Here is a 56,988-nt window from a genome sequence, read left to right as displayed (position 1 = left end):
CCGCCGGGGTAGCGGATGGCTGTCGCGCCGAGTTCGCGGACCAGGTCCAGGACGTCGGTTCGGATGCCGTCTTCGTCGGCGGTGGGGTGGCCCGGTTCGTAGATGCCGGTGTAGACGCAGCGGCCGAGGTGCTCGACGAAGGAGCCGAAGAGTCGAGGGTTGACCTCGCCGACCTTGAAAGCGGGGTCGAGGGTGAAGCGGGCGGTGTGCATGGTCGCCTTTCGGGGAGGGTGGTTCTTGTTCGTTGGCGGCTGCGGGTTGTCGGTGGCTGGTCGCGCAGTTCCCCGCGCCCCTAAGGGGCGCTCAACTGGGCGTCTGCTTATTAGAGTTACTGCCCTGCCAAGCCCGTGTGGGCCACCCCCGCCACTATCTGCCGCTGGAAGAAGACGAACACGATGATCAGCGGAAGTCCGGCCATCAACCCACCCGCCATCAGCTGAGCCCACTGAATGCCATAGGAGTTCATGACCGTCGCGATGCCGTTCGGCATCGTCATCAGGTCGGGGTTGTTGGTCACCATGTACGGCCAGAGGAAGTTGTTCCATGAGGCGATGAAGGTGAAGATCCCCACCGCCGCCAGGGACGGCCTCGCGAGCGGGACGACGATCGTGAAGAAGACCCGCCAGCGGCCGGCGCCGTCGATGAACGCGGCCTCCTCCAGTTCGCGTGGGATGCCCTGGAAGAACTTGTAGAGGATGTAGACCATGGCCGCGGGTGCGCACTGCGGCAGGATCATGCCCCAGTACGTGTCGACCATCCCCATCTGCTGGACCGTGGTGAACAGCGGGACGCCGAGGACAGCCGGGGAGATCATCAGGCCCGCCATGACCACGCCCAGCAGGACGTTCTTGCCGCGGAACTCGGTGCGGGCGAAGCCGTAGCCGGCGAGGGCGCTCACGGTCAGCACCACCGTCGTCACACACACCGAGACGACCAGGGAGTTGACGAACCAGTTGGTGATGTTGCCGGTCTCGAAGATCGCCGACCAGGCCTGGGCCGTCCACTCCTTCGGCAGCCAGTGCGGCGGCACCTCGACGGCTTCGGTCTCCGACTTGAGCGAGGTGAACAGCGCCCATACGAGGGGGGCGAGGAACACCACGGAGACGGCCACGCCGAGGAGGGTGAGCACGATCTGGCTGGGCGTCCAGGGCCTGCGGGGCTTGACGCGTATCTGTGCGGCGGTGCTCATCGGCCGCCCTCCTCACGGTTGCGCAGCAGCCACATCCGCGCGAGGGCGACGGACGCGATGATCACGAAGAAGATGATGGAGATCGCTGAGGCGTAGCCCACGCGGTAGCTGGTGAAGCCCTCTTCGAGGGTGAACTGGACGAAGGTGCGGGTCGATTCCTCCGGTCCTGGCGAGAAGTCCATCATCACGACCGCCTGGTCGAAGACCTGGAGCGAGGCGAGGATCTGCAGGGCGATCACGAGCCCGGTGATGTTGCGCAGCATCGGCATGGTGATGTGGATCATGCGGTGCCAGGCGTTCGCGCCGTCCAGCTTCGCGGCCTCGTAGAGGTGGGCGGGGATGCCCTGGAGCGCGGCGAGATAGAGCAGGAAGCTGAAGCCGACCGTCCACCACAGGGTCGTGATGACGATGGCGAACATGGCGTACGACTTGTCGGTCAGCCAGGGTGTCTCGAGGCCGAAGACGTGGTTGATCATGCCCGTGCCGGGGTTGAACAGCCACTGCCACAGGTTGCCCGCGACGGTGGAGGGCAGCAGGAACGGGGCGAAGAAGCACAGCCGCCACAGCCACTTGGCGTGCTCGATGTGGTGGGCGAGCATCGCGAGGAGAAAGGCGAGGACGGTGATGCAGGGCACGACCAGGAGCGTGAAGTAGGCGCTGTGGCCGAGCGCGTCCCACATCTGCGGGTCCTGGAGGGCCTCGCGGTAGTTGTCGAGGCCGACGAAGTTGGCGCTGTCGCCCGCGATGTTGGCGTCCGTGAAGCTGAGGTAGACGCCGCGCACCAGCGGCCAGACCACGAAGAGCACGAACAGGGCGAGGAACGGGGCGACGAACCAGCCGCCGTGCTGGAAGCCCTGCTTGCGGCGGACGGTGGCGCTCAGTGCGGCGGTCTTCGCGCGAGGTGGTGCGAGGACGGTCTCTGTGCCTGCGGTCGTCATGCGACGGCACCTCCCTGCGCGGCGGTCCGGCCGTCCATGGGGTTCTTCATGCCGAGCAACTGGGTGAGCGCGCCCTTCATCCGGCGGGCGACGGCCTCCGGCTTGGCGGAGCCCATCGTCGAGGAGACGACGATGGGGCCGATGCGCTGGGCGAGGATGCCGGTGGAGCCCGCGAACCACACCTTCGGCTCGGTGGCCTGGTGGTCCATGGCCGACACGTACTCGCTCTGCGGGTTCAGCTCCTTGTACGCGGCCGTGGACAGGGTGGGCGTGTACGCGGGGATGTGGCCGCCGGCCGCCCACTGCTGGGCGTGCTGGACGACGTAGGCGGCGAGCTGGTGGGCGGCCTCGTTCGTGGCGCCGCCGCGGTCGGACTGGTGCGGCAGGACGAAGGCGTGCGACTCGGCGTGGGTGGCCTGCTTGCCGAAGACGGGCGGCAGCGGGGTCGCGCCGTAATCGAGCTTCGCTCCGGAGAAGACCGGCACCGACCAGTTGCCCTCCCAGGCGAAGGGCGCGCCGTTCATGAACTGTTCGGCGCCGACCGAGCCCATGCCCGGGTTGGCGTACCCGTCGGTGACGTGCTGGCGCAGGAACTCCAGGACCTGGACGGCCTTGTCGGTGTCGAAGGTGACCTCGGAGTTGGCGGCGTTGAACCAGGTGCCGCCGAGCTGGGTGTAGAAGGCGACGAAGAACCACCACTGGAAGTTCTGGTCGTTGATCCAGAACCCGATGGTCTGCAGGCCCTTCTTGGTGGCCTTCTTGGCCTCCTTGAGCACGTCGAACCACTCGCCGGTCGACGTCACGGGCACGATCCGGCCGTCGTCGCCGAGCAGCCCCGCCTTCTTCAGCACGTCCTTGCGGTAGAAGCAGAGCTGTACGTGGATGTCGAGCGGGAGGGCGTAGAGCTTGCCGTCGATGACGGCGCGCTTCCACAGGTCGGGGTTGAAATCCGCCTCCCGTACGCCGTACTTGGCGAGCAGGTCGACGTCCCAGGGATCCAGGAGACGGCCGGGCGAGAAGCCGGTGATCCGGCCCAGGTGCATGACGCCGAGGTCGGGTGCGCGGTTGCCGGCGGCGGCCATGGCGAGCTTGCTGTAGAAGGGGTTGCCCCACTGGAAGGTGGAGTCCTTCACGTCGATGCCAGGGTTTTCCTTACGGAAGGCGTCCAACATCGCGATCATGTTGGCGCCGTCACCGCCACTGAACAGGTTCCAGTAGCGCACCCGGGCGTCCGCGCCGGAGGCCAACGCATCGGCGCCGGTGCCCAGCGCGGCGAAACCGAAGCTGCCCGCGACCGCCAATCCGCCGATTCCGCCCAGCAGTTGCCTGCGATTCAGGTCAGGTCGTCCCATGCCCCGCCTTATTGTCCGAGGTGTCTACCGGCCATTCGAAGTTCGAGATTTCGAATGACGCCCGCAGCTTCGAACGGGACCGTAGAATCGAAGCGCTTGCGCGTCAAGGGTTCACGCAGAAAGCGCTTTCCCAATCCAGTTGCTGGACAGGGAAAGCGCTTCGTGAAGTCTGCGGCTACCCGGCGAACGCCGGTTGCGCCAGCCCCTTCCCCGCACCCGGCACCACCAGCACCGAGCCGGACATCGGATGCGGCTCCTCCAGACCCGTACGGGCCGTGGTGATGTAAAGGTCCGTCAGGCCGGAGCCGCCGAAGGCGCAGGCCGTGGGGCGGCGGACGGGGAGCGGGAGTACGCGGTCCAGTTCGCCGGAGGGGGTGTAGCGGCGGACGGCGGCGCCGTCCCACAGGGCGACCCAGACGCAGCCGTCGGCGTCGACGGTGAGGCCGTCGGGGAAGCCGGCGCCGTCCTCGATGGCCGCCAACTGGCGCCGGTTGACCGGCCGTTGGTCGTCCCCGACATCGAAGACGTCGATACGGCGCGTAGGCGAGTCGATGTAGTACATGAGGCGCCCGTCGGGGCTCCAGCCCGTGCCGTTGCTGACGGCCACGTCGTCGAGGACGACCTCCACCGTGCCGTCGGCGGTGAAACGGGCGAGGTTGCCGCCGCCCGGCGCCTCGTCGTAGCGCATCGTGCCCGCCCACAGCGAACCGTCGGGTGCGACCGCCGCGTCGTTGGCGCGACGCCCGGGGACGACCTCCCGGTGCAGCCAGCGGAAGCTGTCGGGCTCCTCCGGGTCGTACAGCGCCACGCCGTCCCGGAGGTTGAGCACCAGACCGCCGCCCGTACGAGGCTTCGCGGCGCCCACGTGCTGCTCGGTCACGAGGACCGTACGGCGGCCGGAGCCGGGCTCGTACGTATGGACCCTGGAGCCGAGGATGTCGATCCAGATCAGCCGCTGGGCGTCGGCGTCCCAGGTCGGGCCCTCGCCCAGGGTGGCGTATTCGCGTACGGCCACTTCCACCGTCATGCCACGCTCCGGTGCCCGAGTCGCTCCGACAGTTCCGCGGCACCCTTGGCGGCGAGCTGCTCCAGCTCGCCGCGGCGGTCGTCGCTCCAGCGGATCATCGGTACGGAGATGGAGAGCGCGGCGACGACCTGGCCCGTGCGGTCGCGTACGGGGGCGGCTACGCAGCTGACGTCAGGGTTCGACTCGCGGCGCTCCACGGCGACGCCCCGGCGGCGGATCTCGGCGAGGGCCTCGCGCAGGGCGGCCGGGTCGGTGATGCTGTTCGGTGTCATCGCAGGGAGCTTGCCGTCCTCGGGGACCCGTGAGGCCAGCTCGGAGTCGGGGAGCGAGGCGAGCAGCATCTTGCCCACGGAGGTGCAGTGCGCGGGGAGCCGGCGGCCTGCGGCGGACACCATGCGCACGGCGTGCGTGGAGTCGACCTTGGCGATGTAGATGACGTTCGTGCCCTCCAGGATCGCGACGTGCACGGTCTCGTCGCAGGTCTCCGCGACGGACCGGGCGACCTGCTGGCCCTCGGCGGCGAGGTCCAGCTGCTCGGCGTACCGGCTGCCGAGCTGATACGGGCGCACGCCGAGGCGGTAGCGTCCGGGCTGGCCCGGCACCTGCACGATGTACGAGCGGGCGGCGAGCGTGGTCACCAGCTCGTGCACGGTGGTGCGGGGCAGCTGGAGCTTGCGCACGATGTCGGGGGCGGAGAGTGTTCCGTCCCCGTCGAGAAAGAGCTCGAGAATGTCGAGAGCCCGGGTCACTGCCGGCACGAGACGTCCCACGACCGGCCCCCTCCCTGATGTTCGATATTTCAACAGATGATCGGCATAACGAACACAGGCTACGCATAGTGGCTTTCGCCAGGCAACACGCAGGTAACCACGACGGCCTGAGCAGGGAAAACAGAGCCGGGGGGCGCCCCGTCAGGGGCGCGGGGAACTGCGCGACCAGCCACGACGGACCCGCGGCTCACAACCGGCCTGCATAAAACCGGCCCACCAGCGGAGCGTCAGCGCCGAGCCCGCGGATCCCCCAGCTCCCCCCGCAACCGCTGCGCACGCAACACAAGCTCCAGCTCGAAGCGCCGATCCGGATTGTCGACCTCGTCGCCCCAGAGTTCGCGGATCTGCCGAAGGCGATACCGCACGGTCTGCGGGTGCACCCCCAGCCGCGCGGCCACCTCAGGAGCCCCGCCCCGCGTCTCCAGCCACGCCAGCAGCGTCTCCGCGAGCCGCCGCCCATGGGTGGGCCCGCAATGGGTGAGCGGCGCCAGACACCGCCGCGCCAGGTCGTCGATCAGTTCCTCCGGCTGGAGGAGGACCAGTGCCTCCGTGTGCTCCGTGCAGTACAGGACGTCGCCCGACGGCAGCAGGCCCCGCTCCATCAGCCGCACCGCCGCCTCCGCCCAGCGCAGCGACTTCGCCGCGTCGGCCAGCGGTACGGGCGGGCCGATCGCGCCCGCCCAGCCGGTCATCGCGCGCCGCAGCAACTCGGGGCGCCCGGCGGCCACCGGGTCGGGCACGACCATCCGGGGCTGCTCGTACTCCATGTCCAGCAGTACGCCCTGCCCGACGGCGGGAGCCACGGCCTCCCGGGCGGGCCGCAGCAGTACGCCCACCGCGACCTTGGCGGGAATCGGCCAGCCGATGCGCGCGGCCCGTTCGGCGAACGCCTCGGTCGGGTCGCCCCGGTGGTGCTCGGTGAGCAGCAGCTCCATCAGCCCGCGCTGGAGGCGCAGCCGTTCGCCGGCCTGCCGGGCGGCGGCCTCGGCGTAGCCGCGTACGGACTGGTCGACGAGTCCGTCCAGGTACTCGTAACCGGCGTCGACCAGCTCGTACATCGCGGGCGGCGGGATGTCCACGCGCTGCCCGATCTCGGCGAAACGGCGCCAGGCCAGGCGTACTCCCATCCGGTAGATCGCCTGGAGCGAGTCGAGGCTGCGGCCGTTGAGGCCCTCACCGCGGCCGAACTCCTGGAAGACCTCGGGGTGGACGCGCGGACGGCCCTCGGAGCTCTCCAGATGCTGGATGAAGACCTCGATGGCCCGGCGGATGCCGATCAGCGCCATGGGCTCGCCGGAGTCGTCGAGCACGACGGGCAGATGGGGGTACTCGCGGCGGATCTCCCGCAGGATCTCCTCGGCGAGGTCCGGCGCCTCGGCCAAGGCGATGGCCGCGAACTCCCGGACCTGGAGGCGCGGTACGTCACGCCAGGCCGAGCGCGTGCTGATGGTTCCGGTGGTTACGGGGCGGAGCGCCATGGTCAGCGGTCCCGGCCGGCCGTCTCATACGTGATGAGGGGGGTGTTGGGCTGTTCCGGAGTCGCGTTCAGCAGCGCGACGATGCCGACGGCGGCACCAACGGCGAGTACAGCGGCGGCGGTTACCGTCAGCAGGGCGGCAAGCAGTCTGGGCATCGAAAGTTCAGCCCTCTCAGTCGAAAGGTGGTCCCACCGGGTTGAATGGTGGTCCCACCCCGGTCAACCGCATCAGAAATCCGTGCGGTTGCCTGCCCATTCGTACGCCCCAGCCGGTCCCTTCCGGCAGGGGACAGTCTCGACAATGCATTGACACTTAGTCAAGGGTGCGCCTACGGTTCCCGGCCCATACCGCTTGTGCACCCTCCCATCACTGTGCCCGCACATCCCTGTGCCGTGTCACCACAAGCCTCTGGAGTGCCCGGATGCGCCGCACCGCCTCACCATTTTCGCTGATCATCCTGGGTCTGGGCGTGTTTCTGCTCGTCCTGGCCCCCCTGCTCGCCTGGTACGTCGAACCGCGTGCTAAGCAGAACCCGATCGACATCGACTCCAAGACCGTACTCACCGGCACGGGAAGCTACTTCGACACGGACGAAGTCGAAACCGTTCACAACAAAAAGATCACGATCACCCGGCAGGTCCGCGGCGATGTCGCCGACAGCGAGAAGAGCGGCCGGGCGGTCTGGGATGTTTCGACCACCCTCGACACCGAGAAGTCGCTGCCGGCGGCCGACCCGCATGACGCGCTGCTCTGGACGGTGGAGCGCTGGGTGACCAACCGGAAGACGAACGCTCCGGTGCACTGCTGCAAGGAAGAGCCGTACATCGAGGGCGAGGCGTATCTGAAGTTCCCCTTCGGCGTGCAGGAGCGCGATTACCGCTGGTGGGACAGCACCCTGGGCTCGACGATCACCATGGAGTACCGGGGCAAGAAGAAGATCCAGGGGTACGAGGGCGTGCGGTTCACCGCGAAGGTGGCACCCACCAAGAACGGCACCCGGATGGTGCCGGGCACCATCGTGGACCAGCCCGAGCGCAGCCAGGTGCTCGCCGAGGAGTGGTACGCCAACCACGGTCTCGAGCTGGTCGTCGACCAGGCCACGGGCCGGATCATGTACGCGGCGACCGGGATCCGTCAGACGCTGCGGGCGCCCGGCTCCGACGAGGACGCCGCGGTGCTGCTGGACGTCAAGCGCATCGCCTTCACCACGGACACACAGAAGGAACAGGTGAAACTCGCCAAGGCCGACAGCCGTCGACTGAGCCTGGTGGGACAGACGTTGCCCATCGGGGCAGGTTTGGCGGGCGGACTGCTCGCCATCGTGGGGGTCATTTTGGTGGTGCGCGGGCGTCCAAATCCTGAAACGTCCGAGTCGTCCCAGCAGCCGCTCACAATGTGATGAGACGTCAGCTCGATAAAGGCCGGAATTTGTCACCTGGGTGAGTAGCAGCATCGAACCGGTGGGCGAAAACTATCCACCCCCACCCAAACACAGCCTGCCCACACCATCGCCACAGCCGGTCCCACAACCACCACACATCCGCACCGCGTGAGCTTGCCGAAAACGCCGCACCTGCCGTACCCCCCACGCTGGTTCCGCACCCCGAGACGAGTTGGAGCACCAATGCCCCAGCACGTGCCTTCGTCGTTGCGCGCTGCTTTCCCCCGCACCGCGCAACGACCCCCGGCGCATCCCCCGCAACCGCGCCGCATCGTCTTCCTCGCCCGCCGTGACTTCGGCAACGCGGCGGCGGGCGGCTCCGAACTCCTCGTCGACAAGCTCGCCGAGGGCCTGACCCAGCTCGGCCACCAGGTCACCCTGCTCTGCGGGGGGCCGGCCGCGCACCGCGACTACCGAGTCGTGTCGGCCGGGGGCGACCTCGGCCACTACCTGAAGGTCCGCTCGGCTTTCCAGCGCCAGGTCGGCGACTGCGATCTGCTGGTCGAGGTCTGCAACGGGATGCCGTACCTGGCGCCGTTGTGGCATCGCGGACCGACCCTGTGCCTGGTCAACCACGTACACACCGATCTGTGGAAGATGCGGTTCGGCGGTCCGCTTGCGCCCGCCGCCCGCCTCGGCCGAAGACTTGAGCACTGGGCGCTCGCGGGCGCCCAGCGCAAGAATCTGCTGGTCGCCGTCTCCCCGTCGACGGCACACGCGCTGCGCGACATCGGCGTCGAGCGTGAGCGCATACGGGTCGTCCACAACGGCGTCGAGGAGCCGGGCCCACGGTCCGAACGCTCCCCGGAGCCGCTGTTCCTGGCGATGGGTCGGCTCGTCGAGTACAAGCGCATCGATCTGCTGCTGCGGCTGTGGGAGCGGGTCCGCCCGATCACCGGCGGCCGTCTGGTGATCGTCGGCGACGGGCCCGAACGCCAACGCCTGGAGCAACTCGCGGGCCCCGGCGTGGAGTTCAAGGGCCATGTCTCCGAAGCCGAGAAGCACCGGCTGCTCTGCGCCTCCTGGCTGCTGCTGCACCCCTCGGCCGTCGAGGGCTGGGGTCTGGTGGTGACCGAGGCGGCCGCCCGTGAGACTCCGGCCATCTCCTTCGACGTACCAGGTCTGCGGGACTCCATCGTGGACGGCGAGACCGGGCTCCTCGCCCGCGGCGAGTCGTCGTTCGCGGCGGCCTGGTGCACCCTCGCCCTGTCCGCCGAACGCCGCACCCTGATGGGCAAGGCAGCCCGTGAACGTGCCGCCCAGTACCGCTGGCACCAGACCGTGCGGCAGTTCCGCGCGGTGGCGGCGGAGGCGGTGAGGAGCTACCAGCCATGAGCACTTCCACGGGTTCCGGCAGAGGCACGGGCAAGGGCAGACGTACGGGGACGGGTCTGAAGGACCCTTCGCTGCGCCGTTCCGTCGCCCTCTTCCGCGCCTTCCTCCACGAACAAGAAGACCCGGAGGCCTGCTACTCGCTGCTCGCCCGTGACGCCGTCGACCAGGTCGAGGCGTACGACGGTCCGGTCAATGGCCGGACCGTCGTGGACGTGGGCGGCGGGGGCGGCTATTTCACCGAGGAGTTCCAGCGGCGCGGTGCGCACGCCTACCTCTTCGAGCCGGACGTACAGGAACTCGGCGAGAAGCCGCCCCAGGGCGCGGTCGTCGCGGACGGCTATCTGCTGCCGCTGGCGGACGGTGTCGCCGACGTCTGCTTCTCCTCCAACGTCCTCGAGCATGTGGCCGACCCGCAGACCTTCATCAGTGAGATGGTCCGCGTCACCAAGCCCGGCGGACTCATCTACGTGTCGTTCACCAACTGGCTGTCCCCCTGGGGCGGCCACGAGTGGGCGCCCTGGCACTATTTCGGTGCCGAGCGGGCCCGCGCCCGTTACCAGCGGCGTACCGGCAAGGACGCCAAGCACACACTCGGCGAGAACCTCTTCGCCGTACATATCGGAACCACCCTCAGGCAGGTGCGCGAAAGAGACGACGTCACGGTCGTCTCCGCGCGCTCCCGCTACTGGCCGTTCCTCGCGGAAACCGTCGCGAAGGCGCCGGGGCTGCGCGAGTTCGCCACCTGGAATCTCCTCCTCATACTCCGGCGGTATCCATGACCAGCACGGTCCAGTCGGCTCCTCCCCCGGCGCCGACACGTCCCCTCCCTCCTGTGCCCGACCCCCCCGAGGGGCCGAGGTCACGACGGTGGCTTCTGGGGTTCTGGGCCGTGGTGTTCGTGCTGTTCCTGGCCGTGGACCCGGGCCGGCAGACCTTCGAGACCAAGCTCGGAGTGACAGTCGACCCCTGGCAGTTCATGGCCGATCTCGGTCAGCTCTGGCACGACCGCGGCGGCTTCGGCGGAATCGCCGACCAGTACATCGGTTACTCCTTCCCGATGCTGCCGTACTACGCGCTGACCGACCTGCTGGGCATACCGGTCTGGCTGGCCGAGCGCCTGTGGCTGTCGCTCATCGTGAGCGTCGCCTTCTGGGGTGCGCTGCGGCTGGCCGAACGGCTCGGCATCGGCAACCGCCCCTCCCGCCTCCTTGGCGCGGTGGTGTACGCGCTGTGGCCGGTGTTCACCATCGTCGTCGGCTCGACCTCGGCGGCGGCGCTGCCGGGCGCGATGCTGCCGTGGGTGCTGCTGCCGCTGACGAACGAGCGCTACAGCGCGCGGATCGCCGCCCTGCGCTCGGCGCTGCTCATCCCCTTCATGGGCGGTGTCAACGCGGCAACGACTCTGGCCGCCCTGCTGCCCGTCGGCCTGTATCTCCTCTCCCGCCCCCGCGGCCCGAGGCAGCGCAAGCTGATCGCCTGGTGGGTGCCGGGGGTGCTCCTGGCGACCGCCTGGTGGGTCATCCCACTGCTGCTGCTCGGCATCTACGGCGAGAACTTCCTTCCGTACATCGAGAGTTCGCAGACCACCACGGCCACCATGTCGGCCACGGAGATGCTGCGTGGCGCCGGTAACTGGGTCGCCTATCTGAACTTCGGCGAGGCCTGGCTGCCCGCCGGCTGGACCGTCGCCTCCTCGGTCGTCGTCATCGTCTGCTCGGCCCTCGCGGCCGGCCTCGGTCTCGCCGGGCTCGCCCGCCGCGACCTGCCCGAGCGGCGCTGGCTGGTGCTGGTCGTGCTGTCGGTCGCGCTCATCACCCTTGCCGGGTACGGCGGTTCGTTCGGCGCGCCCTTCCACGAGACCTTCCAGGGCTGGCTGGACGGCGGCCTCGCTCCGTTCCGCAACATCTACAAGTTCCAGGTGGGCCTCGCCCTCGCGCTGGTCTTCGGGCTGATGCACCTGGTCGGCATCGCCTCCGAGACTCGGGGCGCCCGTCCCGTACGCGGCCGGCGGTTCGCCCCGCTGATCGCGGCGGTCCTCGTACTGCCCGGTCTCGCGCTCCCCTACCTCAACGGGTCGATCCTGCAGCCGGGTTCGTTCCAGGAGCTGCCCAAGTACTGGCAGGCCACGGCCGACTGGCTGGAGAAGAACTCGCCCGACTCCCGAGCCCTCGTCGTCCCCGCCACCGCGCACGGCATCTACACCTGGGGCTCCTCCATCGACCAGCCCCTCGACGTGCTCGCCGAGTCCCGCTGGGCACAGCGCGACTATGTGCCCTTCGGCACCGCGGGCAACCGGCGCGCCATGGACGCGGTCGAGCAGGCACTGCTGACCGGCAGCGAAGTCCCGGGCCTGGGCGACTACTTGAGCCGGGCCGGGCTCCACTACGTCGTCGTACGCAACGATCTCGACCCGGACCAGATGGGCTACGTACCGACCTCGACCGTCAAGCGCACCCTGGAGGAGTCGGGCTACCGCCGGGTGACCGGCCTCGGCCCGGTGATGACGGGCGGGACGATCCCGGAGAACACCCCGATACAGATCGAGGGTCTGTACCCGCGCCAGCGCGCCGTCGAGATCTACGAGCCGGCCGAGGACGTGCAGCGGCCGGGGCAGGCCGGACTGAAGGCGGTCGCCGACACGGCCGTCGTCTCCGGCGGCCCCGAGGCACTGCTGCCGATGTCCGCCGATCCGGCGTTCCGCGACCGGCCGGCCGTGCTGACCGGTGACAACCACCCGGGGCTCGGCACTCCCCCGCTCCAGGTGACGGGTGACGGGCTGCGACGCGCCGACACACGGTTCGGTCTGGTCAACGCCAACACCTCGTACACGTACACCCGCGACGAACGCAATCACTCCGGCAGCTCCCAGGACGCCGGTGACAAGCCGCACCAGATCCTGCCGACGGAGGGCATCCAGCACCAGACGGTGGCCGAACTGCGCGGCGCCCGTTCGGTGACCGCCTCGTCGAGCGGCAACTGGATGTTCTATCTGCCGCAGTACGACCCCGTGAACGCCTTCGACGGCAACCCGAACACCGCGTGGGCCGAGGGCGCCGCGGGTTCGGCGGACGGTGAGTGGCTGCGGATCGGCTTCACGGAGAAGACCGACATCCCCTCCTCGATCCGGGTCACGCCGCTGCCGCAGGACAGTGTGCGCTCTGCGCCGACGCGGGTGCGGGTGGAGACCGAGAACGGCTCCGCGACGAGCTACCTCCAGGCCAACGGCATGCGGCAGCGGATCAAGGCGCCCGAGGGTGAGACGGACTGGCTGCGGATCACCATCGTCGACTCGGTGGCCCGGCATGCCGGCCTCACCGGTGCCGGTTTCTCCGAGATCACCATCCCCGACGTCCAGGTGACCCGCATGCTGCGGCTCCCCAAGGACGCCGAGCGCACCGACGCCGCCGCCGAGGTCGTCTCGCTGCACCGGGCCTCCGACCCGGGCGGCGTCTCCCCGACGGGCACGGAGGCGGGCCTGCACCGCCGCTGGAACTCCGAGGCGGCGGGCTCGTACGAGGTGAAGGCGAGCGCGGTCCCGATCTCGAGCACCGAACTCGACGAGCTGCTCTACCGGGTGGCGCCCGAGCAGCAGAACCAGCTCACCGCGACCGCCGAATCCACGGCCGGCCTCGGTGTCGGTCTGTCGCCCCGCAATCTCACCGACGGCGATCTGACCACCGCCTGGATCGCCGGGGACAACCCCACGATCCATCTGCGCTGGCAGGGCAAGCAGGCCATCGACGAGATCGTGCTGCCGCCCGCGGGCGGTCTGTCCACCCGGCCCACCAAGGTGGACATCAGCTCGCCGGACGGCGCGGCGATCGCCAATGCCGACGAGAACGGCATCGTCCGCTTCCCGGCGATCACCACCGACCGGCTGGACATCACGATCACCGACACCGCGGAGCTGACCGTCCACAACCCGGTCGTCGACGACGATCTGCAACTGCCGGTCGGCCTCACCGAGGCCTACATCCCGGCGCTCGACCAGTACCGCACCCCGCAGCCCGACGTCGACCGCACCTTCGACCTGCCGTGCGGCCAGGGCCCGACCCTCGCCATCGACGACGAGCTGTACGAGACCAGCGCCTCCGGGACCGTCGAGGACCTGATGAAGCGGCGGCCCATCGAGGTGACGCTCTGCCAGCAGGGCCGCGCGGACACCTCGCTCTCCCTCGACTCGGGCGCGCACCGCGTCGAGGCGGGCGACGCCGGACCGCTCGCGGTCACGGACGTCACGCTGACCCGCGGCACGGTCCCGGCCCCCTCCACGACCGAGCGTGAGCTGGAGGTACGGGACTGGCTCGGCGACCTCCGCGAGGTGAGCGTCGGCTCGGGTGCGGCTTCGTACCTGACGACGTACGAGAACTTCAACGACGGCTGGAAGGCCACGCTGAACGGCGACGAGCTGGACCCGGTCCGGCTCGACGGCTGGCAGCAGGGCTGGCGGATCCCGGCGGGCGAGGGCGGCACCATCAAGATGTCGTACGAGCCCTCCACGACGTACGAGGCCGGGCTGATCGGCGGCGGCGTCGGGGTGCTCGCACTCGTGGGTCTCGTCCTGTACCGGCGCAACTCGCCCAACACCGACGAGCGTTCGCCGCTGCCGCCCGCCCCCGGAATGATCCTGGGCACCGTGGCGCTCACGCTGGTGGCCGCCGTGATCGCCGGGTTCTTCGCCCTGCTGGTGCCGGTGCTCGCGTTCATCGCGTGGAAGCGGCACTCGCTGCTGGTGCCGATCGCGTTCGTCGCGCTCGCGGGGGCCGGGATCGCCGCCGCCACGGGTGCGGGGACGCCGACCTCGGCGGACGAGGGGTCGTTCGGGGCCGCGGCCCAACTGCTGGCGCTGATCGGGCTGTTCGCCGGTCTGGTGTCGGTACGGGGTGCCGAGCTGGAGCCTCAGAGGGCTCAGGGGGCTGCGCCTGCGGGGTCGCAGTCCGGAGGTCCCGGTGGCTTCGGTGTTCTGCCGCCGGTGCCGCCGCCCGGGCCCACGCCGGAGGCGCCGCTGCCGCATCGGCAGCGCGGGGAGACGTACGGGCCGACCGGGACGGCGTCCGAGTCTGGGGCGCCCGAGGCCGGGTCTCCGTCGGGTGCGGCTCCGGAGCCGGGTGCGGGTGCGCCGGGAGTGCTGCCGCCGTCCCGGACGCCGGAGGAGGAGTCCTCCGAGACGCCGCCGAAGTACGAGGCCGGGCCCACCGTCTCCGCGCGGGGCCCCGAGTCGGACCGGCGGATACCCGATCCACCGACCGTCCGCTTCCCGCTCCGTAAGCCGAAGTCCAAGGCGGCACGGTCCGAGGAGACGACACCGACGGCACCGCGGGACAAGGAAGAGACGGGAGAAGGCGAAGCCACATGACCGCCCTGGACCACCCGGCGCGCGGCGGCACGGACGGACCCGTCCGGCCGCCCGCCCGGATCCCGTTCCCCGTCGTGGACGAGGTCGCCCGGCACTGCCTCCAGGAGGAGGAGCCGGAGACCGTCCACATCGAGGTCCATCTGCCGGGCCACCTGGACGCGGCCCGGCTGAGGGCGGCGTTCACCGAGGCCCTGCACCGCCACCCGCGCATCCTGATGCGCGAGGCGGCGGGGCCCTGGTACCGCCGCCGCTACGAGTGGGAACTCACCCGCGACCCGGACGTGGCGGAGGTGGTGACGTTCCCGGCGCCGGACCGCGACGCCCTGAAGCACGCCCGGGACAGGGCGCTCGCCTCCGCCCCGCCGCTCTCGGCGTCCCCGCCGATCAGGCTGGAGGTCGTCCGCGATCCGGAGGACGACGGCACCGTTCTCTTCCTCACCATCAACCACACCGCCCTGGACGGACCCGCCTGCCTGAGGGTCCTGGCCACCGCGGCCGAGGTCTACGGAGGCCGCGACAACTCCCCCGCCGCGCCCCCGGTCCGTACAACTGGCGACGCCCCCACGGAGGTTGAGGCCCCATCCAGCTGGGCCCCGCCCGCCCGGGTCGCCCACGGCACCCCGGAGCCCTCTCCCGGCAACGGCATGCTCGTGTCCGAGCTGCGCGTGCCGCACCGGCCCAAGGGCTCCCCGTACACCGTGAACGACCAGCTCATGGTGGCCACCGCGCTGATGCTCACCCACTGGAACCGGGAACACGGCGCCCGCCCCCGGCCCATGCGCATCACGATGCCGGTGGACGACCGGTCGCGCGGCACGGACATGCCCATCGGCAACGGCACCCGGCTCGTCGAAGTCCCGTTCGCACCCGAGGAGCTGGACGCCTCCGACCTGCCCCGCCTGTTGCGCCGTACAGCAGACCGCACCCGCGCCCTCAAGGCCCAGCCCCGGCCCCAACTCGGCCACGGAGCCGCCCTGTTGACCTCCCCCTGGGCCCCCGTGCCCTGGCGGGCCGCACTCACCAGAGGCCTGCGCAAAGCCGCCGCGCCCTGGACGTCGACGACCCTGCTGAGCAACATCGGCCGCGTCCCCTACCCCCTCGACTTCGGCGAGGGAGCGGGCCGCGCGAACGCGGTGTGGTTCTCCGCGCCCGCCCGCATGCCCCGCGGCCTGACCGTCACGACGGCCGCCACGGCGGGCCGGCTGCACCTGGCGCTGCGCTGGTCCCGCACCCTCCTCAGCCACGGCGACGGCTGCCACCTCCGCGATCTGTTCGAGCACTACCTGCACGCGACGGAACACGCAGAGGAGTCCCCGCAGGAGAAGCCCGCAAGGAAGAAGCCGACGAGCGAACAGCCGACGAGCGAACAGCCCGCAAGGGGGAACGGCCCATGACCACCGCCCCGCCCCAGCGCGAACGACCGCACGGACTGAGGGACTTCTACGAAGACCCGGACGTCACCGTCGCCTCCGGCACCCCCCGAAGCCTCCGCCAGGCCCGGATGCTCGCCGACGCCCTCGGCCCTGCCACGTCCGGCGTACAGACCGTCATCGACATCGGCTGCGGCGACGGCACCGCCGCGGCGACCGCCGCCCCGCTCCTCGCGGGCCACCGCATCATCGGCGTCGACTGGTCCCAGGACGCCCTGAAACGCGCGCACACCCACATCCCGTACGCGGTACGCGGCGAACTCACCGACGGCGGGCTGCCGTTCCAGTCCGCCAGTGCCGACGCCGTCCTGTTCAGCGAGGTCATCGAACACCTCGTGGACCCGGACGCGGCCCTCGACGAGATCCACCGGATCCTGCGCCCCGGAGGTCATCTCATGCTCTCCACCCCGAACCTGGCCGCCTGGTACAACCGGGCCCTGCTCCTCGCCGGCGTCCAGCCCGTCTTCTCCGAGGTGAGCCTGCGCGCCATCCACGGCCGCCCGGGCCAGGAGGTCGTGGGCCACCTGCGGCTCTACACCGCCCGCGCGCTACGGGAGTTCGTGGCCGCGTCGGGCTTCGAGGTCGTACAGCTGCGGGGCGCGCCCTTCCACGGCGTACCGCGCCCGATGCGCCCACTGGACCGGCTGGCGTGCCGGGCACCATCCATGTCCTCGATTCTGCTCCTGCACGCACGGAGGACGTAGCCCATGTGGTGGGGGGTAGCCGCGGCGCTGCTGGCGAACGTTCTGTACAGCACCGGTTTCGTCCTGGAGAAACGGGCGCTGACGGCCATGCCCTCGGTGAGCGTCCGCGAACCGGCGCGCCTGCTGCGCCTCGTCCTCGGCAGCCCGCTGTGGATCGGCGGCTCCATCGCCCTGGCCAGCGGCTTCGGTGCCCAGCTCATCGTCTACCGCACCCTGCCGATCGCCGCCGCCCAGGGCATCTTCGTCTCCGGCCTGGTCATCCTCGTCCTGCTCTCCTCGAAGCTGCTGGGCGAGGAGACCTCCGGCCGCGAGCGGTACGCACTCGGCGCCATCCTCGCCGCACTGCTGATGGTCGTACTGTCGCTGAACGAACGCTCCGACACCGTCAGCCGCAGCGCCCCCGTCTCGACGATCCTGCTGGTCTGCCTGCCGACCCTGGCGACGGGCGTCTGGCTGTACGGCTCCGCCGAGCACCGCGCGCGGCGCCGGCACCGTATGCCGACCACGGGGGTCGAATACGGCGTGGCGGTGGGCCTGTTGTACGGGGTGAGCTCGCTGGCCATCAAGGGCGTGTCGAGCTACCTGACGACGGACGGCCTCGGCGGAGCGGTGCTCGACCTGCTGGTCTCCCCGTATCCCTACATCTTGATGTTCACCGGCGCGTTCGGCCTGATCATGTCGCAGGCGGCGCTGCAACGCAGCCGGGCCTCGCTGATCGTGCCGGTCTGTACGACGGTGACCTGCCTGTTCACGGCGGGGCTCGGCACGCTCGCGTTCGGCGAGGCGCTTCCCGAGGACCCGGTACGGCTCGCGCTGCGCCTCGGCGGCACGGCGCTGGCGGTCTCCGTACTCCTCGCGATGCCCAAGCACGACCCGCCGGCGAAGCCGGAGCCCCGCCCGTCGGATCCGACACCGCCGTCGGAACCGGAACCGGAGCCGCCGCCGGTGTCGGCATGGTTTTCGAAGTCCTCCGGGTGGCCGACGGAGCCCGAGTCCCGCTCGGAAACCGAACCGCCTCCGGACCATGAGGACCATGAGCCGACGTCGGAATCCGAGCGGCCGTCGCAGTCCGAACAGCCCCCGGATCCCGAGTCCCTGTCGGAGCCCGACCAGACCACGGACCCCGAGTCCCCGTCGGAGCCCGACCAGACCACGGACCCCGAGTCCCCGTCGGAGCCCGACCAGACCCCGGACCCCGAGTCCCCGTCGGAGCCCGAGCGGCCCTCTGAGTCCGAACCGGTGCCGGAGTCCGAACCGGCATCCAAGCCCGAACGCCCCACCCCCACCCGAGAGTTGACCCCACCATGAACCCTGACGACCCGCTCCTGAAGATCCTGGCCTGCCCGCTGGACAAGGGGCCCCTGCACCTCCTCGCACAGGAACCGGAGGAGCCGGGAGGGCCGGGCGACGCCCTCTACAACCCACGCCTGCAACGCCGTTACCCGATCATCGACGGCATACCCCAGCTCCTCCCGTCCTCCGGCGAGCAGGTGACCGAGGACGAACACGAGCAACTGCTGCTGCGTATAACTGGGGGAAACCCCCAGACCCCCGGGATCACCTCATGACCCTGGCGGCCCGTCTAGCCCCCTTCATCCCGCTCCGCGTCGTCGCCGCGGCGGCCCGGTTCGTCTACCCGCGCTTCGAGCCCGAGCTGGCCCGGCTCCCCGAGCTGTGCCCGCCGGACTGCGGCACGGCCGTGGACGTCGGCGGCTGGTACGGCCCCTGGACGCGCCGTCTGTCGGACCGGGCCCGCCGTGTGGTGACCGTCGAGCCGGTGCCGCACCTGGCCCGCTTACTGACCGACGCCACCCCCGGCAACGTACGGGTGGTCCGCGCCGCCGCCAGCGACCGCCCGGGCACCGCCCGGCTGTGGCTGCCGCCCGGCGACCAGGGCGACCGCGGCGTCTCCTCACTCATCCGCCGGGACATCCACGCCCGCGCCCTGGACGTCCCCTGCGTCACCCTGGACAGCCTGGACCTCCACGACGTCGGCTTCGTCAAGATCGACGTCGACGGCAACGAACTGGCGGTCCTGCACGGCGCCACCGCCCTGCTGACCCGCGACCGGCCGGCCCTGTTCATCGAGCTGGAAGCCCGCATCCAGCCGATCGCCCCGGTCGTCTCCCACCTCGCCCAGCACGGTTACGAGGGCTGGGTCCTGCCCGGCGACACCTGGCTCCCCCTGTCCTCCTTCGACCTGGAGGCCCACCAGGAGCGCGCCTCCCACGTCGTCTCCCAGGGCCTGGTCCGCCGGGTGCTGCCGTTCCGCGGCCACCGGTACATCCGGTACGTGAACTCCGTCCTGTTCCTCCCGGACGGCCGCCGTCCGGGCGAACACCCCGTACGCGACGAGCGGTCCGTACGCGACGATGGAACGCGTGTCCGCGAGGATGGGACACATGCCCGCCGCGAAACGACCCACCAGCCCCTTCACCCGGCTCGACTTCCAGCTCGTCCTGCTGCGCCGCATGGCCGACCACAATCCGGACCTGGTGGAGGAAGCCCGTCATGAGCTGGGCGTCTCGATCGCAGAGATGCGCGAGGCCAACCGCCGCTGGCAGGCGATGATCCGCGGCCCCCGCTCCCGCTCGGCCGCTTCGCGCTACCACTCCGTCCTCGGCCAGCCGGAGTCGGTCACGACCCGGAAGATCGGCGACCTGGAGTGCGAGGCCCGGCTCTGGCCCGTACCCCTGTGGCCGGACCTCCGCTTCGAGGTGCTCCTCGCCCCGAACGGAGCGATCTGGAACGAGTGGCTGGTACGGGCGCCGGGCGCGGCCGGTCTTTCCTTGCGCACGCTCGACGACCTGACGCCCTGGTCCTGCACGGTGGACGAGGCGGCCCACGCCTTCGCGCCCGTCCAGCCACTGGAGGGGACGGCGCCGACGCGGTGGGGGCTGAAGTTCACGGCGCCGGACTCTTCGGGCGTACGACGGGACTGCGTGGCGGAGTTCACGTGGGGACTGTTGCAGCGGGTGGCCGTCAGCGGGCAGGCCGCTGCTGAGCAACCTTGACGATCGCCTCCGCGACGACCGGCACCGAGTCCGCGTGCAGCGAGAGGAAGAGGTTCGGCTCGATCAGCTCCAGCTCCATCACGCGGGGCTCGCCGTCGTCTCCGTCCACGAGGTCGACGCGGGCGTAGAGCAGTTCGGGGTCGCCGGGTATCGCCGCCAACGCCCGTTCGGCGACGGCGAGTTCGGCAGGTGTCGGCTCCCAGGGCCGCAGGTTCGGGTGCGGGACCTTGGCCTCGTCGTACGCGGTCCCGGGTTCGAGGACGGCGCCCTTGCGTATGGCATGGAGGAAACGCCCGCCGAAGAACTGCAGTGCCCGTTCGCCCGCCGTGTCGATGCTCCGTACGTACGGCTGCACGATCGCGGTCAGCCCCTCCGCGTGCATCCGCGCGAGATGACGTACGGCCGTCGCCCGCTCCCCCGGCGCGTAACGGGCCGCGTACCGGGCCCCGGCCCCCGAGGTGGGCTTGATGACGTACTCCTGCTCCTCGGGCAGGTCGACCGGGTCCCCCGGAGCGAGAAAGCGCGTGTCGACGACAGGAACCCCGGCCGCCCCGAGATCCCCCAGGTACCGCTTGTCGGCGTTCCAGCGCACGACATCGGCCGGATTTGCGAGCGTCGTGGCCTGCCCGCACCGCTCGGCCCAGGCCACGAACTCCTCGGCCCGCCAGGTGTAGTCCCAGGTCGACCGGATCACGGCGAGATCGAAGTCGCCCCACTCGACGTCCGGTTCGTCCCAGCACACGACGACGGCCTCGGCCCCGGCCTCCTCCACGGCGCCCGCGAGCACCGGCAGGTCGCGGTCGTATCCCGTCTCCTGCACCTCTCGGCAGGTGACGAGCGCGATGCGGGTGCTGTGTGTCACGGCGGACTCCTCGTTCGTACGTCGATTCCGGTGCGCCGGTCCTTCCCGGCGATCCGGCCCGCAGGCTAACAAGCGGCAAGGAACCGCAACTCATGGATTGACCTTCACCTTTGGGGAGGCCACAGCATCGGTTCAGGACGAGGAACGACTGACTAGGTGGGCGCATGGACATGCTGACGATCGGGGCGTTCGCCAAGGCGTGCCGACTGTCACCGAAGGCGCTTCGGCTGTACGACGAGCTGGAGTTGCTGCGGCCGGCGCGGGTGGACCCGGAGACCGGGTATCGCTACTACGCGCCGGAGCAACTGGAGCAGGCGCGCCTGGTGGCGTGGCTGCGGCGGCTCGGGATGCCGTTGGCTTGGATACGGCAGGTCTGCGCGCTCGAACCGGCGTCCGCCGCGGCGGAGATCCGCGCGTACTGGGCGCGGGTCGAGGCCGAGACGGCGACCCGCCGTGACCTGGCGGCCTTCCTCGTCGACCACCTTTCACAGGTTCCGAGGAAGGACACCACCATGCTGGAACTGCGTTACGCCGCCCTCTCCGACACCGGCCTGGTCCGCCCCGCCAACCAGGACACGGCATACGCGGGCACCCGCGTCCTGGCCGTGGCGGACGGCTTCGGTCCGGCGGGCGCCCCCGCCAGTACGGCCGCGGTCGAGGCTCTCAAGTTCCTGGACACCGAGCCGCTTCCGGCAGGCAGTGTCCTCAACCTCCTGGAGGACGCGGTCCAGGGAGCGACGCAGGCGGTCCAGGACGTGACCCGGAACCCCAAGGAGGACGGCACCACACTCACCGCGATGCTCTGGACCGGCTCCCAACTGGCCCTGGTCCACATCGGCGACAGCCGCGCCTACCTCCTGCGCGACGGCGCCCTCTTCCAGATCACCCACGACCACACGATGGTCCAGTCGATGCTCGACGAAGGCCGCCTCACCCTGGAGGAGGCCATGGCCCACCCCCAACGCGCGCTCCTGCTGAAGGCGTTGACGGGCAGCGGACTGGCTCCCGCTCCCGACCTCCGCCTGCACGACGCGCTGCCGGGCGACCGTTATCTCCTCTGCTCCGACGGCCTCTCGGGCGTCGTCCCGGACGCGGAGATCCAGAGCGTCCTGACAACAATTCCGGCCCCGGAGCAGGCAGTTCGCGCCTTGGTCATCGCGGCGAACAACAACGGCGGACCGGACAACGTGAGTTGCGTGGTCGCCGACGTCGTGACGACTGAATCACCTTGAGTACTGGGGCACTTGTGTACTGACAGGTAGGGACATTTGCCTCTGGTGACGTCCGGGCTCCCCTGAAAAGACTGGCCGCCCCGCACGGGATCCTGAGCGATCCCATGTGGATTCTGAGCGATCCATCTGTGCACCAGAAGGAGCCCCCACATGTCCCCCATGTCCCCAGAAGCAAAAGCAGTCGTCGACCGGGCCGGCGGGCGCGGCCACAAACGCCGTTCCCGCTGGCTGACCGGGAAGTTCCTGGTCCTGTTCCTCGCCATCGCCACGCTGCTGGGCGGTGGCGCCCTGGTGGCCCCGCAGTTCCAGGACGATGCCAGCGCCATCGACGACGGCAGGGACATCGTCTGGGACATCAACGGTGGCCCGAAGGCGTACCAGGACATGATCAAAGCGGTACGCCAGCGGGCGACCAATGGGGCGGTGCTGCGGGAGGGCGTGCTGCAGACCGATCCCACCCTGGATCCCAAGGACCACAGGAACATCTTCGCCGTGGAGCTTCGGCACAGCGGCGTCGCCGAGTCCTCGGGGGCGCCGCGTATCCGCCTGCTCATGCGGGCCCGGGACCTGTTCGTCATCGGCTGGCACCTCACGACTTCGGCCTCGGGTGAGGGCGGCGACATCGTCTACTTCAAAGGCGACGACCCCGGCTATCTCGGCGCAGACCCGCGTACGGCCGCGGCCAGGGTACAAAGCCTCGACTTCACGGGCAGCTACACCGATCTGGAGCGGTTCAGCCGCCGGAATCGGGCCGGCCTGACGCTGAGCCCGCAGGTGATGGAGCAGGCGTTCAGGAATCTGCGCACCTCGGTCGAGAGGCTCCCCCGTACGGAAGCAACAGCCGACGCCGCGATGCTCTTCATCATGACGATCGCCGAGACCGCGAGGTTCGACCCGCTGGAGCAGGCGTACCGGGCGCCCTTCGACGGCGGCTCGCACACCATCTCCACAGCCGAAGCGGAGCTGATGAACAGTTGGGGCAACGCATCGACCCAGCTGGTCAACAACCTCAACGACCGCACTCCCATCGACCTCCGGATCCAGGACCCGAACCCGGACGAGGTCGACTTCATCGCGAACACCGCAGGGTCGATGGCCGCCATCCTCGCCATCGCCCTCCTTCAGTCGAAAAGCTGACGACGAGGGGTGAGGAAAGGCGCAAGGCCACGGCTGTGGGTGCCGATCCGGTGTCACGACCGGATCGGCACCCACAGCTCGATCTGGTCGTGCCGCCGGTAGAACTCGACCAGGGGCCGGGTGTCATCGACCGGCAGCATCGCCTCCAGCTCGGCCATCCCGTCGCCGATTCGCTCATAGATCTGGGGCGGGTCGCCGACGAGGCGACCGCGCAGGTAGGAGCCTCCTGGCAGGGTGCCGAGCTGCAGGTCCAAGAGGTCGGGGCGGTCGTCCTCCTTGACCGGCGTGCAGACCGTGTAGGTGTTCTGGCGTACGTCGATCTGCGCGTACATCTTGCGTCCGCGCAGCCCGACCAGCTTCTCGAACGACGGCCAGAGCTGCTGTATTTGAGGCAACTCGTCGACGGTGGCCTGCTGCATGACGGTGACGTCCGGCCGCTCAATGCGATCGGGCGGGGCGGGAAATACCGAAGGTGTCATGGCACCGAATACAAGCACTCGGCACTGACATCCGGCCCCGAGGCAGTACGAGGTGGACTGAGCTTGCGACCGGGCGCCGGGCATGGCCGCCGACGACACCGTGACGCGTGGTTCGACCATATGGCCGCGGCCGGCTCGCGCGCGTTCCCGGGACGCGGTGCCGTGGACACGGATACGTGCCGATGTTCCCCCGCACAACGGGCGGTGGGCGCTCAGCCGTGAAAGGACGACCCATGCACATACCAGGACCGACAGCGCGCCGTCGAAGTTACGCCGCCGTCGTCGCCGCGCTGATGACCTGCTCGGCCTCTTGGGCCGGGCAGGACCTGGCCGTGGCCGGCGGAGCGCCCACACCGTCGGTGCCGGTTCCGAAGCTGAACTGGAGACCCTGCACAGAGGGCAGCCCGTTCGACTGCGCGACCGCGAAGGTACCGCTGGACTACGACGATCCAGGTGGCCGCAGCATCAAACTGGCAGTCGTCAAACGGAAGGCGACCGGCCCCGGACGTCGCATCGGCACTCTGTTCTTCAACCCCGGCGGACCCGGCGGGCCAGGAACGGTCCAGATGCCACAGAACTACGAGTCCTTCCCGCGCGAGGTGCGGGAGCGGTTCGACATCGTCAGCTGGGACCCCCGCGGCATCGGCAACAGCACCGCGGTGAACTGCTTCGCGAGTCCTGAGGAAGCCGCAGACTGGAATGCGAGCAAAGCGGCGGGCTTCCCGGTGGGAGAGAAGGAGCGGGCGGCCTTCACCGCCGCGTACGAGGAACTGGGCCGGCGCTGTGAGCAGCGTGTCCCCGAGCTCCTGCGCCATGTGTCGACCGCCGACAACGCTCGCGACCTCGACCAGCTTCGCAAGGCGGCGGGCGATCAGCAGCTCACCTACTACGGGATCTCCTACGGCACGTACCTGGGCGCCACCTACGCGAACCTCTTCCCCGGCAGGGTCCGCGCCATGGTCTTCGACGCCGACTGGGACCCGCAGGCCTGGACGGACAACGCCTCCGACGAGGCCCCCCGGACCACGTCGTTCCAGCGCTTGGGCTCCGGCCGCAGCGCCGCGGAGACCGTGAACCGGTTCCTCACGTTGTGCGGATCCACGACGGCCGCCCGCTGCGCGTTCTCCGCCGGCAGCCCGAAGGCGACCCAGGACAAGTACGACCAGCTGCTGCAGCGGCTCCGAAAGGAGCCCGTGGGCTCGTGGACCTCCGCCAGCACGGTGGCTGACGTGGTGAGCAGCCTCTACGACGTCCAGCTCGGAGGGACGGAACTCGCCGGCAGGCTGCAGGACCTGTGGCAGGGCCGCGCCCCGGAACCGTCCCCCCTCCCGCCCCCGCCACCGGTCCCCAACCCGAATCCGTACCTGGGCGAGGAACAGAGCACCGCGGTCTTCTGCGGCGACAGCCCCAACCCGCGGGACCCCGGTGCGTACCACACCCTGGCAGAGGCCGCCGCCGCCCGTGCGGGGGACACCGGACGCTACTGGATCTGGGCCTCCGCGGGCTGTGCCTCCTGGCCGGCGGTCGCCGAGGACCGCTACCGCGGCCCATGGAACAAGCCGACGGCGAACCCCATCCTGGTGGTCGGGAACACCTACGACCCCTCAACTCCCCTGTCGGCCGCGCAGGCCATGGCGAAGGAGCTGGCCAATGCCCGCCTGCTGACCCACGACGCAGTCGGGCACACGGCACTGTTCAACCCAAGCGGCTGCGTCAACTCTCATGCGAGCCGCTACCTCATCGACGGCGCCCTCCCGCCGACCGGAACAAGGTGCCGACAGGACGCGCCTCCCTTCGCCGCACCCAAGCTGGCCGAGACCGGTGGCAACACCACCATGGCCAATCTCGCGGGTGTCAGCGCGGCCCTCCTCCTCACCGGCGGCGGACTGCTGTTCGCCCTGCGTAGGTACCGCGCCACCCGCTGACTCTCGACGAAGACGACGCGGTTGGTTCGACCTCTGAGCGCACAGTGGGGCGCCCCCGGCCGCCAAGCCGGGGGCGCCCCACTACTGACAACACACGTCGGGGCCGCCACCCCTGACGATCCGCTCGAGGCGCACCACGGCTTTCGGATCCGTGCACTCCACGCGCGGTCCGGTGGCCGTCCGTAGGGCGGGCCGGCGCCGCCGTCACGGTGCGCGAGCATCGGCAGCGGACCATGCGCCCGGCTTCGTACATGTCACCGGCTGGGCCGGGTGAGCCGTACCGCTGGCTCACCGAAGTGGAGAAGCAAGGGGCGCGAGCACGGAGCAAGTTGCTCGAAGTCGCGGAGGTACTCCCTCCCGCGGATGTCGCCGAGGCGCTGAACCTCCCAGAGGGCGGTTCGGCGGTCCTGCGCCATCAGCTCCTCCTGATGGACGATGAACCAGCCGAACTGGTCAAGTCCTACCACCCGTTGGAGATCGCACGCGGCACCGCGATCACGGAACGCCGCCGAATCACGGGCGGTACGCCCGCACTTCTCGCCGACCTCGGCCACCCGCCCCGGCTCAGCGTGGACAGGGTCTCGGCCCGCGTCCCCACCCAGGAGCAGTACAAGGCGCTGCGCCTCCCCAGCGATCTCCCCGTGCTGCGCACCCTCCGAGTCGTCTACAGCGATGACGAACGGCCCATCGAAGCGACCGTCATGGTCAAAGCCGGGCATCTCTACGAGCTGCAGTACGAGTTCACGCCCGACTGAACGGCTCGAAGGCGCACGGGGGTTCAACGGGGAACATGGCGCAAGTCAGCGTGCCGGGACAGCGACGGGCGGCCGACGCCGCCGGGTCTTGGTCGGCATCAGGGTTCTGACAACGGCTGCTGGATCGTTGCGTCAGCGTCTGCCGGGCCGTCGGCGACGACGTCTCCCGCGTACGGGTAGACGGCCGGGCCAAGGGCGGTCAACGCGCGCAGTTCGGCAGCTGCAGGCCAGGCGTGGTCCGCGGGGTGTTTGCTCATGAGCGTTGGGGGTCCGGCTGGGGCAGCCGGGCTTCGCTGGCGTCGGCAGCCACCGGCTTGGCGTACCTCGGCTTGCATTGCGCCAAGGCGCTGCTGGGTGGCGGTGTGGGTGCGGCAGCCCCTGTGCCTGCCGAGCCGGCGGCGCAGCCGCCGTCGCGGGTGCGGATCACCTGAGCGGCTTTAGCAACTGTGGTTGCTTCGACCCGATTAGTCAACTACGGTTGCTTCCATGTCCAGCAAAGATCCCGCGGACGCGCTTGCGGCCGTCGCCGCACTGCGCCGCCTTGCCGATCAGCTCGAAGACGCCGCCGTCGAACAGGCGATGCGGTCCGGCTGGAGCTGGCCGCAGGTCGCCGAGGCGCTCGGCATCACGCGCCAAGCGGTCTACAAGAAGCACGCCAAGCGGCTCATCGCCGCCGGAGTCGCATTGAGGAGGCGGGGATGAGCCGGTTCGACACGTATCTCCAGTCGGTCGTGGTCCGGGCCGAGGTCGAGGCGAAGGAAGACAGCTCGGCGACCATCGACGCACACCACCTACTGCTGGCGGTGGCCGCCCAGGACGGCACCGACGCACAGCGCGTGCTGCACGCGGCCGGCCTCGGCTACGAAGCGCTCAAGGACGCCCTGCACCGGGAGTTCGCGCACAGCCTGGCCGCGGCCGGAGTATCGCTCGACGACTTCGAGCTGCCGCGAGCGAGCCAGGACCCCGAGCGCCGCCTCCGACCGGGCGCCTCGTTCAAGCTCGCCATGGAGCGGATGGCCACCGCGCACCGCAAGAAGGACCTGCACTCCGGCCACCTGCTGCTCGCCATCCTCCAGGCGGAGGTCGGCACCCTCCCGCGCGCCCTCGCCCTGGCCGGCGTGGACCGGGCCGGGCTCATCGAGCGGGTACGGAGCGCGCTGTGACGCAGGCCGCCCTGAGTGTCGAGGGGCTGCGTATGCGCTACGGCAGCACCGACGTCCTGCACGGGCCGACGTTCCGGGTGCAGCCAGGCGAGGTGGTGGCGCTGCTGGGGCCGAACGGCGCGGGCAAGACCACCACGGTCGAGATCCTCGAGGGCTTCCGTATGCGCTCGGCCGGCCGGGTGCAGGTGCTCGGCGCCGACCCGGCACACGCGGACGAGCGGTGGCGCGCCCGGGTGGGCGTCATGCTCCAGTCCTGGCGTGACCACGGGAAGTGGCGGGTCCGGGAACTCCTCGCCCACCAGGCCTCCTACTACGCCTGCTGCGCCCGCGTCCCGTGGGAGCCGGACGAGCTCATCGACGCGGTCGGCCTGGCCGGGCAAGCCGACCAGAAGATCACAACGCTCTCGGGCGGGCAGCGGCGCCGCATGGACGTGGCGCTCGGCATCGTCGGCCGCCCCGACGTGCTGTTCCTCGACGAACCCACCACCGGCTTCGACCCGCAGGCCAGACGCGAATTCCACGAGCTGGTGCGTCGCCTGGACGCCACGATCCTGCTGACCACTCACGACCTGGACGAGGCCGAGAAGCTCGCCGACCGCATCGTGATCCTCAACCGCGGGCGGATCGTCGCCGACGGCACGCCGCACGAACTGGCCCGGCAGATCACCGGCGAGGACCGCGTCCAGTGGCGGCGCGGTGAGCAGCGCTTCACCCGGTCGACGCGGCAGTCGACCGACTTCGTACGCCGGCTCTTCCAGCAGCACGGTGAGGAGATCAGCGAACTCGAAGTCCACCGCGCCTCGCTGGAGCAGACCTATCTGGCACTGGTGCACGAGGCGGAGGATCCACGATGACCTGTGCGATACGCGCCGGCCTGAGACGCGGCCTGATCGAGTTACGGCAGTCGTTCACCAACGGAGCGGAGCTGTCCAGCCATCTGCTCTGGCCGCTGCTGATGCTGGGCTCCCTGTGGTTCATGCGCGACGCGGAGTTCGGGAGCACGGGGCTGCTGCTCGGCACCCTCGCACTGCCGAGCATCCTGGGCATGAATGCCTCGTTCGGCATGGTCACCATGGGCCAGCTGCTCACCGCGGAACGCGAGGACGGCACTCTTCTGCGTGCCAAGGCCACCCCGAACGGCATGATCGGCTACTTCGTCGGCAAGGTCGTCTCGGTCTCCGGCGGGCTGCTGGCCGACTTGGTGATCTTCCTGATCCCCGGGCTGTTCCTCATCAAGGGGCTCGACCTCGGTGCGGACGCGTGGCTGGGCCTCGCCTGGGTGCTGGTACTCGGCATGATGGCCACCCTGCCGATCGGCGCGATCCTCGGCTCGGTGTTCACCAGCGCACGCTCGCAGGGGCTGATCCAGCTGCCCGTCCTCGGGATGATCGCGATCTCGGGCATCTTCTATCCGGTCACCGCGCTGCCGGAGTGGCTGCAGTGGATCGCCCAGGTGTTCCCGGTCTACTGGCTCGGCCTGGGCATGCGCTCCGCACTGCTGCCGCCGGAGGCGGTGGCTGTCGAGATCGGGGAGTCGTGGCGCCACCTGGAGACGGTCGGTGTGCTGGGCGCCTGGACGGTGCTCGGCCTCCTCGTGGCACCGGTCGTGCTGCGCAGGATGGCACGCAGGGAATCCGGTTCCAGCGTGGCCGCGCGCCGCGAACGCGCCCTGCAGAAGGCCAGGTGAGGCCGGCGCCGAGTCGGCTGACCACCCCTCGTGACGGCGGTCAACACCACGGCTCGCGTCGACTCGCCCCGGCTCGCCTCAACCCATCCGGGGCAGAGGCGGTACGACCAGTCAGGGTCACTAACAGCGGACCGACTGGCTTGGGGTTTCTTGGTGTTGCCGTGATCCTTCCTCTCTCCTCGGGGCCCTTGCGGTTACTGCGTGACCTTTCCGGACGGAGCGCGTTGTGTAAGTGAGTTCGATGATCGGACAGCAGTCTTGGGTGGCCGGACGGGAGTGACAGGATGCGGCGGAAAGTCCGGCTGGGTGAGGGGCAGACGGAGCGAGTGGCGTGCGCGTCGGCGTCCGCGTTCCGCGGCCTGGACACCGTCACCGGCGAAGCCCTGGGCGCCGATGCGCTGGCCGGGCGGGTGGGCTGGCTGACGGCTCTGGTCGAGACGATGTGCATGTCAGTGACCGGCGCCCACTGGAACCGCCCGGACCTGGCCCAGCTCGCCTCCGGGCGGGACCTGTCGGGGCAGCGGCTGCCGTCACATGCGTGGATGGCGCTGCGCATGCTGGGCTGGGCGGCCACCGTGCCCGCAGGTCTGTACGTTCCTGACCGGGTGCGGCGCATCGCCGAGGAGCAGGCCGGGCGGGCGCTGCGTTCGGCCTGGTGGCGTACGCAGATCACCGACGCGGTGCTGGCCACCTGGCCCACCGGCCCCGACGCCGATCCGATGCGGCGTACCGGGGCCGAGTGGGAGGCGCTGCGGGCGGCCTGCCCGGACGGGCAGGCGGTGGCGGCCTCGGTGCTGCGCGCCCGCACCCGGCAGAGCGCTGCCTTCCAGGCGGCCCATGACCGGCTGCCCGCCGACATCTGTGAGCTGGAGGCGGCTCCGGGCGGCGGCCGTCAGGTGGTGCTGGCCGCCGCGGACAAGCAGCTGGCCACGCTGGCCCGCTGTGAGGAGGACCCGGCCCGCTACGCGGTGCTGACCGTACGTCTGCCGGTGCGGCCCGATCCGCGCACCCGGGGTGACTGGCACCCCGTGGTGATCCGGTTCCGGCTGCCGCCCACCATCGACCACACCGCGGCCCTGCACACCCCGACCCTGCGCCTGCGCGCAGGGCGGCTGCGCCTGGACCTCGCCCACACCACCGCTGTGCCCACGACCCGGCGGGACGGACATGCGCGGGCGGTGGCCTTCGACTACGGGCTGAACACCCTGCTCACCGGCGGGAGTCTGACCCTGACCGGCGGCGCCCAGCCGACCGTGCACACGAACGGGCAGCCGGTGTTCTTCCGCCCGGACGGGATCCTCGCCAAGGCCGACCGGCTGCGTGTACTGGCCGAACAGCTCTGGGCCAAGGCCGCCCACCTGCAGTCCCTGACCGACGGCCACGCCGCGCGCGGGCTGCGCCCCGATCCGCTCACCGCGGCGAAGCTGGCGGTGCTGCGCACCGAGCACGCGCGGGTGAGCAAGCGTCGTACGCGGCTGAACGAGCAGCTCGCCCAGGCGGCCGCCCACTTCATGGTCGGCCACGCCCGCGCCGCGAAGACCTCGGTGATCTACCTGGAGGACCTGCGGGACATGGAGGCCCGCGGCAAGGGCCGCACACTGAACACCCGCCTCTCGCAGTCGGTGCGCGGGCAGATCGTCGCCCACACCCGCCACCAGGCCGCGAAGTACGGGATCGCGGTGGTCATCGTCCCGGCCCGCGGCACCTCCAGGTACTGCCCCAGATGCCTGACCGCCTTCCGCTACTGCGCCGCCCCCGACCGCACCACACCAGGCTGGAAATGGGCTGTCTGCCCCAACACCGCCTGCGGCTACAGCGCGGACCGGGACGTCGCGGCCTGGCAGCGGATCGGCGCCCGCGGCCTGACCCACCAGCACACAACCGTCCTGGACCGCGCGAGTGGTACCTATGTGATCCGCCGCACGGTTCCGGAGCTGGACCGGCCGGTCCGGCACACCACCCACCCCGGACCCGCCATTCCCGACGGTCCGCAGCAGTCTGCTGCCGTGGACCGGACGAAGGCGGGCCCGACGAGAAACCGCCCTGTGCCCAGGCAGCGACGCAGGGTCCCCGCCCCACCCGGAACACCCGCAGCAGCGGGACCGGGTGGAAAGCGTCCGGCGGGGCGGACGCCCCAGCCACCAACCCGCCGCACCCAGCGGCGCGGACGGCGGCAGGCACCGCACACGATGAGCACCCCCACCCGGCACCAGCCCCGTGGGGCCAGACTCGGCGCAGGCTTCCACCTGCACACCCACGCCACCCCCGTCACACGACACGGGCGGCCGGGACCACAGCCGAGATCACTTTTCCACCGGGACCGGGCCGAAAACCCAGCCCTACCCAGGAAAACCTAAGCTCATCCGAGACGCTTGATCCGCGGCACGCAGGGCTCGCGCCAGCCACTCCAGCTCCTCGGTAGCGTCGGGAGACGAATACTGTCCGCGCACGCGGGCGACGAGCCTGCGGTAGCGTTCCGCCTCTGCCTCGATCCCGGCCTCCAGGCACAACAGCACGGCGGCCCGATCGGCGTCGCCGAACAGCTCGGACAGCACTTCGGCCGCTGCCGGTCCCTCAGGGGCGATCCCGCGTTTTCTGACCTCCGCGACGGTCTGCACGACCTGCCTGGCCCACCAGATGGACGCCCCGGGGGGACGGCTCTGCCCGGGGACCGGGGTGCTCAGCTCCAGCATGGTGCGCATCCGGGCGCGGAACCCGGGGTCCCGCACCAGCTCGGCCAGTTCGATCCAGGCGTCGACCTGTTCGGGTGTGGGGTCGTCCGGCAGTTCGATGCTGAAGGTGCGCAGGCGGTCACGCAGGTGCGGGTCGACGGTGAGACCGCCGAACACCTCCTCCTTGAACTCGTCGATGATCTGCTTGCGTTCGGCGGCGGAAAGCCGTGCCAACCGGTTCATCAGTGCCGTCTCCTCAGCGGTCGAACCACGTTTCGATACGGTGGACAGGACGGCCCGGCTCACCTTGAGGGAGCGGATCTGCGCGTCGAGCGCGGCCACGTGCGCGTCGGCGACCTCGGCGACCGTGGTGCGGCCGTTCAGGACGCGGCACACGTCGTCGAGCCCGAGGCCCAGCTCCCGCAAGGTGCGGACCAGCTCAACGCGGGCCACGGACTCGGCGTCGTACAGCCGGTAGCCGCTTGCGGAGCGGGCCACGGGTGGCACCGCTCCCTCGTCCGACCAGAAGCGCAGGGTGCGCACCGAAAGTCCGGTGCGGTGCGCGAGCTGGCCGATGGTGAGCACGTCGGGGCGTTCGTCTTCCATGGGCGAGATCCTGGACCCTCCAGCCGCTGGAGACTCAAGCGCCCGGGCGCGCGAACTCCCAGGACGTACGGGCGCATCGCGGGCCCACGACCCCTGTCAGGCCGATGGTGAGTCGTCCTCCTCCGGGTCCCAGTCCAGCAGCCGTACCTTCGCCACCGTGCGGACGTGGCGTCGCATCGCCGTGGCCGCCTGGCTCGGGCGGCGGTCGGCGATCGCGTCGAGGATCGCGTGGTGCTGGGCCAGGGAGCGGGTGGGGCGGCCCGGCTGGCGGAGGGACTCGTTGCGGCTCTCGGTGATCTGGTCGGCGATGGAGCGCATGAACTCGGCGAGGATGCTGCTGTGGGCCGCCGCCGTGACCGCGGCGTGGAAGAGCCGGTCACCCTCCACCCCGTACGCGCCCTCCTCGATCTCGCGCTCCATGTGGTCGAGGGCCTGGCGGAGGGCGGCCAGGTCGTCGTCCGTGCGGCGCTCGGCGGCGAGTTCGGCGAGCTTGGTCTCCAGGGCCTCGCGGGCTTCGAGTACGTCGGGCAGGCGCCGACGGCGTTCCACAAGCCGCTCGACGGGTTCGACGTCGAGGCTGTCGCGGACCAGGTACGTACCGCCGCCGTGCCGGGCCTCGACCAGGCCCTGTACCTCCAGGACCACGATGGCCTGCTTCACGGAGGCGCGGCTGACGCCGAGGCGGGCCGCGAGGTCGCGCTCGGGTGGCAGACGGTCACCGGCGCGCAGACCGCCCTCGGCGACGTACTGGCGCAACCGCTCGAGCACCTGCTCGTAGAGGCGCTGCTTCGTCATGGGGCGCAGGGCTTCGGTCATGGGGTCCCCCTTCGTCGGGAGCGTAACACCGTGGCCCAGTGGTCAACTGGCTGAGCCAATTCCTGCGCGACCCCTTGACGTCCGTCCGGGTCGCGCCCACGCTGTCCAGCGACCGAAGTGGTTCAGCCACTTGGCCAATCCACAGCCCTCTATGCCGCTCCGGGGCCCAAAGACGGGAGCCCGTATGTCCGCCGAACTCATATCGATCCTCGTACTCGTCGTGGTGTTCGTGATCGCCACCACCCGCTCCATCAACATGGGCGCGCTCGCCTTCGCCGCCGCGTTCGGGGTCGGCGAACTCGTCGCGAACCTCAACGCCGACGAGATCTTCGCGGGCTTTCCCGGAGACCTCTTCGTCGTGCTCGTCGGGGTGACGTACCTCTTCGCGATCGCCCGCGCCAACGGCACCACCGACTGGCTCGTGCACGCCTCGATCCGGCTCGTACGCGGCCGGGTCGCGCTGATCCCGTGGGTGATGTTCGTGATCACGGGGGCACTCACCGCGATCGGCGCGGTCAGTCCGGCCGCGGTCGCCATCGTGGCGCCGATCGCGCTGAGTTTCGCGGCGCGGTACGGGATCAGCCCGCTGCTGATGGGCGCGATGGTGGTGCACGGGGCGCAGGGCGGCGGCTTCTCGCCGATCAGCATCTACGGGTCGATCGTCAACGGGATCGTGGAACGGGAGGACCTGCCGGGCAACGAGATCACCCTCTTCCTGGCCTCCCTGTTCGCCAACCTGATCATCGCGGGTGTGGTCTTCGTGCTCTTCGGCGGCCTGAAGCTGTGGGCGCAGGGGGCGGTCCCACTGGACGGGCCCTCCAAGGACGCGTCCAAGGGCTCTTCCGACAAGGGCGACCTTCCGGAGGGCGGTTCCGGCCCGCAGCCCACCGGTACCGGTGCCGGCGCGGGAACCGGCACCGGCACCAACACCGCCGTGGCCACCCGCCCCGACGCACCCACCACCCCCGACACCACGCGCCTCACCCCGGCCCGGATCGCCACGCTCACCTCGCTCGTCGCCCTCGTCGTGGCCGTCCTCGCCTTCGACCTGGACGCCGGTCTGACCGCGATCACCCTCGCCGTCGTGCTGAGCACCGCCTGGCCGGAGGACAGCCGCAACGCGGTCGGCCAGATCGCCTGGTCGACGGTCCTGCTGATCTGCGGTGTCCTCACATACGTCGGTGTCCTGGACGAGATGGGCACCATCACCTGGGCCGGCGAGGGCGTCGGCGGCATCGGCGTCCCGCTGCTGGCCGCGGTCCTGCTCTGCTACATCGGCGCGATCGTCTCGGCGTTCGCCTCGTCCGTCGGGATCATGGGCGCCCTGATCCCCCTCGCCGTGCCCTTCCTCGCGCAGGGCGAGATCGGTGCCATCGGCATGGTGTGCGCGCTGGCCGTGTCGGCGACGGTCGTGGACGTGAGCCCCTTCTCGACGAACGGCGCGCTGGTGCTGGCCGCGGCGCCGGACGTCGACCGCGAGCGTTTCTTCAGGCAGCTGATGGTGTACGGAGGGATCGTGGTGGCGGTGGTGCCCGCGGTGGCGTGGCTGGTGATGGTGGTGCCCAACTGGGGATGACCCGGGATGTCCTGGGTGACCTGGGGCTCCCCAGGGAGGACCTGAGGATGCCGACGGCGCCATGAGTGACGTACCCGGAGTGACGTACCCGCCCATGAGCTACGTACCGACGAACGACCAAGGAGTACAACGCGTGTCCCCTCTCTTCCCGGCCCTGACCAAGGCCTCCGCGGACCCGGACGGACCCGGTGCGCACCGGCCCGCCCTGCGCTTCGGCGACCGTTCCCTGACGTACGGCGAGCTGGCCGCCGTGGCCGCGCCCCTGGCCGAGCGCCTCGCGGGAGCGGGCCGGATCGCCGTCTGGGCCACGCCCACTCTGGAGACCGCGGTCGCCGTGGTCGCCGCGCTGCTGGCCGGTGTCCCCGCCGTACCGCTCAACCCGAAGTCGGGCGAGAGCGAGCTGGGGCACATCGTGTCGGACAGCGCGCCGACGCTGGTGCTTGCGGGGCCGGGCGATCAACTCCCCGCCGCGCTGGACAAGTTGGGGCGCGTCGACGTCGACGTACGCGCCACGGGGACGCCCCACGCACCCGGAGACCTCACCCCCGAATCCCCCGCCCTGATCGTCTACACCTCCGGCACCACCGGCCCGCCCAAGGGCGCCGTCATCCCCCGCCGGGCCGTCGCCGCCACCCTGGACGCCCTCGCGGACGCCTGGCAGTGGACCGGCGACGACGTACTCGTGCACGGCCTCCCCCTCTTCCACGTGCACGGCCTGATCCTCGGCATCCTCGGCCCACTGCGCCGCGGCGGATCGATCCGGCATCTGGGCAGGTTCGAAACGGCGGGTGTGGCAAGGGAGTTGAGCGAGGGCGCCACGATGTTGTTCGGGGTGCCGACGATGTACCACCGGATCGCGGAGGCACTGCCCGACGACCCGGCTCTCGCGAAGGCCCTCGGGAAGGCGCGGCTGCTGGTCTCGGGTTCGGCGGCGCTGCCCGTGCACGACCACGAGCGGATCGCGGCGGCGACGGAGCGGCGGGTCATCGAGCGGTACGGGATGACGGAGACCCTGATGAACACCAGCGTCCGCGCGGACGGGGAGCCGCGCGCGGGCACGGTCGGCGTTCCGCTGCCGGGCGTGGAGCTGCGGCTGACGGAGGACGACGGGGTGACGGCGGTCGAGGCGTACGACGGGGAGACGGTGGGCGAGATCCAGGTCCGCGGGCCGAACCTCTTCACCGAGTACCTGAACCGGCCGGACGCGACGGCCGAAGCCTTCACCGAGGACGGCTGGTTCCGCACGGGTGACATGGCGGTACGCGACCCCGACGGCTATGTACGCATCGTCGGCCGCAAGGCCACCGACCTGATCAAGAGCGGTGGTTACAAGATCGGGGCGGGTGAGATCGAGAACGCGCTTCTGGAACACCCCGGCGTGCGCGAGGCCGCGGTCACGGGTGAGCCCGACGCGGACCTCGGCGAGCGGATCGTGGCGTGGATCGTGCCGGACACGGCCCCGGACACGGACACGGGATCGGCTCAATCACCGCCGTCCGCCGAGGAGTTGGCGGACCATGTGGCCCGCCGCCTGGCACCCCACAAGCGTCCGCGCGTCGTCCGTTACCTCGACGCCCTGCCCCGCAACGACATGGGCAAGATCATGAAGCGCGCGCTGCCTCATGACTGACGGCCTGAGGTCCACTGCTCGCGAGGCGATCGGTCTCGTGGCCGACGGTTTCACCGAACTCCCGGTCAAGGCAGGCGAGTACGCACCCGACGGCCCGTTGTCCTGGCAGGGCTACGACGCCTCGCGCGCCCGTGCCGCGTCCCGCACCGGGGAGGAGGAGTCCGTCGTCTGCGGCACGGCCATGGTCGGTACGACTTCTGCCGTGCTGATCTCGTTCGAGTTCGGTTTTCTGGGCGGGTCGCTCGGGGAGCGCACCGGGGACCGGCTGGAGGCGGCGTACACGTACGCGCGTGAGCACCGCCTGCCCGTCGTGTCCCTCGTCGCGACGGGCGGCAGCCGGATGCAGGAGGGCATGCGCGCGCTGGTCCAACTCCAGCGCGTGGCACGGCAGTCGGCGCTCACCCGCGAGGCGGGCCTGCCGCAGCTCGCGGTCCTGCGGGACCCGACGACGGGCGGCGGCTGGGCCACGCTGGGCGCGGGCGCCGACGTGATCCTCGCGCTGCCGGGCGCCCAGGTCGGTTTCGCGGGTTCCCGGGTCCGCCCGCCGGACGCGGACCCGGGGGCGTACACGGCGGAGGCGCAGGTGGCGGCGGGTTCGATCGACGCGGTGGTTCCGCCGGAGGAGCTTCCGGGCGTACTGGAGCTCTGGCTGCGCCTGCTGACCCGCCCGTCGACGACACCCGCCCCTCCCCCGGCAGCGATGGGCCGAGCCGACCTCCCTGCCACCGGCCGCGAGGCGGTCGACAACGCCCGCTCGCCTCAACGCCCCCGCGCCCAGGCCTACTTGGACGCGTACTTCACCCACCGCGCGCCGATCAGCGGCGACCGCACCGGCGGCGGCACCGAGCCCGGCACCAGTCCCGACCCCGGAATGCTCTGCGGCTTCGGCATACGGGCGGAGGACGGCCGTACGATCGCCTACGCCGCCCAGACCGGCACCGCCACCCGCCCCACCGGCTACCGCACCGCCACCCGCCTGATCCGCCTGGCGGGCCAACTCGGCATCCCCGTACTGACCTTGGTGGACACCCCGGGCGCAGCCAACGACGCGGCGGCGGAACGTCAGGGCGCGGGCGCGGCGATAGCGGAGCTGTTCGCCGCCGTGGCCACCGCGCGCACGCCCCTCACCACCCTGCTGATCGGCGAGGGCGGCTCGGGCGGCGCCCTCGCCCTCGCCGCACCCGACAACACCTGGGCCACGCCGGACAGTTACTTCTCCGTCATCGCCCCGGAGCTGGCCGCCGCGATCCTCAAACGCCCCGCGGACCAGGTGACCGCGACGGCGGACGAACTCCGTATCCGGCCTCAGGACTTGGTGGAGCTGGGGGTTGTAAAGGGCGTCGTGAGCCCCGACAAGAACGAATGACCGCCCGGAACCACGGAATCCGTGACAAGCCGCGACAACCACAAGTACCGTCCGTGACAATGAGGTTGATCGAGAGTCACTGACGAAGGACCGGGGGCGTCATGGAAGGCTTGGTGGAGTTCAAGACCAACGACGGAGTCGTGATCACCGTCGAGGGCGCGGGCACCGAGGACCTCTCCGGTCACCAGATGGTCTCGCGCCGCGACGACGGTACGGTCCAGGCGACCCGCACCTTCGAGGGCGCCCTGGACGGAGTGCGCGCGGCGGCCGAGTCCGCGCTCCGGGTCTTCCGGGACGGCTCGCTGCGGCCCGATTCCGTGGAGCTCGAGTTCGGGGTGAAACTCACCGCGGAGGCGGGCGCGTTGATCGCCAAGAGCGGGGCCGAAGGGCATCTGCTGCTCCGGCTCTCCTGGTCACCCGGGCAGGCCGACGACTCCTCGGAGACCGCCCGGCCGTCATGACGAGCGCCTCCTGGCACGCCAGAATCAGCTGCGGGCGCGACACCGGCGCCGGTTTCCTGGTCACCGAGCGGCACGTCCTGACCTGCGCCCATGTGGTCGCGTGCAGCCGCACGGCCCCGGTCACCGTCTCCTTCGCGCACGGCACCGAGGGCCAGATCCCCGCCCGGGTGATCGCGCAGGGCGGCTGGGACGGCCGCGAGACCGACCCCGGTGATCTGGCCGTACTCGAACTGGACCACCCCGTCCCCATGAAGCCGGCGGAGTTCGCGGCGCCCTCCGACGCGTACGGCGACCCTCCGCGCAGGCTCCTGGCGTACGGATTCCCGAAGCGGTACGACGAGGGGACGCTCGCCGAATACCGGGCCACCGCCGACCAGTTGATCGCCGGCGAGTGGGTCCAGCTGGAGGCCTGGGCCGCCCATGGCCAGCCTCTGGTTCCCGGCTTCAGCGGCGCCGCGGTGACACTCGCGGACACCGGCCGCGTGGTCGGCATGGTCTCCACGGCCGCCCGCAGCCCGGAGATCCGCAACGGCCGGATGCTGCCCGCCCAGGTCATGGCCCGCTACTGGCCGCGGCTCGGCGAGCTGATTCCGACACCGGAGTACGGCCGGCCGGAGAAGGAACGACTGCGACAACTGGTGGAGTCGATGGAGGGGCCCCGAAGCGCCCCTCCAGGGGCGCGGGGCTCTGACATATGCGGCTCCGCCGCGATGGGGGTCCCCCCGGGTTCATGGGGGTCCCCCCGCTCATGGGGGTCCCCCCGCTCGAGCGAAGCCGAGAGTGGGGGAGAAGCCGAGAGTGGGGGAGAAGCCGAGAACTTGGGGGAGCGAGCAGCCCCCACGGACCCGCAGACGAAGCACAACCGGAGCCCGGGAAGTCTGGAGTGCAGCCCCGAACGCCTGTACCTCGACGCGGTCGGCCCACTCGGCCCCCCACTACCGCCTCAAGGGTTCGGCTCGTTGTGGGACGCGGTCTGGTACCTCCTGTCGGAGGTGCCGGACCCCGACGCCGTCACCCGCTTCGCGGCACGGCTCGCCGACTTTGCCGACGACGCCCGGACCCGGAGCGCGCTGTGGAACTGGCCGCTGACGTACGCCCACCGCGAGCCGACGCCGGCACCCATGCTGACGCCACGGCCCGCACCCGCCGCCGTACACGCCTGGTCCCCGATCCTCGTGGAGATCGCGCCCAGCGGCTCCGGCGACGGCCATTTCCTGGTCGAGGTGTCCGCGTACAACGGCCGGCACCGCCGAGTGGTCGGCTCGCGCCGCCTCCCGACAGACCGCGTACGCCCGTACGCGCTCCAACGCATTGACGAGGCGTACCACGAACTCGAGCCAGGAGCACGCGAGTTGATCGCCTTCGTGCTGCCGCGCCGCTGGCTCAACGCGGACGTGGCGCACTGGAAGCGCAGTGCCGACGACGACAGCCCGCTCGGCGCCTTCGCTCCGCTCGTCGTGATGGACCTGGAGCGGCGCCGCAGCGGCGGACTGCAGCACAAGCTCCGGCAGAAGTGGCGGCACCTCGACGCCCGGCCGGCGGCACGGCTGCACCGTATCGACTGCTGGGCCGTCGGACAGGACCAGGTGAAGCTGACGATCGGGCTGCGCCGCGCCGCGGACATGGTGGGCTTCGCCACCGCGCCCCGCGCAAACGGCGTACGGCGGCTGTTCCAGGCCGGCCTCAACGCGGCGGTGCCGGTGATGCTCTGGCCGCGCACCGGCTGCCGGGAGGAGCACGGGCGTGGGCAGCCATCGGCTTCGAGCCCCCCGGAGGCGAACCGGCAAGCTGGGGAGCGATGCCGGGGCACCGAGTTCCTGGACCGCCTTGCCGAGCATCTCGCGGACCTCCCTCCGCGCGAACTCCCTTCGTACGTACATGAGTTGCGCGAGGCCGCGTATGCCTCCGACTCCGCCGAGCCGCACTGGGCGTACGACCTGGCACTGCTGTGGGAGGACCCCGACTGTCTGCCCGAACCCGTCGGCCATCTGCACAACCCCGTCGGCTGAGCGACCGGCACGCATCGAGGAGAGACACATGTCCCTGTGGCCCGTCTACACGGGTACGAGCGAGCCTCACGACGGCATCACCGCGCTGCCCCCGCCGCCGCCCTGGCGTGCCTTCGACGGCGGACCGGAGCTCGCGACTCCCGCCGAGGACGGCGACACCTCGGCCACGTCCCCGGACCGTGTGCACCGCGCCCGCACCTATCGCGCCACGGACCAGGCCGTCCAACTGGTCAACGCCGCCCTGTACTTGCGCCGCCCGCTGCTCGTGACCGGACCGCCCGGCAGTGGTAAGTCGAGCCTGGCGTACGCGGTGGCGAGGGAGCTGAGGCTGGGCCCGGTCCTGCGCTGGAACATCACCAGCCGTACGACGCTCCATGACGGCCTCTACCAGTACGATCCGCTCTCGCGTCTGTACGCCGCAGGGCAGGCCGTCGCCCGCGAACAGCTCCCCGCGGACAGCGAGCTGCAGGACCATCTGCGCCTCGGCCCGCTCGGCACCGCGCTGCTTCCGTACGGCAGGCCGCGTGCCCTGCTGATCGACGAGATCGACAAGAGCGACCTGGACCTTCCCAACGATCTCCTCAACATCCTGGAGGAGGGCCAGTACGAGATCCCGGAGCTGGTCCGCGCCGCCCGCCGCACGCCCTCGGCCGAGGTGATGATCGACGGCACGGACAACCGGGTCACCGTCACGCGCGGCCGGGTCCGCTGCCGTGCCTTCCCGTTCGTGGTGCTCACCAGCAACGGCGAACGCGAGTTTCCGCCCGCCTTCCTCCGCCGCTGCGTCCGCCTCGAACTCCACCAGCCGCGCGACGCCCACCTGGAGCGGATCGTCCACGCCCATCTCGGCGAGCCCGACGCCTACGCCCGCGACCTGATCGCCCGCTTCCTCTCCCGGGGAACGGACGGCGAACTCGCCACGGACCAGCTCCTGAACGCCATCTACCTCACAAGGGCGGCAGGCCTCGACGCCTCGTCCCGCGACGAGCTCGCCGAGCAGCTGATGCCGTATCTGAGCCGGAACGGGGAGGAGCCGGACGGTTTCTGAGGTAGTCCAAGACAGGAGGACCAGGGAGGTGACGGGATGAGCGACCCGGTTGCGGCCGACGGCAGCGGGGGCACGGGTGCCGCTCGTCTCGCCGAGCTGCTGGCCGAAGTGAGCGGCGGGGACCTGCCCACGTCCGTCGAGCTGGCCGAACTGCTGTGGCTCGCCCGGCACATGAAGGAGCCAGAGCCTGCCGCGCCCTTTGCGGATCTATCGCCGGTACGGCCCGAGCGAGCCGAACCGGAGCCTGTCGCCCCACCCCTGGCGGCCGGCGGCCCCTCTCAGCCGCACGTCCCGGACGCGGCCCCGCCTCCCGAGCCGGAACGCCGCCCGGACGGCCGCGTCCCCCTGCGGCTGCCCGGCCCCGGCGCGCCGGACGAGCCGAGGGATCCGAACGGTTCGTACACCTCGCTGCTCGCCCCCGCGCCCCCGATGCTGACCCGCCCCCTCGCGCTGCAACGCGCCCTGCGCCCCCTCAAGCGCCGGGTGCCCGCGCCTGTCGGGAAGGAGCTCGACGAGGAGGCGACCGCGCATCGGATCGCCCGGCTCGGCGCGGCGCCGCGGTGGTGGCTTCCCGTGCTTCGTCCGGCGACCGAGCGCTGGCTGACCTTGCATCTCGTGTACGACGCGGGCCCGACCATGCCGGTCTGGCGGCCGCTCGTCCGTGAACTGCACACGGCGCTCGCCCAGTCGGGCATCTTCCGCACGGTGGAACTGCACCGGCTGGAAGCCGACGGCACGGTACGCCGCCCCGGCTCGCAGGAGTCGTACGCGGACGGCCGCACCGTCACGCTCCTGGTCAGCGACTGCATGGGGCCTCAGTGGCGGGACGGCCCCGCGGGCACCCGCTGGTACGGCACGCTGCGGCGCTGGGCGAGAAGGATGCCGGTCGCAGTGATCCAGCCACTCCCCGAACGCCTGTGGCGCACCACCGCACTGCCGGCCTCGACCGCACAGATCGTCGCGCCCTCGCCCGCGGCGCCCAACTCGGCGTACGACGTGGACGCCTATGCCGCGGACCACCCGCTGCCCGGGACGCTCCCTCTCCCCGTCCTGGAACCCTCGGCCCCCTGGCTGGCGAACTGGTCGGCGCTGCTGGCCGACGCGGGCAAGCTTCCCGGCTCCGTCGCCCTGCTGGGCCACACCCCGCCGCCCGCACCCCTCGACGAGCACGGCAGAAGCGAGGTCGAACAGCTCTCCCCGGAGGAACTGATCCTCCGCTTCCGTTCCATCGCCTCCCCCGAGGCCTATCGCCTCGCCGGTCATCTCGCGGTCGGACGCCCCGAGTTGCCCGTCATGCGGCTGGTCCAGGCGGCGATCGAGCAGAATCCGCAGCCGCAGCATCTCGCGGAGGTCATCCTCAGCGGGGTGCTCACCGCGATCCCGGGTCCGCCGGGTTCGTACGCCTTCCGCCCCGGCGTACGGGAGTTGTTGCTGCGTACGCTGCCCCGGACCGCTCACGGCCGGACCTCCGAACTCCTCGCGCGGGTGGGCGCGTTGATCGACGCTCGGGCGGGCGTCACGGCCGGGGAGTTCCGGGTGCTGGCTCCGGGGGGTGGTGGCGAGGCGGCCGGGGGTGAGCCGTTCGCGGCGGTGCGGGAGGAGAGTGTGCGGCGGCTGGGAGGGGCGGCGGGGTCCGGCACCGCCGGGCTCGTGCTCGGCCGGTACCGGATCGTACGGCAGCTGGGGTGGCGAGGTGGGCCGGTGATGCGGGCGGAGGACACTCGGTCCGGCCGGACGGTCGCCGTGTACCGGTGCCCCGTCGAGCCGACGCGGCACGAGCAGTTTCTGGACGCCGCGCGTGCTCTCGCCGCTGTCGACAGCGAGCACGTCGTCGCCGTACACGACTTCGGTGTCGAGGACGAAGTCGCTTATCTCGTCACGGAGTTCGTGGAGGGAGTCACGGTGGCCGAGCTGACCGCCGAGGGCGGCTTCCGGCTGCCTTTCTGGACGCTCGCGCCGCTCGCACAACAGGTTGCGCGAGGCCTCAAGGCCGTACATGCACAGGGCATGGCACACGGTCGTCTCACTCCGAACGGGTTGCTGGTACGCCCGGACGGCACCGTGAAGATCACCCACTTCTCGCTGAGGCATGTAGATGAGCTCGAAGAGTCGAAGGACCTCGACGACTTCGGTCGTCTGCTGACGGAACTGGCTGGTGGGACGCCTGAACTCATCGGTGTGCCCGAGTGGTTCCTCCCTGTGTTCGCCCAAGCCGCCGACCACCTGCGCTCCCCGGTACTCCACCTTCAGCGCCAGGCAAGAGACCGCCTCTTGGATCCCACCTTCGACAGCGCACTGGACGCCATCACAGCGGACCGGTACCGCTACCGGCTGCTGGGCACTGTGCGGATCGACCGAGGCGATCGGGTCCTTCCCTCTGGCTCCCCCGATGAACAGGCCCTGCTCTGCTTGCTCCTCCTCAAGCCCGGCAGGTCCGTGCCGTACGACGAACTGATCGAGGGCCTGTGGGGACGGCGCCTCCCGAAGAATGCCGGACCGCGTATCTCCGCCTATGCATCCCGGCTGCGCAACACCCTGGGACCCGGCGTCCTGGCCACCACCGCCGAGGGCTACGCCCTGCACGCACCGCCCGGAACCATCGATCTGAGCCGCTGCGAGGCGCTCGTCGCCCAAGTGAAGTCCCACCGGGACGACGGCGACCCGGCGGCGGCCCGCGCAGCCGTCCAGCAAGCCCTCGACCTCTGGTACGGCGACCCCCTCGACCAAGTCCCCGGCCCCGCCGCCAAGGCGGCCCGCGCCCGCCTGCGCGCCCTCCGCCTCACCCTCTGCGCCACCCGAGCCGAACTCGACCTGGAACTGGGCCACTTCGAGCAGGCCGCGCAGGACCTGGACGAGCTGCTCCGGACTCATCCCGAGCGGGCGGACTTTCGGCGGTTGCACATCCTGGCACTCAAGGAGCAGGGGCGCGTCGCCGAGGCCATGGAGTCGTACGAGGCCTACGAGGAGGCCCGGAACCAGCAGCACCGCGAACCGAATCCCACCCTGCAGGCGCTCTACCGCGAGCTGCACACCGCGCCGGAGCGCGGCCGGGCGACGATCGTCGCCGAGTTCACCGACCCCGGCGAGCACCGTCTCGCACACAGCGTCCTCGGCCGCTCCCTCACCTGGCTGCTCTCCCTGACCGAGCTGGCTCCGAACCAGTACGAGGTGCTGGCCCGCGACAACGGCTACCTCGTGATCACAGAGCCCGAGGCGTCCGTACTACCGGTACTGAGCGCGGTATTTCGCGAACTTCCCAGTGCGCTCCTGGAGTTGGAAGCCCCGCCGAAGGTCCGGGTGACCTTCTGGCACACCGCCCAGTTCGCCCGCGCCGACCGCCCGACGACGCAGCCCGACATCCAGGCCGCGCTGGGGCACTCCGCAGCGGACATCATGGTCGTCCTCTCTCCCGTTCTGCACCAGGAACTCATGCGAGGCTCCACCTCCCTCGATCCGGCCCGCTTCCTTCCCCTGCACAGGGAGTCGCACGGGGAGTCGGCCGACGGCACGGCGATCGCTTGGTACTGCCCCCTGGAACTGCTGGAACGCGCCCCGGCCCCCCAGCCTGAGGAACGCGACCTGGTACGCGGCCCGTTCACCACCCGGAACCTCGGAGCGATCAGCCCTCCCGAGCCCGGCCGCACCGCCGTCGTGCTCTCCGAGCCCGGCGGCCCGCTGATCCTCCTCGACCGCGACGGCCCGTACGGCGAACGCATGCCAAGGCCCCGCACCACGTTCTACGAAGTCGACCTCACCACGCACCAGGCCAGCTACGACGTGCCCCTGCCGAGTTCCGGCGGCGGCACCTTCACCGCGTCCGTCGAGCTGTCCTGGCACGTCGCCGACCCGGTGGCCTTCGTACGCGGCGAGACCGCCGACGTGTCCGGGCGGCTCCTCGACCACTTCGTCAGGGACGCGGGGCGCATCACCCGGCGCCACCCGCTGCGCCGGACGGGTGCGGCGCAGCACGCGGTGCGCGACGGGCTGCGCAACTGGCCGGTGCCGGGGCTGTCGGTGGCCTGCTCGATACGGCTGACGCCTGAGGGGGAGAGGCCTGTCGCGCCGCAGGCACTGCGGTCGCCCCGTGCGCCGAAGCCGGTGGCACCCACGGCAGCCGAGCCGGCACGTTCCCTGGTCACGCTCCTCACCGACGCCGAGTGCGTACTCCTCGGCTTCGACGGGCCGGTGGCCCGCCTGTTCACCACGCTGGAAAAGCTCGCCGGGCCGAAGGGACGGAAGGTGCTGCCGGCCGAGGACACGGGGGCCGGGGCGTCGCGCGTAGCCCGCGACCTCGCGGCGCTGCTCGTCGAACTGCGGCACCCCGACGAGGCGTTGAGCGGCGACCGGCTGCTGCCACAGGGAATGCCCGTGACGCCTCTTGAGGGGTACGCCAACCCACTCGACCTCCTGCGCGCCTTCGCGCACCACCGCCTGGGAACCGACCTGCGCCGCGAGCTCGACAGGATCGAGCAGCACAGCGCCCTCACGGCCCGGCCCACCCCTCATGCCGACGCACTGGTCCGCACACTGGCCGCCACCGGACGGGGCCCCGCCATCGTCTCGGACAACTCGCACCGCGCCGTCACCACCTATCTGGAATCACGCGGCCTGATCGGCTCGGCGACCGGCGGAGTCCATGGGCGAGCGCTGGACCTCACCCTGCTGATGCCGCATCCCGACTGTCTGCTCCGAGCCCTGGAGCAGCTGGACGCCTCCGCTTCGGAAGCCGTACTCATCGGCTCCTCCGTCGCCGAGCTGACCGCCGCGAACGCGATCGGCCTCCCCTTCATCGGCTACGCCCACAACTCCGACCGCGAGGGGCGCCTGACCCGGGCGGGCTGCCAACAGACCGTCAGCTCCCTTGCGCCGGTACTCGAAGTGATCCGCGCCGCCGGCTGAGGCCACCCGTCCAGCGGCACCCCACCCGGCCCATCACAACAGGCGGACCGCCGAACGCTCGCGCACGATGCCTAAGAGGACCGTCACCCGGCGGCCCCACGGTCTGCGCTCTCGGGAGGATCTGCCATGACCGACAGTCTGGAGCAGTTGCGCCGCTGTCATTTCGCCGTCGATCTGGGGGCGGCGAGGACCCGCGTGTATGTGAAGGGTGCCGGGCTGGTCGTGGACCAGCCGAGTGTGGCCGCCGTCAATATGAGGACCGGCGGGCTGATCGCGGTCGGGGAGCTGGCCGAGCAGATGACGGGCCGTACGCCCGGCTACATCCGCGTCGTCAGGCCCGTGTCCGGCGGCACGGTCGTCGACATCGACATGGCACAGCGGATGCTGCGGCAGCTGCTCGGCGAACGCCTCCGCCGCACACTGCGTCGTAAGCCCCGGCTGCGCGCCGCCGCCTGTACGCCGCACGACGCCGACCCGCTCGCCCGACGCGCGGCGGTCGAGACGCTGGTCGGGCTCGGGGCGTGGCGGGTCGAGCTGGTGGACACGCTGATCGCGGCGGCGGTGGGCTGCGGGCTGCCCGTACAGCGACCCGAGGCGACCATGATCATGGTGTGCGGGGCGGCCGCCACGCAGGTCGCCGTTCTCTCCCTCGGCTCGGTCGTGAGCGCCGAGCGCATCCCCGTCGGCGGCGAGGTCGTCGACCACGCGATCGTCCAATACCTGCGCCACGCGCACGAGTTGGTGCTGCCGAGTCAGTCCGTACGTCCCTTGCAGCTCGCCCTGTCCGGCACCGGTCTCACCCCGGAGGGGCCCGCCCGTACCGAGATCCACGGCCGGGACGTGGCCACGGGGCTCGCCCGCTCCGTACACGTCGACACGGCCACCGTACGCAATGCCGTCCAGGCCCCGCTCACGGCGGTGCTCGACGGGATCGGCCAGGTGCTGCGCGACTGCCCGCCGGACCTGGTGGCCGATCTCGCGGACCGCGGGATCATGATGGTCGGCGGCAGCGCCCTGCTGCCCGGGTTCGACCACATGCTGCGGGCCGCGACGGGTATGCCGGTGCACATCGCCGAACGGCCCGACGTGTGCGCGGCCCTCGGCCTGGGCGCGATGCTGGAGGGCAGGATCGAGCCGGTGGGCCTCGACCTCGACTCGGTGTCGACCTGAGGTCAGCCCGTCCTCCCGCCCCAGCGCAGGTCGGCCCGCTCCCACTCCGCGTCCCAGTCCCGCATACGGCGCCCGTCAAGGCGTACGCACACGGTCCAGGCGGCCAGCCAGACGACGCAGCCCGCACCCGTCGCGGCCAGCAGACCCGCCGACACCGCTTGCAGGACCGCTTCCGCCTCGTTGAGGGGCTTCGTCATCAGGGTGCCGTGCCGGTCGGTCCAGATCGGGGTCCGGGTGCCTTTCTCGGCTTCGGGCCTGACCTGGGCCTCGCCGGTACGGGCGGTGCCGTCCGGTGTCTTCCAGCGGACCGTGGCCCACACCCGGTCGCCGCCCACGGTCCGGGTCGCCGACCTCTCCGGGGCGTTCTCGGTGAGCACCGCCGTCACCTCACGGCGCTCCTCCCGCTGCCGATCCACGCTCCGGCTCACCACCTCGGCCGCCGCCAGCCCCGCGATCAGCCCGCCCACCAGGGCGAACAGCCATGCGCCGAGCACCACCCAGGCCTCGACGACGTCCACGCGCCGCCGGAGCGGGTTGCTCCGCCACCGCCACAGCCTCACCGTCGTACGACGTGTCTTCGCCACGGCCAGCACCCCCTTGTGCGCACCGCCGGCAGCACCTCATCGGGTGTCCTACCAGTGTGCTCCCAGGAGCGTGACGGGGCACTCGCACAGGCACGTCCCGCCGACGGCGGGTCGAGACGCGCCAATTGCCCGGATTCCGTACGCTGATCCACTTCTGGCGGCCGGATCAGCCGCGAACTCGACCAGGTACGACCAGTAAGCGAGCGTGAGTCATGGGTGAACGACAGCCGATTCCGGGGGATGCGCTGGCAGGGGACGTGCCGACGCCCCAGCTCCCTGCGGGCTCTCCTCTCTCCTCGTTGGGCGAACCACAGGCGTTGATCGAGGAGTTCGCGCGGGAACTGAGCCGGGGGCTGCGCACGAGCCGCCTCCGCTCGTGGGGGACGGATCCCTCCGGGGGTTCGTTTTCGGGTGCGGGTTGAGTGTGGCTGGTCGCGCCCACGCGGCGGAGCCGCAAATTGATACAGCCCCGCGCCCCTGGGTGGGTGGGGGGTGCGGGGCCGTGGGCCGGTGCGTCAGCCCGTCGCAGGCCGGGCATACGACCCTGGCCTGGTACAAGGCCCTGGTCCTCCGAGACAGAACCTAAGCGACGGACATACGACGCACCGGCCCACGCCCCCTCCCGCCGGAGGGAAGCCGCGGGCACGTTGGGGTGCGGGCTTTCCCGAGGCCCGGGCTTTCCCGGGGCGCCGGTCCTCGGGGCGCGGGCAGGCGCAGGCTTTTCAGGGGCACGGGGAACGGCGCGACCAGCCACGACGCACCCGCAGTCGCCAGTGAACCGAACCCACCCTCCCGGTAGGCGCCCCCACTCAACCGCCGGAGGCTGGGGTGTGGACGCTACGAAGCGTGTCGATCACCTCGCGGTCGGACAGCTGGCCGAAGTCCACGTACCACTCCCCTACGGCGTAGAAATGCTCGGGCCGGTGGAGGCAGATCACGTCGTCGGCCTCGTGCTGCCGTACGACGCCGAGCCCGGAGCAGACCGGAATCGCGAGCACCAGCCGTGCAGGCGACCGGCGGCGCAGGTGGAGGAGGGCGGCGCGGGCGGTGACGCCGGTGGCGAGACCGTCGTCGACCAGGATCACCGTCCGGTCCCGTACGCGGGGAGCGGGGCGCCCCTCGCGGTAGAGCTCCTCGAGGCGGTGGACCTCCGCGCGCTGCCGGGCGACGGCCTGCGTGAACTGGTATTCGGTCATGTCCAGCAGCGCCAGCGCCTCCTGGTCGAACACCGGCGGATCCTCGCCCACTACCGCACCGACCCCGGCCTCCGGCTGCCCCGGTGCGCCGATCTTGCGCACCACCAGCACGTCCAGCGGCGCGCGCAGGGCGTGCGCGATCTCCGCCGCGACAGGGACACCGCCGCGGGGCAGGGCCAGTACGAGGGGGTCGACGAAACCGCCGCCCTCCGCCCGTCGCAGCAGCGCGACGGCGAGGTCCTGCCCCGCCTGCCGACGGTTCTGGAAACGCATGATGCCCGCCTTCTTTCCGCGACGCCCACCCCGTTCGCCCGCCCGTGCGGGCCTGCGTGAATCGTGCCTGCGAGTACCCGAGCGGCCGGGTCCTCACGCATGCATGGGCGAACATCCGCCGGGTACTCGGCGATCAACCGGGCACCGGCCGACCAGGCACATTGCCGGTGCTCATCCCGGAAGGCACACGGAGGTAGCCATGGCGAAGCATGTCCGGGAAGTCATGACGGCGGAACCGGTGACGGTGAGCGAGCTGACCCCACTTCCCGAGGTCGCCAAGCTCATGCGGGAGAAGGACATCGGCGACGTCTTCATCACCGAGGAGGACCACGTACGCGGCCTGGTGACCGATCGCGATCTGGTGATCCGGGCCCTGGCCGAGGACCGGGACCCCTCCGCCACCCCGGTCCGCGAGGTGTGCAGCACTGATCTGGTCACCGTCTCCCCGCAGGACGACATCGACCAGGCGGTGCGGCTGATGCGGGAGCACGCCCTGCGACGGCTGCCCGTCGTGGAGGACGACCACCTCGTCGGTGCCCTCAGCATCGGCGACCTGGCCATCGAACGCGACCGGCGCTCCGCACTCGCCGACATCAGCAGGGCGGAGCCGAACAAGTAGGACGGCCAAAGGGCGGCCCCTACGTCGACGGCACGTGGAAGTCACCGCAGTCGTCTGTTTCCGCGTGTTCTTCCACGTGTCGGCGACACATGCGTACGGGGCAAACGGGGCACCCGGTGTACATGGTCGGCGAGACGTACGACGACAGGCAGGCCCGCGCGCAGGGCGAGAGCGGCCACCGGCTGGTTCCGCACACCGCGGACGTGCGGATCGAGGCGTGGGGCACGACCCGGGAGAACTGCCTGGTCGAGGCCGTGCACGGGATGGTCGACTGCTTCTCCGACATCTCCGCCGTCCGGCCCACGGCCATCCAGCGCGCCCAGCTGTCCGAGACCAGCGACGACGATCTCCTGGCCGCCCTCCTCGACGAGGTCGTCTACCGCCTCGAAGTACCGGGCCAGGTCCCCGTGGACGTAGAGCTGGAGACGGAGACGCCCGGCGGTGCCATCGACGTGCGACTGGCGGTCGCCGACCTGTCGGCCGTGGAGATCACGGGCGCCGTACCGAAGGCCGTCTCCTGGCACGAACTGCACATCGGGCCGGGTCCGTACGGCTGGACGTGCTCGGTAACAGTCGATGTATGAGGTCGATGTGTGAGGGGGGTGACGGGAGGCGCTAGCCCTTCACGACGCCCAGCGGAACCAGCCGCGCGACCGTACGGCACAGCCCCGCCCCCTCGCTCGCCTCCACCACCGCGCTGACGTCCTTGTACGCCTCCGGAGTCTCCTCCGCCAGCCCGCGCAGTGACCGCGGCCGTACCGCGATGCCGCCCCGCTCCAGCCGGGCCCGCAGCTCCTTCCCGGCTACCGTCCGCGCGGCCTGGTGACGGCTCATCACCCTCCCCGCGCCGTGACAGGTGGAGTGGAAGGCGTCGCCGCCGGGCACTCCGGTGAGTACGTACGAGGCGGTGCCCATCGTGCCTGGGATCAGCACCGGCTGGCCGAACTCCCTTATGTCCTCAGGCAGTTCGCGGTGCCCCGGCGGGAAGGCCCGGGTGGCGCCCTTGCGGTGAACGCACAGCCGGCGCCGTGCTCCGTCCACCGTGTGGGTCTCGAGCTTGGCAAGGTTGTGGGACACGTCGTACACGAGGGACAGCCGGGCGCGGGCGGCGCGGTGGAAGATCCGGCGGGTGGCGTCGGACAGCAACTGGCGGTTCGCGCGGCCGTAGTTGGCGGCGGCGGCCATCGCGCCGAGGTACGCGCGCCCCTCGGGCGAGTCGACCGGGGTGCAGGCCAGCTGCCGGTCGGGCACGGTGATGCCGTACCGGTTCATGGCCCGGTCCATCGCGCGTACGTGATCGGTGCAGATCTGGTGCCCGAGTCCCCGTGAACCGCAGTGGATCATCACGCACACCTGGTCGCGGGCGAGCCCGAAGGCGGCGGCGACCGGCTCGTCGTACACCTCGGCGACCTGCTGGACCTCCAGGAAGTGGTTGGCGGACCCGAGGCTGCCGACCTGCCCGAGACCGCGTTCCCGGGCCCGCCCGCTGACCTGCGCCCCGTCGGCGTCGGCGACCGCGCCGCCGTCCTCGCAGCGGGTCAGGTCGCGTTCCTCGCCGTGGCCGCGTTCCACGGCGTACCGGGAACCGCCGTCCAGGATCCGCTCCAGCTCCCCGGGGTCGCTGAGGTGCCACACGCCTCCGGGGCCCGCGCCGCGCGGGATCGCCCGGTCCAGGCCGTCCATGATGTCGGGCAACGCGGGTGCCAGCGACTTGCGGTCGCCGTCGGCGGCCAGCAGCCGCACACCGCACGAGATGTCGAAGCCGACGCCGCCGGGCGAGACGACGCCGCCGCCGTCCACGTCGGTCGCCGCCACGCCGCCGATGGGGAAGCCGTAGCCCCAGTGGATGTCCGGCATGGCGTACGAGGCGCCGACGATGCCCGGCAGCGTGGCCACGTTGACGACCTGCTCCAGCGATTTCTCGGCGTCCTCGAGCAGCTCATGGGACGCGAACACGATCCCCGGCACGCGCATGTCGCCTCGCGGTTCGATCCGGAAACGGTACGGACGTTCCTCGACGAGGTTGAGTTCCATGGCGGCCTCCCGGGGGTGTGCGTGGGCGTCGCGCCGCACGCTGCGGGTACCCGGGGGCGGTTCGGGGAATCGGGGGATCCTGGTCCGCGTACGGGGCCTGGTCCGCGTATTGGTCGTGCCGGTAGGTCGGGTCAGCGGGTGAAGGCGACAGATGCCGCAAGATCCTTCTGGGTTTCGAGTGCGGTGAGACGTTCGGTGAGTGCGGCGTGGATGGCGTCGTAGGTGTCGGAGCCGAGGGTGAGGCGCAGGGGCGGGTTCGGGCGGCGGGTGGTGTCGTAGATGGCGGAGGCGAGCTTGGCCGGGTCGCCGGTGAGGATGCTGTCGTCGGCGGTCTCCAGCAAGTGCCGCGTTTGTCCGACGGCGTTGTCGCGGTAGGCGGCTGTTTCGGTGGTGTAGTGCAGGGCGGAGACGAAGCCGGTGCGGGTGCCGCCGGGCTCGACCAGGGTGAGATGAATGTTGAAGTCGGAGACCTCGCGGCTGACGCTCTCGGTGAAGCCTTCCAGCCCCCACTTGCCCGCGTGATAGGAGCTGTGCGTGGGGACACCGATCTGACCGCCCATGCTGGAGATCTGGATGATCCGGCCTCCGCCCTGCTCGCGCATCGGCTTCAGGAAGGCCCGGGTGATCAGCATCGGAGCGAGCAGGAGGACCTCGATCTGGTCGCGGATCTGCTCGACGGTCATCTCCTCGGCGGCGCCCACGACTGCGTATCCGGCGTTGTTGACCACGATGTCCACCGGCCCGGACTGGAGCGTCCTGCTCACCACCGTGTCGACGTCGGCAGGTCGGGTGACGTCGAGGATCTCGACGGTCAGCCGGTCACCGTACGCCTCGCGGAGGTCTTCCAGAGCTGCGGGGCGGCGGACCGTGGCCGTGACGCGGTCGCCGCGCTGGAGGGCGTGCTCGGTGAGATGGCGGCCCAGGCCACCGGAGGCTCCGGTGACGAACCAGTGGCGTACGGACTTGTCGGAGGGAGTAGGCATGGGAGTCCCCTGGAATAGAGTGTTACCGGAATACGTTCCGGTAACGAGTTAAGCGGAACAGATTCCGGAAAGCAACTGGAGGCCGACACCGAAGGAACCCGCATGCCCGCCACACCCCGCCGGACCAGGAGCGATGCGCTACAGAACCGGGAGCGCCTGCTGGAAGTCGCCGCGCAGGTCTTCGCCGAGCAGGGACTGGACACCGCTCCGGCTGCCATCGCCAAGCAGGCGGGCGTCGGTGTCGGCACGCTCTACCGACACTTCCCGACCCGGGAAGCCCTCATCGATGCCGCCTACCGGCGCCAACTCACCCGCGTATGCGAGAAGGCAGCCGACCTCCTCACCCGACACCCGGCCGCCGAGGCCACACGGACGTGGATGGAACACTTCCTCGACTACGCCACGACCAAGAGCGGTATGTCCGCAGCACTCAACGCGGTCATCGCCTCCGGAGTCGACCCATACGCCGACAGCCGCGCACTCCTCACCAACGCCGTCGCCACCCTCCTCGAGGCCGGCGCCCGGGACGGCAGCCTGCGAACCGACGTCACCCCCGACGACGTCCTGCTCCTCATGGGTGGCGTCGCCTATTCCGTGCAGCACGGCACCAGAGAGCAGGCCCGTCGGCTCGTCGACCTCCTCATGGACGCGTTGACCAAGGACTCGACCGCGAGCTGAACCCGAACTGCCGGACCAACGCGTCGAAGGCGGGCGCAAGTACGGACGCTTTCTTCCCCACGCCTCCGCGCAGTTGAACGCCCCCAAGAGGACCGGCTGGTGTGCCGTGGGTGGTCCTGAGGCCGGCTTCCCGGCGGAACCCGCGCCGGAGCAGGCCCCGCCGGAGTGCCGGGCTCAGTTCCCCACGCCGAGGCCGGCCATGAACGCGGACGGGTATCGGTCGCCGCGCGCCGCGCCCGGCGGCACCGCCTTCTCGATCTCGGTGAGGTCGTCCGCGGTGAGGTTCAGTTCCATCGCGGGCAGCGCCTCGGCCAGCCGCTCGCGGGTGCGGGCGCCGACCAGCGGCACGATGTCCTCGCCCTGTGCGGTCACCCAGGCGATGGCCAGCTGGGCGACGGTGCATCCCTTCGCCTCGGCGACCCGGCGCAGCGCCTCCACGAGGGCGAGGTTGTGTTCCACGTTCCCGCTCGAGAACCGCGGGCTGAAGCCGCGGCCGTCGCCAGGGCCGGCGGTGCGGTCGGCGGACCAGTGCCCGGAGATGAGGCCGCGGCTGAGGACGCCGTACGCGGTCAGGCCGATGCCGAGTTCGCGCAGTGTGGGCAGGACGTCCGCCTCCACGGCGCGGGAGATCAGCGAGTACTCGATCTGCAGGTCGGCGACCGGGTGCACGGCGTGCGCCCGGCGGATCGTCGCGGCGTCGACCTCCGAGAGGCCGAGGTGCCGTACGTACCCGGCGTCGACCATCTCCTTGATCGCGCCCACCGTCTCCTCGATCGGCACCGCCGGGTCAAGCCGGGCGGGACGGTAGATGTCGATGTGGTCGGTGCCCAGCCGGGTCAGCGAGTAGGCCAGGAAGTTCTTCACCGCCTCGGGCCGGCTGTCCTGCCCGCCGAACTCACGGCCCGGTCCCCGCAGTTGGCCGAACTTGACGCTCAGCCGGTAGCTGTCCCGGTCCCGGCCGCGCAGCGCCTCGGCGAGCAGCAACTCGTTGTGGCCCATGGCGTAGAAGTCGCCGGTGTCGATCAGCGTGACGCCGGCCTCCAGCGCGGCGTGCACGGTGGCGATGCTCTCCGCGCGGTCGGCCGCGCCGTAAGCGCCCGACATGCCCATCGCACCCAGGCCCAGCGCGGAAACGGCCGGGCCGGTGCTGCCCAGGGTTCGTGTCTGCATCGCGTTCTCCTTCGTCGTCGGTCTGTCGCCCACCTTGCGACTGCGCCGCGACGTACGGGAGCGGAGCGTTCATCATGGGAGCGCCGCTCCCTGGCTCGGCTCGCCCTCGCGCGGGACCATGGGGCGATGCAGCGTGAACAGCTCGCCGACTTCCTGCGCCGCCGCCGCGAGGCGATCCGCCCGGCCGAGGTCGGCCTCGCCGACGGCCCCCGCCGCCGCACCACCGGCCTGCGCCGGGAAGAGGTGGCGATGCTCGCCGGCATGTCGGTGGACTACGTCGTACGCCTCGAGCAGGGCCGCAGCAGTCAGCCCTCGACCCAGCTGCTCGGCGCGCTGGCCCGCGCGTTGCGCTTCTCCGACGACGAGCGCGACCACCTGTTCCACCTGGCCGGCCACCGGCCCCCGCCCGCCGACGGGGTGGCCCGCCTGGCCCGCGCCGGCCTGATGCGCATGCTCGACCTGCTCGGCGACACCCCGGCCCTGGTGCTGTCCGACCTGGGCGAGGTCCTCGCCCAGAACCGGGCAGCCGTCCTGCTGTCGGGCGACCTCACCGGCTTCTCCGGCGACCGGCGCTACATCGCATACCGCTGGTTCACCGACCCCGCCACCCGCGCCGTCTGCCCGCCCGAGGAGCAGGAGTACCACGCCCGCCAGCTCGTGGCCGACCTGCGCGCGGCCGCCGGCCGCCGGTCCGGCGACCCCACGGTCACCGGACTCGTCGACCGGTTGCAGGCCGCGAGCGCCGACTTCCGCCGGCTGTGGGCCGAGCACGAGGTGGCGGTCCGGCGCGCCGACCGCAAGACCTTCCGGCACCCGCGGGTGGGCCGCCTGCTGATGGACTGCGAGACCCTGGTCACTCCCGACCAGCGTCAGCAGCTGCTGGTGCTCACCCCGGCGGACGCCGAGGCCCGCGAGCGGCTGGAACTGCTACGGGTGCTCGGCATCGAGGAGTTCCCCACGGAAGCAACGGGCACGCCCGTGCAGTGAACCGGCCGACGACGGGGCACCGGCTCGACAGTCCGCCGCACACCGGGCGGACGGGACCCGACCGCAGCAGAGTCTGGGCTGACGAGGAGGCGGCCGCATCCTCGGCTCAGGCCCGCGCGCCGCCGTCGACCCGCAGGACCGTGCCGGTCACGAAGGAGGAGCGGTCGCTGAGGAGCCAGGCGGCGGCCTGGGCGATTTCGTCGGGGTCGGCCGCGCGGCGCAGTGGGGTTTGCGCCGTGAGTCGTTCTTGGAGGCCGGGGGAATCCGCCTCCCAGGTGCGGATCATCTCGGTCAGCGTGTTGCCGGGGGCGATGGCGTTGACGCGGATGTCTTCCGGGCCGTAGGTGACGGCGGCCGACTCGGTCAGGCTGTTGACCGCTCGCTTCATCGCGCCGTAGGCGGGCAGCTCGGGGTTGCCCCTCAGGCTGCCGACGGAGGAGTTGTTGACGATGGCCCCTGTCCCGGCGGTGGCCCGGATGGCGGCGACCTCGGCGACCATGGCCAGCCAGACGCCCTTGAGGTTCACGGCGTAGACGTGGTCGAAGTCGGCCTCCGCCATGTCGTCCATCGGGCCGGGCTGCTGGATCGTCGCGCCGTTGTTGAAGGCGACATCGAGCCGCCCGTACAGGTCCACGGCCCGGTCGACGGCGGCACGCACGTCGGCCGCGTCGGCCAGATCGCACACCACGTAGTCCGCGGTGCCGCCCGCCGCCCGGACCTCCTCGGTCACCGCCTTCAGCTGGGCCTCCGTCCGGGCCGCGAGCAGCACCCGGGCGCCCTCCCGGGCGAACAGCCGCGCCGCGGCGGCGCCGATACCGCGACCGGCACCCGTGATGAAGGCGACCTTGCCGGCCAGCAGGCCCAGTGCGGCAGGGGCGGCGGATGTGTCGGAGTTCGGTGTGTTGTCCATGGCGGCGAGCCTGCGCCGGTTGACGGC

At 70.9% G+C, this 56,988-nt stretch carries 48 protein-coding genes and 2 pseudogenes (1 of these 50 only partly in view); 31 read left to right on the top strand and 19 right to left on the bottom strand.

The genetic code is table 11. The features are described 5' to 3' along the window. From arfA to IEZ21_RS21695, 8 genes are all read right to left on the bottom strand, one after another. Positions 1–212: the 5' end (the start) of an arabinosylfuranosidase ArfA gene (arfA, locus tag IEZ21_RS21730; protein WP_189323590.1), read on the bottom strand. Its footprint begins 1,303 nt before the window's first position; the window shows 212 of its 1,515 coding nt (coding positions 1–212); its start codon is at positions 210–212; the stop codon falls past the left edge of the window. A 116-nt stretch (positions 213–328) separates the two neighbouring features. Beyond that, complete coding sequence (locus tag IEZ21_RS21725) at positions 329–1,189, bottom strand: carbohydrate ABC transporter permease (RefSeq protein WP_189323589.1); 861 nt, start codon at positions 1,187–1,189, stop codon at positions 329–331. Further along, the gene (locus tag IEZ21_RS21720; protein ID WP_189323588.1) at positions 1,186–2,127 is read right to left on the bottom strand and encodes a carbohydrate ABC transporter permease; all 942 of its coding nucleotides are present in this window, start codon (positions 2,125–2,127) and stop codon (positions 1,186–1,188) included. The genes IEZ21_RS21725 and IEZ21_RS21720 overlap by 4 nt, the downstream gene beginning before the upstream one ends. Next, entirely contained in the window at positions 2,124–3,479 is a 1,356-nt protein-coding gene (locus IEZ21_RS21715) for an extracellular solute-binding protein (protein ID WP_189323587.1), read from the bottom strand. Before IEZ21_RS21715 ends, IEZ21_RS21720 begins: the two co-directional genes overlap by 4 nt. A 175-nt stretch (positions 3,480–3,654) precedes the next feature. Continuing rightward, a complete protein-coding gene (locus tag IEZ21_RS21710; RefSeq protein WP_189323586.1) occupies positions 3,655–4,506 on the bottom strand; it encodes an SMP-30/gluconolactonase/LRE family protein in 852 nt (283 codons plus the stop codon). Then, the gene (locus tag IEZ21_RS21705) at positions 4,503–5,276 is read right to left on the bottom strand and encodes an IclR family transcriptional regulator (protein ID WP_189323585.1); all 774 of its coding nucleotides are present in this window, start codon (positions 5,274–5,276) and stop codon (positions 4,503–4,505) included. The genes IEZ21_RS21710 and IEZ21_RS21705 overlap by 4 nt, the downstream gene beginning before the upstream one ends. Before the next feature lie 227 nt (positions 5,277–5,503). Beyond that, a complete protein-coding gene (locus IEZ21_RS21700; protein WP_033320731.1) occupies positions 5,504–6,754 on the bottom strand; it encodes a PucR family transcriptional regulator in 1,251 nt (416 codons plus the stop codon). Between the two features lie 2 nt (positions 6,755–6,756). After that, positions 6,757–6,909: a hypothetical protein gene (locus IEZ21_RS21695; RefSeq protein WP_189323584.1), complete on the bottom strand. Its 153-nt coding sequence runs from the start codon at positions 6,907–6,909 to the stop codon at positions 6,757–6,759. Positions 6,910–7,175: 266 nt separating this feature from the next. Between IEZ21_RS21695 and pgfA the strand changes: the two genes are divergently transcribed. The 10 genes and pseudogenes from pgfA (at position 7,176) to IEZ21_RS21645 (ending at position 20,034) form a co-directional block, all read left to right on the top strand. Then, the gene (gene pgfA / locus IEZ21_RS21690; protein ID WP_033320732.1) at positions 7,176–8,153 is read left to right on the top strand and encodes a cell envelope lipid trafficking protein PgfA; all 978 of its coding nucleotides are present in this window, start codon (positions 7,176–7,178) and stop codon (positions 8,151–8,153) included. A 225-nt stretch (positions 8,154–8,378) separates the two neighbouring features. Then, the gene (locus IEZ21_RS21685; protein WP_189323583.1) at positions 8,379–9,530 is read left to right on the top strand and encodes a glycosyltransferase family 4 protein; all 1,152 of its coding nucleotides are present in this window, start codon (positions 8,379–8,381) and stop codon (positions 9,528–9,530) included. Beyond that, entirely contained in the window at positions 9,527–10,309 is a 783-nt protein-coding gene (locus IEZ21_RS21680; RefSeq protein ID WP_051744673.1) for a class I SAM-dependent methyltransferase, read from the top strand. Before IEZ21_RS21685 ends, IEZ21_RS21680 begins: the two co-directional genes overlap by 4 nt. Further along, positions 10,306–14,886 (top strand): alpha-(1->3)-arabinofuranosyltransferase, encoded by a 4,581-nt coding sequence (locus IEZ21_RS21675; RefSeq protein ID WP_189323582.1) that lies wholly within the window; start codon positions 10,306–10,308, stop codon positions 14,884–14,886. The genes IEZ21_RS21680 and IEZ21_RS21675 overlap by 4 nt, the downstream gene beginning before the upstream one ends. After that, the gene (locus IEZ21_RS21670; RefSeq protein WP_246568006.1) at positions 14,883–16,280 is read left to right on the top strand and encodes a condensation protein; all 1,398 of its coding nucleotides are present in this window, start codon (positions 14,883–14,885) and stop codon (positions 16,278–16,280) included. The genes IEZ21_RS21675 and IEZ21_RS21670 overlap by 4 nt, the downstream gene beginning before the upstream one ends. Beyond that, entirely contained in the window at positions 16,277–17,020 is a 744-nt protein-coding gene (locus IEZ21_RS21665) for a class I SAM-dependent methyltransferase (RefSeq protein ID WP_189323581.1), read from the top strand. Before IEZ21_RS21670 ends, IEZ21_RS21665 begins: the two co-directional genes overlap by 4 nt. Before the next feature lie 3 nt (positions 17,021–17,023). Continuing rightward, a pseudogene (locus IEZ21_RS21660) lies at positions 17,024–17,938 on the top strand (hypothetical protein); the annotation flags it as partial. A 386-nt stretch (positions 17,939–18,324) separates the two neighbouring features. Next, positions 18,325–18,588, top strand: coding sequence for a Trm112 family protein (locus tag IEZ21_RS21655; protein WP_189323580.1), 264 nt, complete (start codon positions 18,325–18,327; stop codon positions 18,586–18,588). Further along, entirely contained in the window at positions 18,585–19,535 is a 951-nt protein-coding gene (locus tag IEZ21_RS21650) for an FkbM family methyltransferase (protein ID WP_189323579.1), read from the top strand. Before IEZ21_RS21655 ends, IEZ21_RS21650 begins: the two co-directional genes overlap by 4 nt. Continuing rightward, positions 19,423–20,034 carry a hypothetical protein gene (locus tag IEZ21_RS21645; protein WP_189323578.1) on the top strand — a complete coding sequence of 204 codons (612 nt, stop codon included), beginning with the start codon at positions 19,423–19,425 and terminating at the stop codon, positions 20,032–20,034. The genes IEZ21_RS21650 and IEZ21_RS21645 overlap by 113 nt, the downstream gene beginning before the upstream one ends. Here IEZ21_RS21645 and IEZ21_RS21640 read toward each other — a convergent pair. Continuing rightward, positions 20,003–20,896, bottom strand: a complete 894-nt coding sequence (locus tag IEZ21_RS21640) for an ATP-grasp domain-containing protein (protein ID WP_189323577.1) — start codon at positions 20,894–20,896, stop codon at positions 20,003–20,005. The genes IEZ21_RS21645 and IEZ21_RS21640 overlap by 32 nt on opposite strands. A gap of 164 nt (positions 20,897–21,060) precedes the next feature. Here IEZ21_RS21640 and IEZ21_RS21635 point away from each other — a divergent pair, with 164 nt between their 5' ends. Together IEZ21_RS21635 and IEZ21_RS21630 are read left to right on the top strand one after the other, a co-directional pair. Continuing rightward, the gene (locus IEZ21_RS21635; protein WP_189323576.1) at positions 21,061–22,128 is read left to right on the top strand and encodes a MerR family transcriptional regulator; all 1,068 of its coding nucleotides are present in this window, start codon (positions 21,061–21,063) and stop codon (positions 22,126–22,128) included. Between the two features lie 150 nt (positions 22,129–22,278). Further along, a complete protein-coding gene (locus IEZ21_RS21630) occupies positions 22,279–23,265 on the top strand; it encodes a ribosome-inactivating family protein (protein WP_189323575.1) in 987 nt (328 codons plus the stop codon). A gap of 53 nt (positions 23,266–23,318) precedes the next feature. Here the strand turns inward: IEZ21_RS21630 and IEZ21_RS21625 are convergent, their stop codons facing one another. Continuing rightward, positions 23,319–23,744, bottom strand: coding sequence for a GyrI-like domain-containing protein (locus IEZ21_RS21625; RefSeq protein ID WP_189323574.1), 426 nt, complete (start codon positions 23,742–23,744; stop codon positions 23,319–23,321). 233 nt (positions 23,745–23,977) lie between these two features. Between IEZ21_RS21625 and IEZ21_RS21620 the strand changes: the two genes are divergently transcribed. After that, on the top strand, positions 23,978–25,669 hold the full coding sequence (locus IEZ21_RS21620; protein WP_189323573.1) for an alpha/beta hydrolase: 1,692 nt from the start codon (positions 23,978–23,980) through the stop codon (positions 25,667–25,669). A gap of 182 nt (positions 25,670–25,851) precedes the next feature. Beyond that, a pseudogene (locus IEZ21_RS21615) lies at positions 25,852–26,424 on the top strand (GntR family transcriptional regulator); the annotation flags it as partial. Positions 26,425–26,522: 98 nt separating this feature from the next. Here IEZ21_RS21615 and IEZ21_RS21610 read toward each other — a convergent pair. Then, entirely contained in the window at positions 26,523–26,681 is a 159-nt protein-coding gene (locus IEZ21_RS21610; protein WP_189323571.1) for a hypothetical protein, read from the bottom strand. Between the two features lie 229 nt (positions 26,682–26,910). Here IEZ21_RS21610 and IEZ21_RS21605 point away from each other — a divergent pair, with 229 nt between their 5' ends. The 5 genes from IEZ21_RS21605 (at position 26,911) to IEZ21_RS21585 (ending at position 31,631) form a co-directional block, all read left to right on the top strand. After that, a complete protein-coding gene (locus IEZ21_RS21605; protein ID WP_189323570.1) occupies positions 26,911–27,126 on the top strand; it encodes a helix-turn-helix domain-containing protein in 216 nt (71 codons plus the stop codon). Further along, entirely contained in the window at positions 27,123–27,587 is a 465-nt protein-coding gene (locus IEZ21_RS21600; protein ID WP_189323569.1) for a Clp protease N-terminal domain-containing protein, read from the top strand. The genes IEZ21_RS21605 and IEZ21_RS21600 overlap by 4 nt, the downstream gene beginning before the upstream one ends. A 32-nt stretch (positions 27,588–27,619) precedes the next feature. Beyond that, the gene (locus tag IEZ21_RS21595) at positions 27,620–28,441 is read left to right on the top strand and encodes an ABC transporter ATP-binding protein (protein ID WP_189323681.1); all 822 of its coding nucleotides are present in this window, start codon (positions 27,620–27,622) and stop codon (positions 28,439–28,441) included. After that, on the top strand, positions 28,438–29,274 hold the full coding sequence (locus tag IEZ21_RS21590) for an ABC transporter permease (protein ID WP_189323568.1): 837 nt from the start codon (positions 28,438–28,440) through the stop codon (positions 29,272–29,274). The genes IEZ21_RS21595 and IEZ21_RS21590 overlap by 4 nt, the downstream gene beginning before the upstream one ends. Before the next feature lie 284 nt (positions 29,275–29,558). Further along, positions 29,559–31,631 (top strand): zinc ribbon domain-containing protein, encoded by a 2,073-nt coding sequence (locus IEZ21_RS21585; protein ID WP_246568005.1) that lies wholly within the window; start codon positions 29,559–29,561, stop codon positions 31,629–31,631. Here IEZ21_RS21585 and IEZ21_RS21580 read toward each other — a convergent pair. Beyond that, on the bottom strand, positions 31,614–32,552 hold the full coding sequence (locus tag IEZ21_RS21580) for a helix-turn-helix domain-containing protein (RefSeq protein WP_189323567.1): 939 nt from the start codon (positions 32,550–32,552) through the stop codon (positions 31,614–31,616). The genes IEZ21_RS21585 and IEZ21_RS21580 overlap by 18 nt on opposite strands. A 96-nt stretch (positions 32,553–32,648) precedes the next feature. Next, positions 32,649–33,368 (bottom strand): FadR/GntR family transcriptional regulator, encoded by a 720-nt coding sequence (locus IEZ21_RS21575; protein WP_189323566.1) that lies wholly within the window; start codon positions 33,366–33,368, stop codon positions 32,649–32,651. A gap of 184 nt (positions 33,369–33,552) precedes the next feature. Between IEZ21_RS21575 and IEZ21_RS21570 the strand changes: the two genes are divergently transcribed. The 8 genes from IEZ21_RS21570 to IEZ21_RS21535 all read left to right on the top strand — a co-directional run bounded on the left by IEZ21_RS21570 (position 33,553) and on the right by IEZ21_RS21535 (position 47,527). After that, a complete protein-coding gene (locus IEZ21_RS21570) occupies positions 33,553–34,944 on the top strand; it encodes an SLC13 family permease (RefSeq protein ID WP_189323565.1) in 1,392 nt (463 codons plus the stop codon). 133 nt (positions 34,945–35,077) lie between these two features. Beyond that, positions 35,078–36,574 (top strand): acyl-CoA synthetase, encoded by a 1,497-nt coding sequence (locus tag IEZ21_RS21565; RefSeq protein WP_246568003.1) that lies wholly within the window; start codon positions 35,078–35,080, stop codon positions 36,572–36,574. Further along, positions 36,567–37,940 carry a carboxyl transferase domain-containing protein gene (locus IEZ21_RS21560; RefSeq protein ID WP_189323564.1) on the top strand — a complete coding sequence of 458 codons (1,374 nt, stop codon included), beginning with the start codon at positions 36,567–36,569 and terminating at the stop codon, positions 37,938–37,940. Before IEZ21_RS21565 ends, IEZ21_RS21560 begins: the two co-directional genes overlap by 8 nt. Before the next feature lie 101 nt (positions 37,941–38,041). Further along, a complete protein-coding gene (locus IEZ21_RS21555) occupies positions 38,042–38,401 on the top strand; it encodes a CU044_2847 family protein (RefSeq protein WP_189323563.1) in 360 nt (119 codons plus the stop codon). Then, positions 38,398–40,410: a VMAP-C domain-containing protein gene (locus tag IEZ21_RS47190; protein ID WP_220450453.1), complete on the top strand. Its 2,013-nt coding sequence runs from the start codon at positions 38,398–38,400 to the stop codon at positions 40,408–40,410. The genes IEZ21_RS21555 and IEZ21_RS47190 overlap by 4 nt, the downstream gene beginning before the upstream one ends. 28 nt (positions 40,411–40,438) lie before the next feature. Next, positions 40,439–41,458 (top strand): AAA family ATPase, encoded by a 1,020-nt coding sequence (locus tag IEZ21_RS21545; protein ID WP_189323562.1) that lies wholly within the window; start codon positions 40,439–40,441, stop codon positions 41,456–41,458. Between the two features lie 36 nt (positions 41,459–41,494). After that, a complete protein-coding gene (locus IEZ21_RS21540) occupies positions 41,495–46,357 on the top strand; it encodes an SAV_2336 N-terminal domain-related protein (protein ID WP_189323561.1) in 4,863 nt (1,620 codons plus the stop codon). A gap of 126 nt (positions 46,358–46,483) precedes the next feature. Continuing rightward, complete coding sequence (locus IEZ21_RS21535; protein WP_189323560.1) at positions 46,484–47,527, top strand: rod shape-determining protein; 1,044 nt, start codon at positions 46,484–46,486, stop codon at positions 47,525–47,527. Positions 47,528–47,529: 2 nt separating this feature from the next. On the opposite strand, the gene IEZ21_RS21530 is transcribed toward IEZ21_RS21535, so the two are convergent. Further along, positions 47,530–48,111, bottom strand: a complete 582-nt coding sequence (locus IEZ21_RS21530; RefSeq protein ID WP_246568001.1) for an Rv1733c family protein — start codon at positions 48,109–48,111, stop codon at positions 47,530–47,532. Between the two features lie 809 nt (positions 48,112–48,920). After that, positions 48,921–49,580, bottom strand: coding sequence for a phosphoribosyltransferase (locus tag IEZ21_RS21525; RefSeq protein WP_189323559.1), 660 nt, complete (start codon positions 49,578–49,580; stop codon positions 48,921–48,923). A 199-nt stretch (positions 49,581–49,779) separates the two neighbouring features. Between IEZ21_RS21525 and IEZ21_RS21520 the strand changes: the two genes are divergently transcribed. Then, positions 49,780–50,199, top strand: a complete 420-nt coding sequence (locus IEZ21_RS21520) for a CBS domain-containing protein (RefSeq protein WP_189323558.1) — start codon at positions 49,780–49,782, stop codon at positions 50,197–50,199. A gap of 122 nt (positions 50,200–50,321) precedes the next feature. After that, complete coding sequence (locus IEZ21_RS21515) at positions 50,322–50,783, top strand: archease (protein ID WP_189323678.1); 462 nt, start codon at positions 50,322–50,324, stop codon at positions 50,781–50,783. A gap of 31 nt (positions 50,784–50,814) precedes the next feature. On the opposite strand, the gene IEZ21_RS21510 is transcribed toward IEZ21_RS21515, so the two are convergent. Beyond that, complete coding sequence (locus IEZ21_RS21510) at positions 50,815–52,233, bottom strand: RtcB family protein (protein ID WP_189323557.1); 1,419 nt, start codon at positions 52,231–52,233, stop codon at positions 50,815–50,817. A gap of 131 nt (positions 52,234–52,364) precedes the next feature. Next, on the bottom strand, positions 52,365–53,216 hold the full coding sequence (locus IEZ21_RS21505) for an SDR family oxidoreductase (RefSeq protein ID WP_189323556.1): 852 nt from the start codon (positions 53,214–53,216) through the stop codon (positions 52,365–52,367). A gap of 102 nt (positions 53,217–53,318) precedes the next feature. Here IEZ21_RS21505 and IEZ21_RS21500 point away from each other — a divergent pair, with 102 nt between their 5' ends. Beyond that, positions 53,319–53,894: a TetR/AcrR family transcriptional regulator gene (locus IEZ21_RS21500; protein ID WP_189323555.1), complete on the top strand. Its 576-nt coding sequence runs from the start codon at positions 53,319–53,321 to the stop codon at positions 53,892–53,894. Between the two features lie 174 nt (positions 53,895–54,068). Here IEZ21_RS21500 and IEZ21_RS21495 read toward each other — a convergent pair whose 3' ends face one another. Further along, on the bottom strand, positions 54,069–55,064 hold the full coding sequence (locus IEZ21_RS21495) for an aldo/keto reductase (RefSeq protein ID WP_189323554.1): 996 nt from the start codon (positions 55,062–55,064) through the stop codon (positions 54,069–54,071). Between the two features lie 126 nt (positions 55,065–55,190). Here IEZ21_RS21495 and IEZ21_RS21490 point away from each other — a divergent pair, with 126 nt between their 5' ends. Then, entirely contained in the window at positions 55,191–56,051 is an 861-nt protein-coding gene (locus tag IEZ21_RS21490; protein WP_189323553.1) for a helix-turn-helix transcriptional regulator, read from the top strand. A gap of 106 nt (positions 56,052–56,157) precedes the next feature. Here the strand turns inward: IEZ21_RS21490 and IEZ21_RS21485 are convergent, their stop codons facing one another. Beyond that, positions 56,158–56,961, bottom strand: a complete 804-nt coding sequence (locus IEZ21_RS21485) for an SDR family NAD(P)-dependent oxidoreductase (RefSeq protein WP_189323552.1) — start codon at positions 56,959–56,961, stop codon at positions 56,158–56,160. Positions 56,962–56,988: the final 27 nt, after the last annotated feature.

Origin of the sequence: Streptomyces flaveus (assembly GCF_014647675.1) — a bacterium.
GTDB classification, from domain to species: domain Bacteria; phylum Actinomycetota; class Actinomycetes; order Streptomycetales; family Streptomycetaceae; genus Streptomyces; species Streptomyces flaveus.
This window is presented reverse-complemented; position numbering and strand designations above follow the sequence as displayed.

What these genes read in the sequence shown, in the direction of transcription:
- IEZ21_RS21725 (WP_189323589.1), bottom strand. Translation starts at nt 1,189, where the DNA reads ATGAGCACCGCCGCACAGATACGCGTCAAGCCCCGCAGGCCCTGGACG.
- IEZ21_RS21720 (WP_189323588.1), bottom strand. Translation starts at nt 2,127, where the DNA reads ATGACGACCGCAGGCACAGAGACCGTCCTCGCACCACCTCGCGCGAAG.
- IEZ21_RS21715 (WP_189323587.1), bottom strand. Translation starts at nt 3,479, where the DNA reads ATGGGACGACCTGACCTGAATCGCAGGCAACTGCTGGGCGGAATCGGC.
- IEZ21_RS21710 (WP_189323586.1), bottom strand. Translation starts at nt 4,506, where the DNA reads ATGACGGTGGAAGTGGCCGTACGCGAATACGCCACCCTGGGCGAGGGC.
- IEZ21_RS21700 (WP_033320731.1), bottom strand. Translation starts at nt 6,754, where the DNA reads ATGGCGCTCCGCCCCGTAACCACCGGAACCATCAGCACGCGCTCGGCC.
- IEZ21_RS21695 (WP_189323584.1), bottom strand. Translation starts at nt 6,909, where the DNA reads ATGCCCAGACTGCTTGCCGCCCTGCTGACGGTAACCGCCGCCGCTGTA.
- pgfA (WP_033320732.1), top strand. Translation starts at nt 7,176, where the DNA reads ATGCGCCGCACCGCCTCACCATTTTCGCTGATCATCCTGGGTCTGGGC.
- IEZ21_RS21685 (WP_189323583.1), top strand. Translation starts at nt 8,379, where the DNA reads ATGCCCCAGCACGTGCCTTCGTCGTTGCGCGCTGCTTTCCCCCGCACC.
- IEZ21_RS21680 (WP_051744673.1), top strand. Translation starts at nt 9,527, where the DNA reads ATGAGCACTTCCACGGGTTCCGGCAGAGGCACGGGCAAGGGCAGACGT.
- IEZ21_RS21675 (WP_189323582.1), top strand. Translation starts at nt 10,306, where the DNA reads ATGACCAGCACGGTCCAGTCGGCTCCTCCCCCGGCGCCGACACGTCCC.
- IEZ21_RS21670 (WP_246568006.1), top strand. Translation starts at nt 14,883, where the DNA reads ATGACCGCCCTGGACCACCCGGCGCGCGGCGGCACGGACGGACCCGTC.
- IEZ21_RS21665 (WP_189323581.1), top strand. Translation starts at nt 16,277, where the DNA reads ATGACCACCGCCCCGCCCCAGCGCGAACGACCGCACGGACTGAGGGAC.
- IEZ21_RS21655 (WP_189323580.1), top strand. Translation starts at nt 18,325, where the DNA reads ATGAACCCTGACGACCCGCTCCTGAAGATCCTGGCCTGCCCGCTGGAC.
- IEZ21_RS21650 (WP_189323579.1), top strand. Translation starts at nt 18,585, where the DNA reads ATGACCCTGGCGGCCCGTCTAGCCCCCTTCATCCCGCTCCGCGTCGTC.
- IEZ21_RS21645 (WP_189323578.1), top strand. Translation starts at nt 19,423, where the DNA reads ATGCCCGCCGCGAAACGACCCACCAGCCCCTTCACCCGGCTCGACTTC.
- IEZ21_RS21635 (WP_189323576.1), top strand. Translation starts at nt 21,061, where the DNA reads ATGGACATGCTGACGATCGGGGCGTTCGCCAAGGCGTGCCGACTGTCA.
- IEZ21_RS21630 (WP_189323575.1), top strand. Translation starts at nt 22,279, where the DNA reads ATGTCCCCCATGTCCCCAGAAGCAAAAGCAGTCGTCGACCGGGCCGGC.
- IEZ21_RS21625 (WP_189323574.1), bottom strand. Translation starts at nt 23,744, where the DNA reads ATGACACCTTCGGTATTTCCCGCCCCGCCCGATCGCATTGAGCGGCCG.
- IEZ21_RS21620 (WP_189323573.1), top strand. Translation starts at nt 23,978, where the DNA reads ATGCACATACCAGGACCGACAGCGCGCCGTCGAAGTTACGCCGCCGTC.
- IEZ21_RS21610 (WP_189323571.1), bottom strand. Translation starts at nt 26,681, where the DNA reads ATGAGCAAACACCCCGCGGACCACGCCTGGCCTGCAGCTGCCGAACTG.
- IEZ21_RS21605 (WP_189323570.1), top strand. Translation starts at nt 26,911, where the DNA reads ATGTCCAGCAAAGATCCCGCGGACGCGCTTGCGGCCGTCGCCGCACTG.
- IEZ21_RS21600 (WP_189323569.1), top strand. Translation starts at nt 27,123, where the DNA reads ATGAGCCGGTTCGACACGTATCTCCAGTCGGTCGTGGTCCGGGCCGAG.
- IEZ21_RS21595 (WP_189323681.1), top strand. Translation starts at nt 27,620, where the DNA reads ATGCGCTACGGCAGCACCGACGTCCTGCACGGGCCGACGTTCCGGGTG.
- IEZ21_RS21590 (WP_189323568.1), top strand. Translation starts at nt 28,438, where the DNA reads ATGACCTGTGCGATACGCGCCGGCCTGAGACGCGGCCTGATCGAGTTA.
- IEZ21_RS21585 (WP_246568005.1), top strand. Translation starts at nt 29,559, where the DNA reads ATGCGGCGGAAAGTCCGGCTGGGTGAGGGGCAGACGGAGCGAGTGGCG.
- IEZ21_RS21580 (WP_189323567.1), bottom strand. Translation starts at nt 32,552, where the DNA reads ATGGAAGACGAACGCCCCGACGTGCTCACCATCGGCCAGCTCGCGCAC.
- IEZ21_RS21575 (WP_189323566.1), bottom strand. Translation starts at nt 33,368, where the DNA reads ATGACCGAAGCCCTGCGCCCCATGACGAAGCAGCGCCTCTACGAGCAG.
- IEZ21_RS21570 (WP_189323565.1), top strand. Translation starts at nt 33,553, where the DNA reads ATGTCCGCCGAACTCATATCGATCCTCGTACTCGTCGTGGTGTTCGTG.
- IEZ21_RS21560 (WP_189323564.1), top strand. Translation starts at nt 36,567, where the DNA reads ATGACTGACGGCCTGAGGTCCACTGCTCGCGAGGCGATCGGTCTCGTG.
- IEZ21_RS21555 (WP_189323563.1), top strand. Translation starts at nt 38,042, where the DNA reads ATGGAAGGCTTGGTGGAGTTCAAGACCAACGACGGAGTCGTGATCACC.
- IEZ21_RS47190 (WP_220450453.1), top strand. Translation starts at nt 38,398, where the DNA reads ATGACGAGCGCCTCCTGGCACGCCAGAATCAGCTGCGGGCGCGACACC.
- IEZ21_RS21545 (WP_189323562.1), top strand. Translation starts at nt 40,439, where the DNA reads ATGTCCCTGTGGCCCGTCTACACGGGTACGAGCGAGCCTCACGACGGC.
- IEZ21_RS21540 (WP_189323561.1), top strand. Translation starts at nt 41,495, where the DNA reads ATGAGCGACCCGGTTGCGGCCGACGGCAGCGGGGGCACGGGTGCCGCT.
- IEZ21_RS21535 (WP_189323560.1), top strand. Translation starts at nt 46,484, where the DNA reads ATGACCGACAGTCTGGAGCAGTTGCGCCGCTGTCATTTCGCCGTCGAT.
- IEZ21_RS21525 (WP_189323559.1), bottom strand. Translation starts at nt 49,580, where the DNA reads ATGCGTTTCCAGAACCGTCGGCAGGCGGGGCAGGACCTCGCCGTCGCG.
- IEZ21_RS21520 (WP_189323558.1), top strand. Translation starts at nt 49,780, where the DNA reads ATGGCGAAGCATGTCCGGGAAGTCATGACGGCGGAACCGGTGACGGTG.
- IEZ21_RS21515 (WP_189323678.1), top strand. Translation starts at nt 50,322, where the DNA reads ATGGTCGGCGAGACGTACGACGACAGGCAGGCCCGCGCGCAGGGCGAG.
- IEZ21_RS21510 (WP_189323557.1), bottom strand. Translation starts at nt 52,233, where the DNA reads ATGGAACTCAACCTCGTCGAGGAACGTCCGTACCGTTTCCGGATCGAA.
- IEZ21_RS21505 (WP_189323556.1), bottom strand. Translation starts at nt 53,216, where the DNA reads ATGCCTACTCCCTCCGACAAGTCCGTACGCCACTGGTTCGTCACCGGA.
- IEZ21_RS21500 (WP_189323555.1), top strand. Translation starts at nt 53,319, where the DNA reads ATGCCCGCCACACCCCGCCGGACCAGGAGCGATGCGCTACAGAACCGG.
- IEZ21_RS21495 (WP_189323554.1), bottom strand. Translation starts at nt 55,064, where the DNA reads ATGCAGACACGAACCCTGGGCAGCACCGGCCCGGCCGTTTCCGCGCTG.
- IEZ21_RS21490 (WP_189323553.1), top strand. Translation starts at nt 55,191, where the DNA reads ATGCAGCGTGAACAGCTCGCCGACTTCCTGCGCCGCCGCCGCGAGGCG.
- IEZ21_RS21485 (WP_189323552.1), bottom strand. Translation starts at nt 56,961, where the DNA reads ATGGACAACACACCGAACTCCGACACATCCGCCGCCCCTGCCGCACTG.